This window comes from Kitasatospora misakiensis, from assembly GCF_042656005.1.
GTDB classification, from domain to species: domain Bacteria; phylum Actinomycetota; class Actinomycetes; order Streptomycetales; family Streptomycetaceae; genus Kitasatospora; species Kitasatospora misakiensis.
This window is the reverse complement of sequence record NZ_JBHSOF010000026.1, coordinates 56,652-109,763: the sequence shown is the minus strand read 5'-3', so window position 1 is coordinate 109,763 and position 53,112 is coordinate 56,652. Positions and strand designations below refer to the sequence as shown.

General features: G+C 69.2%; 34 protein-coding genes and 2 pseudogenes (1 of these 36 cut by a window edge). 27 read left to right on the top strand and 9 right to left on the bottom strand.

The features are described 5' to 3' along the window. Both ACFP3U_RS20570 and ACFP3U_RS20565 read left to right on the top strand, forming a co-directional pair. Positions 1 to 654: hypothetical protein (locus ACFP3U_RS20570; protein ID WP_380227051.1), on the top strand; the 654-nt coding region annotated here is incomplete at its 5' end. Positions 655 to 765: 111 nt separating this feature from the next. Next, entirely contained in the window at positions 766 to 1,980 is a 1,215-nt protein-coding gene (locus ACFP3U_RS20565; protein WP_380227050.1) for a pyridoxal phosphate-dependent aminotransferase, read from the top strand. Positions 1,981 to 2,170: 190 nt separating this feature from the next. On the opposite strand, the gene ACFP3U_RS20560 is transcribed toward ACFP3U_RS20565, so the two are convergent. Continuing rightward, a complete protein-coding gene (locus ACFP3U_RS20560; RefSeq protein WP_380227049.1) occupies positions 2,171 to 4,015 on the bottom strand; it encodes a phosphoenolpyruvate carboxykinase (GTP) in 1,845 nt (614 codons plus the stop codon). Positions 4,016 to 4,299: 284 nt separating this feature from the next. Between ACFP3U_RS20560 and trhA the strand changes: the two genes are divergently transcribed. Then, positions 4,300 to 4,974 (top strand): PAQR family membrane homeostasis protein TrhA, encoded by a 675-nt coding sequence (gene trhA / locus ACFP3U_RS20555; protein ID WP_380227048.1) that lies wholly within the window; start codon positions 4,300 to 4,302, stop codon positions 4,972 to 4,974. Here trhA and ACFP3U_RS20550 read toward each other — a convergent pair. Then, positions 4,945 to 5,451 carry a hypothetical protein gene (locus ACFP3U_RS20550; RefSeq protein WP_380227047.1) on the bottom strand — a complete coding sequence of 169 codons (507 nt, stop codon included), beginning with the start codon at positions 5,449 to 5,451 and terminating at the stop codon, positions 4,945 to 4,947. The genes trhA and ACFP3U_RS20550 overlap by 30 nt on opposite strands. Positions 5,452 to 5,758: 307 nt before the next feature. On the opposite strand from ACFP3U_RS20550, the gene ACFP3U_RS20545 reads away from it, so the two are divergent. Both ACFP3U_RS20545 and ACFP3U_RS20540 read left to right on the top strand, forming a co-directional pair. Then, positions 5,759 to 7,402, top strand: a complete 1,644-nt coding sequence (locus ACFP3U_RS20545) for an MFS transporter (RefSeq protein ID WP_380227046.1) — start codon at positions 5,759 to 5,761, stop codon at positions 7,400 to 7,402. A gap of 8 nt (positions 7,403 to 7,410) precedes the next feature. Next, entirely contained in the window at positions 7,411 to 8,061 is a 651-nt protein-coding gene (locus tag ACFP3U_RS20540) for a TetR family transcriptional regulator (RefSeq protein ID WP_380227045.1), read from the top strand. Positions 8,062 to 8,148: 87 nt separating this feature from the next. Here ACFP3U_RS20540 and ACFP3U_RS20535 read toward each other — a convergent pair whose 3' ends face one another. Both ACFP3U_RS20535 and ACFP3U_RS20530 read right to left on the bottom strand, forming a co-directional pair. Further along, entirely contained in the window at positions 8,149 to 9,018 is an 870-nt protein-coding gene (locus tag ACFP3U_RS20535; protein WP_380227044.1) for a hypothetical protein, read from the bottom strand. Between the two features lie 8 nt (positions 9,019 to 9,026). Then, positions 9,027 to 9,689 carry a papain-like cysteine protease family protein gene (locus tag ACFP3U_RS20530; RefSeq protein ID WP_380227043.1) on the bottom strand — a complete coding sequence of 221 codons (663 nt, stop codon included), beginning with the start codon at positions 9,687 to 9,689 and terminating at the stop codon, positions 9,027 to 9,029. Positions 9,690 to 9,953: 264 nt separating this feature from the next. Between ACFP3U_RS20530 and ACFP3U_RS20525 the strand changes: the two genes are divergently transcribed. Continuing rightward, positions 9,954 to 10,886, top strand: a complete 933-nt coding sequence (locus ACFP3U_RS20525) for a hypothetical protein (RefSeq protein ID WP_380227042.1) — start codon at positions 9,954 to 9,956, stop codon at positions 10,884 to 10,886. Positions 10,887 to 10,961: 75 nt separating this feature from the next. Here the strand turns inward: ACFP3U_RS20525 and ACFP3U_RS20520 are convergent, their stop codons facing one another. Both ACFP3U_RS20520 and ACFP3U_RS20515 read right to left on the bottom strand, forming a co-directional pair. After that, a complete protein-coding gene (locus tag ACFP3U_RS20520) occupies positions 10,962 to 11,822 on the bottom strand; it encodes a GNAT family N-acetyltransferase (RefSeq protein ID WP_380227041.1) in 861 nt (286 codons plus the stop codon). 60 nt (positions 11,823 to 11,882) lie between these two features. Then, positions 11,883 to 13,960 (bottom strand): annotated as a pseudogene (locus tag ACFP3U_RS20515) (thioredoxin domain-containing protein). 339 nt (positions 13,961 to 14,299) lie between these two features. On the opposite strand from ACFP3U_RS20515, the gene ACFP3U_RS20510 reads away from it, so the two are divergent. From ACFP3U_RS20510 to ACFP3U_RS20465, 10 genes are all read left to right on the top strand, one after another. Then, positions 14,300 to 15,793, top strand: coding sequence for an AAA family ATPase (locus ACFP3U_RS20510; RefSeq protein WP_380227040.1), 1,494 nt, complete (start codon positions 14,300 to 14,302; stop codon positions 15,791 to 15,793). Then, on the top strand, positions 15,793 to 16,644 hold the full coding sequence (locus tag ACFP3U_RS20505; RefSeq protein WP_380227039.1) for an HNH endonuclease: 852 nt from the start codon (positions 15,793 to 15,795) through the stop codon (positions 16,642 to 16,644). The genes ACFP3U_RS20510 and ACFP3U_RS20505 overlap by 1 nt, the downstream gene beginning before the upstream one ends. 319 nt (positions 16,645 to 16,963) lie before the next feature. After that, positions 16,964 to 18,079 carry an ATP-binding protein gene (locus tag ACFP3U_RS20500; protein WP_371517302.1) on the top strand — a complete coding sequence of 372 codons (1,116 nt, stop codon included), beginning with the start codon at positions 16,964 to 16,966 and terminating at the stop codon, positions 18,077 to 18,079. Beyond that, the gene (locus ACFP3U_RS20495) at positions 18,076 to 21,312 is read left to right on the top strand and encodes a helicase-related protein (RefSeq protein WP_380227038.1); all 3,237 of its coding nucleotides are present in this window, start codon (positions 18,076 to 18,078) and stop codon (positions 21,310 to 21,312) included. Before ACFP3U_RS20500 ends, ACFP3U_RS20495 begins: the two co-directional genes overlap by 4 nt. Beyond that, positions 21,309 to 24,017, top strand: a complete 2,709-nt coding sequence (locus tag ACFP3U_RS20490) for a DUF1156 domain-containing protein (RefSeq protein ID WP_380227037.1) — start codon at positions 21,309 to 21,311, stop codon at positions 24,015 to 24,017. The genes ACFP3U_RS20495 and ACFP3U_RS20490 overlap by 4 nt, the downstream gene beginning before the upstream one ends. 49 nt (positions 24,018 to 24,066) lie before the next feature. Beyond that, positions 24,067 to 27,075, top strand: a complete 3,009-nt coding sequence (locus ACFP3U_RS20485; protein WP_380227036.1) for a DUF499 domain-containing protein — start codon at positions 24,067 to 24,069, stop codon at positions 27,073 to 27,075. A gap of 411 nt (positions 27,076 to 27,486) precedes the next feature. Then, the gene (locus ACFP3U_RS20480) at positions 27,487 to 28,722 is read left to right on the top strand and encodes a helix-turn-helix domain-containing protein (protein ID WP_380227035.1); all 1,236 of its coding nucleotides are present in this window, start codon (positions 27,487 to 27,489) and stop codon (positions 28,720 to 28,722) included. Positions 28,723 to 28,774: 52 nt separating this feature from the next. After that, the gene (locus tag ACFP3U_RS20475; RefSeq protein WP_380227034.1) at positions 28,775 to 30,061 is read left to right on the top strand and encodes a restriction endonuclease-related protein; all 1,287 of its coding nucleotides are present in this window, start codon (positions 28,775 to 28,777) and stop codon (positions 30,059 to 30,061) included. Next, positions 30,058 to 33,375 carry a hypothetical protein gene (locus ACFP3U_RS20470; protein WP_380227033.1) on the top strand — a complete coding sequence of 1,106 codons (3,318 nt, stop codon included), beginning with the start codon at positions 30,058 to 30,060 and terminating at the stop codon, positions 33,373 to 33,375. Before ACFP3U_RS20475 ends, ACFP3U_RS20470 begins: the two co-directional genes overlap by 4 nt. 57 nt (positions 33,376 to 33,432) lie before the next feature. Then, positions 33,433 to 36,417, top strand: a complete 2,985-nt coding sequence (locus tag ACFP3U_RS20465) for an RNaseH domain-containing protein (RefSeq protein WP_380227031.1) — start codon at positions 33,433 to 33,435, stop codon at positions 36,415 to 36,417. A 621-nt stretch (positions 36,418 to 37,038) separates the two neighbouring features. Here ACFP3U_RS20465 and argS read toward each other — a convergent pair. Then, positions 37,039 to 38,799 (bottom strand): arginine--tRNA ligase, encoded by a 1,761-nt coding sequence (gene argS, locus ACFP3U_RS20460; RefSeq protein WP_380227030.1) that lies wholly within the window; start codon positions 38,797 to 38,799, stop codon positions 37,039 to 37,041. A 341-nt stretch (positions 38,800 to 39,140) separates the two neighbouring features. Here argS and ACFP3U_RS20455 point away from each other — a divergent pair, with 341 nt between their 5' ends. Genes ACFP3U_RS20455 through ACFP3U_RS20420 form a run of 8 tightly spaced genes read left to right on the top strand, consistent with a single transcriptional unit; the run spans position 39,141 to position 48,959 of the window. Then, complete coding sequence (locus tag ACFP3U_RS20455) at positions 39,141 to 40,943, top strand: hypothetical protein (protein ID WP_380227029.1); 1,803 nt, start codon at positions 39,141 to 39,143, stop codon at positions 40,941 to 40,943. Positions 40,944 to 40,990: 47 nt separating this feature from the next. Then, the gene (locus ACFP3U_RS20450) at positions 40,991 to 43,006 is read left to right on the top strand and encodes a radical SAM protein (RefSeq protein ID WP_380227028.1); all 2,016 of its coding nucleotides are present in this window, start codon (positions 40,991 to 40,993) and stop codon (positions 43,004 to 43,006) included. Positions 43,007 to 43,017: 11 nt separating this feature from the next. Further along, positions 43,018 to 44,217, top strand: a complete 1,200-nt coding sequence (locus tag ACFP3U_RS20445) for a glycosyltransferase (protein ID WP_380227026.1) — start codon at positions 43,018 to 43,020, stop codon at positions 44,215 to 44,217. Then, on the top strand, positions 44,214 to 45,257 hold the full coding sequence (locus tag ACFP3U_RS20440; protein ID WP_371517316.1) for a radical SAM protein: 1,044 nt from the start codon (positions 44,214 to 44,216) through the stop codon (positions 45,255 to 45,257). The genes ACFP3U_RS20445 and ACFP3U_RS20440 overlap by 4 nt, the downstream gene beginning before the upstream one ends. Next, positions 45,250 to 46,902 (top strand): pyridoxal phosphate-dependent decarboxylase family protein, encoded by a 1,653-nt coding sequence (locus ACFP3U_RS20435; RefSeq protein WP_380227025.1) that lies wholly within the window; start codon positions 45,250 to 45,252, stop codon positions 46,900 to 46,902. Before ACFP3U_RS20440 ends, ACFP3U_RS20435 begins: the two co-directional genes overlap by 8 nt. A 5-nt stretch (positions 46,903 to 46,907) precedes the next feature. Continuing rightward, a complete protein-coding gene (locus ACFP3U_RS20430) occupies positions 46,908 to 47,705 on the top strand; it encodes a hypothetical protein (RefSeq protein WP_371517318.1) in 798 nt (265 codons plus the stop codon). Further along, entirely contained in the window at positions 47,698 to 48,432 is a 735-nt protein-coding gene (locus ACFP3U_RS20425) for a sulfotransferase family protein (RefSeq protein WP_371517319.1), read from the top strand. Before ACFP3U_RS20430 ends, ACFP3U_RS20425 begins: the two co-directional genes overlap by 8 nt. Next, positions 48,429 to 48,959, top strand: a complete 531-nt coding sequence (locus tag ACFP3U_RS20420) for an adenylyl-sulfate kinase (protein ID WP_380227024.1) — start codon at positions 48,429 to 48,431, stop codon at positions 48,957 to 48,959. The genes ACFP3U_RS20425 and ACFP3U_RS20420 overlap by 4 nt, the downstream gene beginning before the upstream one ends. A gap of 7 nt (positions 48,960 to 48,966) precedes the next feature. Here the strand turns inward: ACFP3U_RS20420 and ACFP3U_RS20415 are convergent, their stop codons facing one another. Both ACFP3U_RS20415 and ACFP3U_RS20410 read right to left on the bottom strand, forming a co-directional pair. After that, on the bottom strand, positions 48,967 to 49,818 hold the full coding sequence (locus tag ACFP3U_RS20415; protein ID WP_380227023.1) for a methyltransferase domain-containing protein: 852 nt from the start codon (positions 49,816 to 49,818) through the stop codon (positions 48,967 to 48,969). A 726-nt stretch (positions 49,819 to 50,544) separates the two neighbouring features. Then, a pseudogene (locus ACFP3U_RS20410) lies at positions 50,545 to 50,712 on the bottom strand (DUF255 domain-containing protein); the annotation flags it as partial. Between the two features lie 553 nt (positions 50,713 to 51,265). Here ACFP3U_RS20410 and ACFP3U_RS20405 point away from each other — a divergent pair. The 3 genes in view from ACFP3U_RS20405 to ACFP3U_RS20395 are tightly spaced (at most 51 nt apart) and all read left to right on the top strand, a layout consistent with a single transcriptional unit that may run on beyond the window. Continuing rightward, a complete protein-coding gene (locus ACFP3U_RS20405; RefSeq protein ID WP_380227022.1) occupies positions 51,266 to 52,537 on the top strand; it encodes a hypothetical protein in 1,272 nt (423 codons plus the stop codon). Positions 52,538 to 52,567: 30 nt separating this feature from the next. Beyond that, the gene (locus tag ACFP3U_RS20400) at positions 52,568 to 53,050 is read left to right on the top strand and encodes a hypothetical protein (protein ID WP_380227021.1); all 483 of its coding nucleotides are present in this window, start codon (positions 52,568 to 52,570) and stop codon (positions 53,048 to 53,050) included. A gap of 51 nt (positions 53,051 to 53,101) precedes the next feature. Further along, positions 53,102 to 53,112: the beginning of a hypothetical protein gene (locus ACFP3U_RS20395; RefSeq protein WP_380227020.1), read on the top strand. It continues 466 nt past the right edge of the window; only the first 11 of its 477 coding nucleotides appear in the window; the start codon lies at positions 53,102 to 53,104; its stop codon lies beyond the right edge, outside the window.

Below are 53,112 nucleotides of genomic sequence, written 5' to 3'. Positions count from 1 at the left end.
AACAGCGCCCCGGCGCCCCCCCCCGCCCCGACCTCCGCCGCGGCGGGCGGTGCCGCCGCCCCGACCGGCGCGGCCCCGCCCTCCGCCCCGGCCGCCACCGGCGCCGCGGCGGGGGGCGCGGCCGGCGGCGGCAGCCCGACCGGTGCCGCCGTGCCGTCGGCCGCGACCAGCGGCAACCCGATCGGCGGAGCGAGCGGCGGCAACGCCAAGATCAGCTTCGAGAGCCCGCTGCCGCTCACCACCACCGGCAGCTACCTCGGCAAGACCAAGGCCGACGTCACCCCGGTCTCGGTGGTCAAGGGCACCGCGGCCGAGATCGCGTCGTACAACTTCAAGCCGGCCGACACCGCGGGCAAGACGCCGTACTACGTGACGGTGAACTTCACCAACAAGACCGGCGCCCCGCTGCAGGACGAGTACTTCATGATGCGGTTCAAGGTGCACACCGAGCCGAAGGGCACCGGCATCCTGGCCGCCCCGACCATCCTGAAGTCGATCCCGCAGTGCGACTCCGGCAAGAAGCCGGGCACCCTGGCCGACGGCCAGAGCCAGCAGCAGTGTGCCGTCTATCTCGTTCCGGACGGCACCCCGCCGCAGTTCCTCGCCTTCGGTAGCGTTCTGGACACCCAGCCGCTGATCTGGAAGGCCAGCTGAGGTCTCCGCCTCCCGATCGAAGGAGTAGCGGAACAACAGCGTCCGGGCGGTCCGGCGGGTGTCCTTCGACACGCGCCGGACCGCCCGTCCGGGCCCCTAAAGTAGGCAGGTATGCAGGTCATCCAGTCCAGCAAGCTCGCCAATGTCTGCTACGACATCCGTGGCCCGGTGCTCGACGAGGCGATGCGGCTGGAGGAACAGGGCCACCGCATCCTGAAGCTCAACACCGGCAACCCCGCGCTGTTCGGCTTCGACGCGCCGCCGGAGATCCTCCAGGACATCCTGCGCAACCTCTCCTCCGCGCACGGGTACGGCGACTCCAAGGGCCTGCTGTCCGCCCGCCGCGCCGTGGTGATGCACTACGAGGAGCGCGGCCTGGACGGCCTGACGGTCGAGGACGTCTTCCTCGGCAACGGCGTCTCCGAGCTGATCCAGCTGGCGATGACCGCGCTGCTCGACGACGGCGACGAGGTGCTCGTCCCCGCGCCGGACTACCCGCTCTGGACGGCGTCCGTCTCGCTGGCCGGCGGCACGGCCGTCCACTACCGCTGCGACGAGCAGTCCGAGTGGTATCCGGACCTCGCCGACGTCGAGGCCAAGGTCACCGACCGGACCAGGGCGCTGGTGGTGATCAACCCGAACAACCCGACCGGCGCGGTCTACCCGCGCGAGGTGCTGGAGGGCCTGGTCGCGATCGCCCGCCGGCACCAGCTGGTGATCTACGCGGACGAGATCTACGACAAGATCCTCTACGACGACGCCGAGCACGTCCCGCTGGCCACCCTGGCCCCCGACCTGTTCTGCGTCACCTTCAACGGCATGTCCAAGTCCTACCGGGTGGCGGGCTTCCGCTCCGGCTGGATGGTGCTCTCCGGCGACCGCACCCGGGCCCGCAGCTACGTCGAGGGGCTGACCGTGCTCGCCTCGATGCGGCTCTGCGCCAACATGCCGGCCCAGCACGCGGTGGCCGCGGCGCTCGGCGGGCGGCAGTCGATCAAGGACCTGGTGCTGCCCGGCGGGCGGCTGCTGGAGTCCCGGGACGCCGCGTACCGGCTGCTCAACGACATCCCCGGGGTCAGCTGTGTGAAGCCGAAGGGCGCGCTGTACGCCTTCCCCCGGCTGGACCCGAAGGTCTTCAAGATCAAGGACGACGCCCGGATGGTGCTCGACCTGCTGCGGGCCGAGCGGATCCTGCTGGTCCAGGGCACCGGCTTCAACTGGCCCGAGCCGGACCACTTCCGGCTGGTCACCCTGCCGCGCGCGGAGGAGATCACCGACGCGGTCACCCGGATCGGCACCTTCCTCGGCGGCTACGCGCAGCCGTAGGCCGCCTGGGCTGAGCTGGGCTCGGCTGGGCTGCCCGGGAAAAGCGCTACGGCCGGAGCCCCGGGCAGGCGATCTCCTTGGTCGGGGAAAGATCGTCCGCCGGGTCTCCGGCCGTCCTGTCGCCGACCGGTGCGCGGTTCGTGCGGCGCACCGGTCTCTCTACCGCTCCCGCTGAGGCTGAGGCTCAGGCTCAGCCGAGGCGGGCGACCAGGTCTCGGTACTCGTCCCACAGCTCGGTGGGCGTGTGCTCACCGAACATCTCCAGGTGGGCCGGGACGAGCGCGGCCTCCTGACGCCAGATGTCGGCGTCGACGGTGAAGAGCAGGTCGAGGTCCTCCTTCGACAGCTCCAGGCCGTTCAGGTCGAAGCCCTCGACGGTCGGCAGCACGCCGATCGGGGTCTCGACGCCCTCGCCGTCGCCCTCCAGGCGCTCGACGATCCACTTCAGCACGCGGCTGTTCTCGCCGTAGCCCGGCCAGACGAACTGGCCGTCGGCGTTCTTGCGGAACCAGTTGACGTAGTAGATCTTCGGCAGCTTGGCGGCGTCCGCCTCGGCCCCGATCTTCAGCCAGTGGGCGAAGTAGTCGCCCATGTTGTAGCCGCAGAACGGCAGCATCGCGAACGGGTCGCGGCGCAGCTCGCCGACGGTGCCCTCGGCGGCGGCGGTCTTCTCGGAGGCGATGTTGGCGCCGAGGAAGACGCCGTGCTGCCAGTCGAAGGACTCGGTCACCAGCGGGACGGCGGTGGCGCGCCGGCCACCGAACAGGATGGCCGAGATCGGCACACCCGCCGGGTCCTCCCACTCGGGCGCGATGGTCGGGCACTGCGCGGCCGGGACGGCGAAGCGGGCGTTCGGGTGGGCGGCCGGGGTCGCCGTCTCCGGCGTCCAGTCGTCGCCGCGCCAGTCGGTCAGGTGGGCCGGCTTCTCGTCGGTCAGGCCCTCCCACCAGACGTCGCCGTCGTCGGTCAGCGCGACGTTGGTGAAGACGGTGTTGCCCCAGAGGGTGTCGATCGCGTTGGCGTTGGTGTCGAGACCGGTGCCGGGCGCGACGCCGAAGAAGCCGGCCTCGGGGTTGATGGCGTACAGGCGGCCGTCGGCGCCGAAGCGCATCCAGGCGATGTCGTCGCCGATCGTCTCGACCTTCCAGCCCGGGATGGTGGGCTGGAGCATCGCGAGGTTGGTCTTGCCGCAGGCCGACGGGAAGGCGGCCGCGACGTACTTGACCTCGCCGGACGGCGGGGTGAGCTTCAGGATGAGCATGTGCTCGGCCAGCCAGCCCTCGTCGCGGGCCATGGTCGAGGCGATCCGCAGCGCGTAGCACTTCTTGCCCAGCAGGGCGTTGCCGCCGTAGCCGGAGCCGAAGGACCAGATCTCCCGGGTCTCCGGGAAGTGCGAGATGTACTTGGTGCTGTTGCACGGCCACGGGACGTCCGCCTGGCCCTCGGCCAGCGGGGCGCCGACGGTGTGCACCGCCTTGACGAAGTCGCCGTCCTCGCCGAGCTGGTCCAGCACGGCCGCGCCCATCCGGGTCATCACGCGCATCGACACCGCGACGTAGGCGCAGTCGGTGATCTCGACGCCGTAGGCGGCCAGCGGGGAGCCGACCGGGCCCATCGAGAACGGCACGACGTACATGGTGCGGCCCTTCATGGCGCCGCGGAACAGGCCCGGCTCGCCCTGGGAGGCCCCCTCGCCGGTGAAGATCGCCCGCATCTCGGCGGGGGCCTTCCAGTGGTTGGTCGGGCCGGCGTCCTTCTCCTGCTCGGAGCAGATGAAGGTGCGGTCCTCGACGCGCGCGACGTCCGTCGGGTCGGAGGCGGCGTAGTAGGAGTTGGGTCGCTTGTCCTCGTTGAGCTTCTTGAAAGTGCCCTGGGCGACGAGCAGGTCCGCGAGGCGCTGGTACTCCTCCTCGGAACCGTCGCACCATTCGACGCGGTCCGGCTGGGTGAGCTCCGCGATCTCGCGCACCCACGCCAGCAGACGCTGGTGGCGGGTCGGCGCGGCGCTGAGAGCAGCCGAGTTCTCGTTCGACACGATCGCTCCGTTTCACGCCATCTCGGCGGGGAGACGGCGTAGCGGGGGTTGAGGGTGCTTGCAGCGTAGCTCCGCACCTTCGGCCGGAACGCGGCAAGAAGGCAAAGTTGACGCATCTTTTACTACAGTAAGGATGATTACTGGCCAGTACGGCACCCTCTTCGCCACCCCGGAGCCCCGTCGCACCTCGCTTCGAATACTCCAAAACGTCCAAGTCGTGATGAGCGCCACTTCCTACGGTTCGGTAACCTACGGAGCCGTAGGTAGCGGGTAGCATGCCGCTCATGACTGCTGAGCTCCTGGAGAGCACGGAGCGCGCCCTGGACAAGCCGATGTGGCGCGGCTGGCTGCACGCCGGAATGTTCCCCGCCACCGTGGCCGCCGGGATCGTGCTGATCTGCCTGGCCGAACCGGGGCCCGCGAGGATCGCGTGCGCGATCTACTCGGCGAGCGCCTGGCTGCTCTTCGGGGTCAGCGCGGTCTACCACCGGTTCACCTGGGGCCCGCGCGGCGACGCGATCCTGCGCAGGCTGGACCACGCGAACATCTTCCTGATCATCGCGGGCACCTACACGCCGTTCACCATCCTGCTGCTGGACGGCGCCGCCCGGCAGGTGCTGCTCTGGGCGGTCTGGGGCGGTGCGCTGGCGGGGATCGCGTTCCGGGTCTTCTGGGTCGGCGCGCCGCGCTGGCTCTACACGCCGGTGTACCTGGCGCTGGGCTGGGCCGCCGCGTTCTTCCTGCCCGACTTCCTGCACGCCGGCGGGGTCGCGGTCCTGGTGCTGATGATCGTCGGCGGGGTGCTCTACAGCATCGGCGGCGTGGTGTACGGGCTCAAGCGGCCCAACCCGTCACCGCACCGGTTCGGCTTCCACGAGGTGTTCCACGCCTTCACCATCGGGGCCTTCGTCATCCAGTACGTCGGGGTCTCACTGGCGGCCTACAGCGCGGCCGGCTGACCCCGGCACGCCGTGGCGGGCGGTCGACCGGTCGTGCGACCGGACGGCCGCCCGTTCCGCCGTCCACTCCCGGGCCGGGCGCTCAGGCGCCCGGTCGTGGCTCTGGTGCGGGTGCGGGGCACGCGGGTGCGGGGCGTGCGGGTGCGAGGTATGCGGGTGCGGGGCGTGCGCCTGCCGCCCGGTCTGCCGCGCGTCGATCGCCTCCCGGGCCCGGCGGCAGCGCTCGCAGTGCGCCGCGTTCACCGTGCCGCCGGCCGTCCGGTGGCCCCGCGGCGCCGCCCGGCGGTCCGGCTCGGGCGCCTGGTGGAGCAGCCGCCAGCGGCGCCCCACGTAGACCATCACCAGCAGCACCTCGACCCCGGCGACCACCAGCACCAGCGCGGCGCCGTTGATCAGATAGGCCGCGACCACGGCCAGCGCCGAGGCCACCACCACCGCGGCACCCCAGACCTGGGCGCCCGACTCCCGATCGGCCATTTCGGCTTCCCCTTCCTGCGCCGGGCTCGTGGTCGGCCCCTGCCGCCCCACCCCTTCTCCGCATCAGGCACGCGTCGGACAGCACTGACCGACGGCCACATGATATCTACCGACAGTCACCCGTAACCGCCCGAAAGCGGCGAACGACAGATCAACGTTGCATCAATTCCCCGTGCGGAACGCGCACTTCCAGGACACATCACGGAGCGTGACAGCCATTCAGCACCATGCGACATTGACGGCGGCCATCTTTTGAGAGTTACTGTCATTTGACAGCGACTCCCTTCGATGGCCCCCGGAGGTTCCCGTGCCCACCCCGTCCACCCCGCCCACCGACCAGGCGGCCCCGCCCGGACCGGACCCACGCCGCTGGCTCGCGCTCGTCGCGGTCGCGCTCAGCGTCCTGGTGATCAGCTTCGACATGACGGTCCTGAACGTCGCCCTGCCCACGCTGGCCTCGCAGCTCGAAGCCACCACCGGCCAGCAGCAGTGGATCGTCGACTCCTACACCGTGGTCTTCGCCGCCGTGATGCTCCCGGCCGGGCTGATCGGCGACCGCTTCGGCCGCCGCTTCACCCTCACCCTGGGCCTCGCCCTGTTCGGCCTCTCCTCCGCCGTCGGCATGCTGGCCGACAGCCCGGGCACGCTGATCGCCGCCCGGGCCGCGATGGGCCTGGCCGGCGCGCTGGTGATGCCGATGTCCATGGCGGTGATCCCCGGCCTCTTCCCGCCCGCCGAGCAGCGCCGCGCCACCGCGATCCTGGCCGCCTCGCTGGCCCTCGGCACCCCGTTCGGCCCGCTGATCGGCGGCTTCCTGCTCCAGCACTTCTGGTGGGGCGCGATCTTCGCGATCAACCTGCCGCTGGTCGTGATCGGCATCACCGCCTGCGCCGTCCTGCTGCCGGAGACCCGCAACCCGGCGGCACCCCGGATCGACCTGCCCGCCACCCTGCTCGGCGCGGGCGGACTGTCCGCGCTCACCTACGGCATCATCGAGAGCCCCGAGCGCGGCTGGACCGACCCGCTGGTGCTCGGCACGGTCGGCGGCGCGCTGGTCGCCCTCACCCTGCTGGTGCTGCGCAGCCGACGGCAGACCGACCCGATGCTCGACCTGTCGCTGCTCGCCGACGGCGGCTACCGCTGGTCGACCGCGGCCGCGACGCTGGTCTCCCTGGTGCTGTTCGGCGCGTTCTTCGTGCTCCCGCTGTACTTCCAGAGCGTGCTCGGCGCCGACGCCTTCGGCACCGGCCTGCGGCTGATGCCGATGCTGCTCGGCCTGATGGTGGCCGCCCGGCTCAGCGACCGGCTGGTCGCCCGGACCGGGCCCCGGGCGGTGATCGTCCTCGGTCTGGCCCTGCTGGCCGGCGCGCTGCTCCTCGGCAGCCGCACGGAGCTCTCCGACGGCTACGGGCTCGCCGCCGTCTGGCTCACCCTGCTCGGGATCGGCATGGGCCTGTCCCTCATCACCGCCCAGGCCACCGCGCTGCTCACCCTGCCGCCCGCCCGGGCCGGCGTCGGCTCGGGACTGCTGCAGACCTTCCGGCAGGTCGGCGGCGCGATCGGGGTGGCCGTCTTCGGCAGCCTGCTGGCCAACTCCTACCGGGGCGCGCTGGACACCGGCCGACTCGGGGCGGGCCTGGCCGAGCAGGCCGACCGCTCGGTGGTGGCCGCCGACGCGGTCGCCGCCGCGACCGGCGACTCCGCGCTGGCCACCGCGGCGCACGGCGCCTATGTGCACGGGATGACGGTCGTGCTGCTGGTCTCCGGGGTGATCGCGGCGGTGTCGGCGGTCCTGGTGGCGCTGCGGATGCCGGCCGCCGAACCGACCGGGCCCGCCGAGCGGGCCGCCGAGCGGGCGGACGCGGCCGACATTGCGGCTGTGGAGGACGCTGCGGGCGGGCCGCCGGCGGGCACCGGGCCGTCCGCCGTGCCCGCGACCGATCACGGATAATCGAAGACATGAGCGCAACGCGGCCGGCAGCGGCACCTCCGACAGGACCGGACAACCCGATCCAGGCGATGCTGGAGGCTCGGCTGCCACTGCGCGAGCGGAAGAAGCTGAAGACCCGCCAGACCATCCGGCGCGAGGCGTACCGGCTCTTCACCGAGCTGGGCTACGAGAACACCACGGTCGACCGGATCGCGGCCGCCGCCGAGGTCTCCCCGTCCACCTTCTTCCGCTACTTCGCCACCAAGGAGGACCTCGTCCTCAGCGACGAGTACGACCCGGCGCTGATCGAGGCACTGGTCGCCAGGCCCGTTGACGAACCGTTCCTGCACTCCTGCCGGGAGGCCCTCGTCGGCCTGGTCCGCCAGTTGACCCGGCACGAGCGCGAGGAGCTGCTGCTCCGGATGCGGCTGGTCAACGAGGTCCCCGCGCTGCGCTCCCGGACGCTGGAGTCCAACCCGCAGCAGCTCTACCTCACCGTGCTGACCCGGCGGGCCGGCGTCGGGGAGCCCACCCTGGCCATGCGGGTCACCGCCGCCGCGCTCGCCGCGGCCACCACGGAGGCCGTGCTGGTCTGGGCGGACAGCGACGGCACCGAGGACGTCGCCGACCTCGTCGACCGCACCTTCGCGGTCCTGGAGGACGGGTTCGCCGGACTCTGAGGCGTGTGCCGGCGGCCCCGGCCGGGCACGGCGACGGGGCCCGGTCGTCGCACCGGACCCCGCCGCTCCCGGCCGTGCCGCCGCGGGCTACCCGCGCCGCACGGCCGTCCGCCGCCGGAGCGCCAGGCCCGCGCCCGCCAGCGCGGTGACGCCCAGGGCCGCACCCGCCGTCACCGCCGGCACCGCCGTCAGCGCGGTACCGCCGCCCGCCGGAGCGCCGGCGGCCCGCTGGGCGGCGGGCTCGTAGCCGCCGCCCTTGCCCGCCCGGTCGTACGCCGAGCCGGGCAGCTTGTCGCCGTACCGCTGCCGGACCAGGCCCTGGTACGCGGCCAGGCTCACCCCGCCCTCGCCCACCGAGCGGCGCGCCTCCTCGTCCAGCGGCAGCACCCGGCCGTCCCGCAGGACGTACCAGGCGTTGACCTGCGGTTCGCGGAACGCCGTCCCGCCACCGCCGTCCGCCGCCAGCCGCGCGTAGTCGCTCTCGTCGCCGCCGGTGGCGATGTTGACGACCCGCCAGGCGCCGCCCTGCTTCACCGTCCAGACCGAGGCGACCTGGCCGTCCGCCGCGACCACCCGGCTCGCGGTGAACTCGGCCCTGGCCACCGGGGCGCCCGAGGTCCCGGACACGAAGGCCGCGTCCAGCGTGTACACCGGCACGGTGTCCCCGGACAGCCGGGGCGCGGCGGCGGCCGCCGCCGCGGCCTCCTCGGCCGCCCCGACGGTGAGCTTCGCCGTCGGCGGGAGGCCCTTGCGGGCGAAGAACCGGCCCAGTTGGTCCAGCACCGCCGGGCTCTGCACCGCTCCCCGGGCCTGGGCCAGCTCCGCCGCGGGCACCGGCTCGGGCACCCCGGCCGGTTCGACGGCGGACGCCGCCGGGGCGAGGACCAGGCCGAGACCGGCGGCCAGCAGGACGGCCGCCGCGCCGCGGACGACCGCGGCATCACGCATGCTGCTCATGTCGCCCCTCACGCGCCGATCCGGTACAGGGAGTGGGTCCAGGAGAACGTGCCGTTGGACACGTAGTAGTTGTAGTCCGCCCAGTTGTAGCGGTAGTTGGACGGCCACGGGTCGCCCCAGTAGACCCAGTTGCTGCCGGTGTCGTAGCCGTGGACGACGTGCATGTGGCCACCGCCGGAGCTCCACTGGATCCGGGTCTCGATCGGCCGGTCGGCGTTCACCTCGGTCTGCACCGTGCTGTAGCGCAGGTAACCGGTGACGTAGGAGCCCGGGTTGATGCCGATCCAGCGCAGGCCGTTCTGCACATCGCCCAGCGTGGCCTGGCTGTTGGGGCAGCTCGAAGTGGTCGAGCGGCCGAACGCGGCGTTGCAGAACTGGTTCTGGCTGTAGGAGTAGCCGTACCAGGTGGCGATGGTGTTGCCGCTCGCCGCCCAGCACCAGTTGGTCTGCTCCTGCTGCTGCATGGTGATGTTGAGCTTCTTGAACGTGCCGGCCGGATCGGCCGTGGCACCCGCGGCGGCGGGCCGCGCCCGCTGGACCGCGGCGGGGGCGGACGAGGCCGTGGGGGTGGCCTGGGCCGGGGTGACGGCCGCGACGCTGAGCGCCGGGCCGAGGACGCCGAGCGCGAGCACCGAGACGGTGCGGCGCAGGCGTGTCCGTGCGACTGACATGGGGGATTTCCTCCTTGCGACAGGCAGAGGAGTCGAGAGGTGTGGGGGTGCGGTCCGGATCGCGCCACCGAGCATCGCGCCCGTTGACATGGCCGGTCAACGCCCCTCGGCGCCCGTCCACCCGGGTGTGAACGGACCCGCCCCGGAGTGAACGCCTGTCCCGCAACCCCCGTCAGGAACGCCCCGACCGGTGACAAACCCCCTTCCACATGTGAATATTCACGACCAACCGGGCCCGCCCCGTCCGCCACCCGAGGAGGCCGCATGCAGCGGACCGACCACCGCGACCTCGCCACCGCGCTGCGGACCGGCCCGTTCCACCTCGCGCTGCGCACCGCCATCGCCGTCCGCGGCCTCGCCCTGCACCGCGTCCGCGACCACCTCGCGCTGCGCGGCGTCCACATCGGAATCACCAGCCTCAGCTACTGGCAGCAGGGCCACCGCCGCCCCGAGCGTCCGGAATCCCTGCGCGCCGTCAGAGAGTTGGAGCGCGTCCTGGACCTCCCCGCGCACTCCCTCACCAGACTGCTCGGCCCCCGGCGCGGCGCCCCCACCGACCCGGCCGGCCCGCCCGTCCGCCCCTACCGCGACCTCATCAGCCCGGCCACCGCCGTCGACGAGCTGCTCGCCGCCCTGGCCAGCCCGCGCGACACCGGCCTGCACACCATCACCCACATCGAGCGGATCCGGATCGGCGCCGACCGCCGACTCCTGCGCCGCGACTCGCAGCACGCCCTGCGCGCCCACCGCGACGGCATCGACCGCTACCTCGCCATCCACCAGGGCGACCCCGGCAGCGACATCACCCGGGTCGGCGTCCGCGCCGAGGAGAACTGCCGCCCCGGCCGGATCCGCCGCGACCAGGCCCACGACCTGCTGGTCGCCGAGCTCCTGCTGGACCGCCGGCTGCGCGCGGGCGACACCCACCTGCTCGGCTACGGCTTCGACGACGCCCCGTCCCCCACGCCCAGCTCCGAGTACATCCGCGGCTTCAACTCGGGCGCCGGACAGTACGTCCTCCAAGTCACCTTCCACCCCGCCGCGCTGCCCGTCCGCTGCCACCGCTTCGCCCGCCGCTCCCCCGCGGAGCGCCCCTACGAGACCGAGGAGCTGACCCTCGACGGCCACCACTGCGTCCACCTGGTCGCCACCGCCCTGCGGCCCTGCATCCTGGGCATCCGCTGGGACTGGGAGTAGGGCCGGTCCCTCGGTTCCTCTGGACCTTGCCGGGGCCGCCGGAATCCGCAGGACGGGCGCCCGGGCCGGCGGAGGTCAGTCGCCGAAGGCGAGCTCCAGGCAGTCCTCCACCGGTCGGTAGCCGATCTGCCGGTAGATCGAGTTGCTGGTCGGGTTGGCGAGGTCGGTGTACAGCAGCACCTCCCCGGCCCCCTGGGCGAGGGCGGCGGCCGAGGCGGCCGCCGTGACGCCGCTGGCGTAGCCGCGGCCGCGGGCATCGCGCGGAGTGTAGACCGGACCGATCCGGGACATCCCGGCGATCACCGCGCTGGCCCCGGCGACCGCGACCGGCCGCCCGTCGTCCTCCCACAGGTGCAGTTGGCCGCCGGCGGTCCGGTCGTCCACCACCCGTCCGATGTGCGGGATGTGGATGTCCACCTCCGCCGCGAACTCCTCGAACCACCGGATCAGCAGCTCGCGGTCGGCCGCCCCGGCGAGCCGGGGCTTGCCGGCCGGCGGGCGCGGCGGCTCGGTCAACTCGCCGAGCCGGTAGAGCCGTTCGTTGACCTTGACGGTGCCGGTGGCGCCGGTGGCCCCGGCCCAGGCGGCGCCGAAGGCCCGCACCGCCGCCGCCCCGCCGGCGACCCCGGCAAGCGCCGTGAACCCCGCCCAGGCGGCGGCGAGTTCGGTGGCGAGTTCGGCCGCGGCCGCCTCCGGCATCAGCCCCAGCCGCGGGGTGAACGGCGGGGTCTGCAGGAACGCGCCGGCCACCGGCCCGTCCGGCTCGCGCCGCCACCAGCCGAACACGGGCGCGCCGTCGCCGTAGTAGTACGGGCCGTGCGCCGCCAGCCGGTCGGTGATCGTGAGCAGCACGGTGTTCTCGGCCGGGTTCACGGCGAGGAAGTCGCCGGCCCGCGCGCGGAAGTCGTCGAGGGAGGTGCTGAGGGTCCAGGGCATGGCCCATCCTCACCCGCGGCCCGCGACCCCCACCACCGCTTTACGCCCGTCCGGCCGGACCTACGCCCCCCGCCCGGCCGAGCCCAGGCGCTCGGCGAGCACCGCCGGGTCGGTGGTCGGCGCGTCGCAGGTGAAGTGGCGGCAGACGTACGCGGCGGGCGCGCCGTCGACCAGCGGCCGGCCGGCGAGCAGCGGGACCTCGTCGCTGCCCGCGCCCGGTTCGCCGAGCGCGACCACCGCGCCGGGGGCGGTGCCAAGCAGCGCGGTCCGGTGCAGCGCGGCCGTCGCCGGGTCGCCGGCCGGGCCGATCACCGCGACCTCGCGCGGACCGTCGGCCAGCGCCTCGGCGGCGGCCAGGCCCCAGCCGATGAACCGCGGCGCGCGCGGAGCGAGCGCCCCGACGATGCCGAGGGCCTGTTCGGCGGCGGTCCGGTGACGCTCCGAGCCGGTGTACGCGGCGTAGCCGAGCAGGGCGTTCGCGGCGGCGGTCCAGCCGGACGGGGTCGCGTTGTCGGTCGGGTCCTGCGGGCGCCGGATGAGTTCCTCGGCGTCGTCGGCGGTGTCGTACAGCGCGCCGGTCTTCTCGTCGGTGAAGTGCTTGAGCACGGTGTCGAGCAGCCCGCCGGCCAGTTGGAGCCACTCGGCCTCACCGGTGACGGCGTACAGCGCGAGGAAGCCCTCGGCGGTGTCCGCGTAGTCCTCCAGCACGCCGGCGTTGGCGCCGGGGCGGCCGTCCCGGGAGGTGCGCAGCAGCCGGCCGTCGGCGGTGAGGTGGACGGCGAGCAGCAGGTCGGCGGCGCGTTCGGCGGCGCGGACGAGGTCGGGGCGCTCCAGCAGGGCGCCGGTCTCGGCGAGGGCGGCGATCGCGAGGCCGTTCCAGGCGGCGACCACCTTGTCGTCCCGGGCGGGCGCCGGGCGGGCCGCCCGGGCCTCGAACATCCGGCCGCGGAGGGCCTCGTACTCGGCGAGGTCCTCGGGGTCGGCGAGGAGTTGCAGGACGGAGGTGCCGTGCTCGAAGGTGCCGCCGGCGGTGACGGTGAACAGCCGGGCGGCGGTGGCCGCGTCGGCGGGGCCGAGCAGGTCGACCAACTGGCCCGGCTCCCAGACGTAGTAGGCGCCCTCGGCGGTGGCGCCGGTCTCCTCGTCGAGGCTGTCGGCGTCCAGTGCGGAGGCGAACGCGCCCTCGGGGGTGCGCAGTTCGCGCAGCAGGAAGTCCGCCGTGGAGAGCGCGACCCGGCGCGCCAGCGGGGAGCCGGTCGCCCGCCACAGGTGCAGGTACGCGCGGAGCAGCAGCGCGTTGTCGTACAGCATCTTCTCGAAGTGCGGGACCACCCAGCCGGCGTCCACCGCGTACCGGGCGAAGCCGCCGCCGAGCTGGTCGTGGATGCCGCCACGGGCCATCGCCTCACCGGTACGGACGGCCATCTCCAGCGCGGCCTCCGAACCGGTCCGGGCGTGGTGGCGCAGCAGGTACTCCATCACCATGGCCGGCGGGAACTTGGGCGCCCCACCGAAGCCGCCGTGCCGCTCGTCGAACTCCCGGCTGAGCCCCACCAGCGCCTCATGCAGCCCGGCCTCCCCCGGCGGCTGGTGCACCCCACTACCGACCGCGTAGACGGAGGCCCGCTCGGCCAGATCCGCCCGGATCCGCCCGGCCACCTCACCGACCTCCTCCCGCCGATCCCGCCACGCCGCGTGCACACCCTCCAACACCTGCCGGAACCCGGGCATCCCGTGCCGCGGCGCGGGCGGAAAGTACGTACCGAAGTAGAACGGCTCCTTCTCGGGCGTCAGGAAGACCGTCATCGGCCACCCACCCTGCCCGGTCGCCGCCTGCACGGCCTCCATGTACACAGCATCGACGTCCGGCCGCTCCTCCCGATCGACCTTGACGGCAACGAACCGCTCATTGAGGTACTCCGCCATGCCCTCGTCCTCGAAGGACTCGTGCGCCATCACATGACACCAGTAGATTACTAGAAGCATAAGTGGCAGGACGCATAGCCCACACTCAAGAGAATGGGCACGTCCCGCCGCTTGGCTTCATTGATCGCCTCCTCTCCCCATGGCCACCAATCCACCGGATTGGAGGCGTGCTGGAGCAGGTACGGCGACGTCGCGTTCGCGAGTCGGTTCATGCTGGCATCGTCGCACGATCACGACCGCCCAACCTAGCTTTCGAGGGGGTGGGTCCACGCATGCCACCATGCACTCAAGGGCCAGCAGACCCCACTCCCCGAGGGGACTGGCCTGAACGATCTCGGACTGTGTGGTGAGCCCGCCAGTCTCGCTCCCCGGGGGGCTTGCCCGCTTGCCATCCGCTCCGGCACTTCCCGGCGCCAGCTGGCGGCTCACCAACCGGGTCGCCGTAGGATCGGGGCGCCAGCACGAGGCAGGCAAGAGAGCAGGAGCACGCTGTGCATTTCATGGTCTTGGACGGGCCGGGGCACGTTCCCGCGAGAGGTCCACGCCCCTGGGTGCTCCTGCGCAAGGAAGCATGGGACGACTTCGGATACCGCACCCTGTTCGGGCTGTCGATCGCCGACTCCGACGGCACCGTGCACCAGATCGGCCAGGTCAAAATCGGCCGGCTCGGCATGGACGGTCACGAGAACGGCGACCCGGACGTGCCACGGAACTTCAACTCGCTCGACGACACGCTCTTCTCCGTTGGACAGGACGACACGTACTACGAGCGGCTGCGCCAGCTCGGTGACGACATACGTCGGGGCGTCCTGATCGGCCTGCGTGACATGGCCTTCGACAACAGCATCTTCGAAACCGCCCGCGACCAAGAGGTGACACGGACCTCGCTGTGGCGGTTCGTGAAGCCGTTCATGATCGAAGAGCAGTTCCGTCGCATCGCACGCGACGGCGACCGCGTCACGCCCTTTCACGTCTCCTACGAGGGCCCCGCGCCGGCCACCGCAGGCACAGACGGCCTTGAGCTGTCCTTCCGGGTGACACCACACAGCCAGCCCTCCAGCAACATCCACGTGCTTACCGGCCGGAATGGGGCCGGCAAGTCCGTCCTGCTCAACCGCCTGGCCCGAGCGGTCGCCGACCCAGAAGCCGACCCCTCAGAGGTCGGCCGCGTCATCGAGGACAGTCGAGGCCAGCGCCGGTCGTTCGGCAACCTCGTCAGCGTCTCTTTCAGCGCCTTCGACGACCTGCCCCTCCTCCCGCACGACGAGTCGTTCCCCACGACCCACGTCGGCCTGCGCATGCCTTCAGGCGGCACGCGTGCTCCACGTGTCAAGTCCCAGTGGCAGCTGAAACGGGACTTTGCCGAGAGCGTCGAGGCATGTCTGACCGGCGAGCAGGCGCACCGCTGGATCAGCGCGTTGCGGACACTGACATACGCCGGCAGCGGCCTGCTGGCCGAGGACTGGCTGGAAGACTTCCAGGCAACGCGCAGCCCCAATAGCCGGCGGGCCAAGGCCCGCAAGCTGTTCGCCTCCCTCAGCTCCGGCCACAAGGTCGTACTGCTGACTGTGACCCGGCTGGTCGAGCACGTCGGCGAGCGCACCCTCGTCATCATCGACGAGCCCGAGACCCACCTCCACCCGCCCCTGCTGTCGGCCTTCGTCCGGGTACTGTCCAGCCTGATCTCGGACCGCAACGGGCTGGCACTCATCGCCACCCACTCCCCCGTGGTCTTGCAGGAAGTCCCCGCCCACTGCGTCTGGAAGCTGCGCCGCTACGGGGACCACGTCGTTGCCGACCGCCCCGAAACCGAGACGTTCGGGGAAAACGTCGGTGTACTCACCCGCGAGGTCTTCGGCCTGGAGGTCACTGCCTCCGGCTTCCACGGGGAACTGAACCGCCTCGTCGACAACGGGGAATCCTTCGGCAGCATCCTGGAACGGTTCGGCGGCCGGCTCGGCGGCGAGGCACGCATCATCGTCCGGTCCCTGATCGCTCTCCGCGACCTCGGCGACGACGCCTGGGCACCGGAGGAACTGTCCTGATGTGGCCGATCCCGCAACCCGACCTCGACGCCCGCAGCGTCTACGCCACCTGCGTCTCCAAGACCCGCCCCGCGAAGGTCAAGGCCCGGCTGGAACTGCTGGAAGACGCCGTCGCCGCTGCGGCCGACGAGTACGAGAAGGCTGCCGCCACCGGGTCCCTGCACGCCCTGAAGCACTTGAAGGACCAGCCCGACGGCAACGACCCTGCCAAGGGCGACAACAAGAAGCTCACCGGCTGCTACACCAGCCGCATGGCCCGCAAAGGCAGCGCAGGCCGGGAGATCTACGACCAGCTGATCAAGAGCGCCCGCCGGGGGCGCTGCCCGCTGTGCGGGCACGGGTTCGCCGACACCATCGACCATCAGCTCCCCAAGATCGCCTACCCGCTGCTCGCCGTCACCCCGGCCAACCTCGTCCCCGCGTGCCTGCCCTGCAACAAGGCCAAAGGCGAAGCCATACCGGCTGTGGCCGAGCAGCAGACGCTCCACCCCTACTTCGACGATGTCAGCGGCCAGGTATGGCTGGCAGCCCGCCTTACCCCGCCACCGGAGCCGGGCGTCATCTTCTTCGTCGCCCCGCACCCCGACTGGTCGGCGACCTTGACCGCTCGCGTGCAGAGGCACTTCGCCACTTACAAGCTCGCCAGGCTTTACGCGGCACAGGTGGGTACCGAGCTGGCCGCACTCAGCGACTATCTACGCGGCAAGCCGTACCGGGCCGCCATCGACGAAATCCATGACCGGGCCGCAAGCTACGGAAACCGAAACTCCTGGCAGGCCGCCCTCTATCGCGCCCTGGCCGCCAATCCCTGGTTCATCAAATCCGGCTGCCTCAATGAATGGGACGACTGACCTGCCCTCCGTGGGCCCGCCCAATGAGCCAGGTGGCCGCCGACTGCGAAGCCACCGTCTCCAAGGTCGTGCACACCCACGGCCCCCGCAACAGCCAACCGCCGAGGCAGTCCGGCCAACCGCCTCCAGCAACTCTGTCACTACCGGATGACGGGGCAGCCTCCCGATCCGCACATGGGGTACCGGTCTCCGGGCCCGGGGTGTTCACGCCCAGTGGGCGAGTCCGTCGACTGGGCAAAGAGGTACGCCGCTGGCGTACCAGGAGGTACGCTGTCGACATACCTTTGCGATCTCAGCACCACACCTCCTGGAGTCGACGATGCGGGACAGCACAGGCCCGTTCGAATACGACGGGCCAGTCGCTGGTGACCAGGTGGTCGACAGGTGCCGAGAGGCCGAGATGATCAAGGCATGGGCCCGCGAGGGCCGGCTGATGGCGCTGGTGGCACCGCGGCGCTTCGGCAAGACGAGCCTGATTCACAAGATCGCGGCCGAGGGGCAGCGGGACGGCCTGACTGTGGTCACTGCCGATCTGTTCGGGGTCGCGAGCTTCTCTGACCTGGTGCTTCGCCTTGAGCGGGCGTGGGCGTCGTACGCACCCGAGGTGGTGCGTCCGGCAGTGAGCAAGATCTTGGCTGCCTCGCAGGCTGGAGTGTCGATCACGGGGTCCGGATTCGCTTCGGCCATGGATAGTCGGCCCGCAGCCGACCCGCTGGCGGCATTGAATGCTCTGCTGGAGCTTCCCTCCCTGTTGGCTCAGCGTGAGGGCGGGCGGACTCTGATCGTGCTCGATGAGTTCCAGTCTGCTGCTGGTGTGCCGGGGGCAGAGGCGTTGATCCGGCAGCATGCTTGCCGACAGCGGGCGGCCGTCTCCTACCTGTTCTCCGGGAGCAGGCCAGACATGCTGTCCACGGGGTCTGCCGAAGGGGAGGGGGAGCCAGTGTCCGCGCTCCGCCTTGGTCGGCTGCCCAAAGCGAAACTCCGCGAATCGATCCAAGAGCGGTTCGCTACCGCAGGGGACCGCGACGTGACTGGTGTGCTGGACGAGCTACTGGCTGCGGGCGAGGGGCATCCCCAGCGGACCATGCTGTTGGCTCACCTGCTGTGGCAAGAGGTCCCCGCAGGAGAGCCAGCCACCAGTGATCATCTCGATGCAGCGATTGCTGCGGCTCTGCGGCAGATCGACCCTGAAGCACGAGCCACGATGAGCGGGCTCAGCGTGGGCCAACGCAAGGTTCTCCGGGCGGTGGCTGAGTACGGCGCCCCGATGGCCGCGCGGGCTGTGCGGACACTGGGCCTTCCCAAGACGACAGCTCAGAAAGCGGCACCGCATTTGGTCGCCAGCGGGCTCATCGAAGACACGAGTCAAGGGTGGCGTGTGATCGATCCGTTGCTGGCCCGCTGGATCCAGACGAACTACGGGACTCGCGCATGAGTAATCAGCCGCAGGACGAGGTGTCATTCGAACGCGGGCAACGAGTGAGAGTCCAGGCCAGCGGAGTGCCTGAATTCGCCACTGTCCGCTTCGCCCTGCCCGGCGATGACCCGGGTTCGTGGGACCTCATCCTTGTTGACGACCAGGACCGACGGCACGAGGTGAACCTGGCCGCCGGAGACACCCAAACCGTGCGGCCCCTGGTCAGCGACGGTCGAGCCGACTCGGCCAGGGTGCTGGCAGCCATGTGGACCCAGTGGATGTATGCCGCCGCCACCAACGCCGAATCCAGCGCCATGGCGGCCACCCCGTTGAAGCCGTACGCGCACCAGACCACGGCTGTCTACGGCGCGATGCTGCCGCAGCCGCTGCTGCGCTTCCTGCTCGCGGACGAGCCTGGCACAGGCAAGACGATCATGGCCGGCCTGTATCTCCGGGAGATGCAGCGACTGGGCCTGGTCAAGCGTGCAATTATCGTCTGCCCGGCGAACCTGGCCACCAAGTGGGTCGACGACTTCGAGCGTCTGCTCGGCGGAGGACTGCGCCAGCTCACCTCGGCGACTGTGCGTGAGAACGCGCTGAATTCCAACGACCTGTGGGTGGTCTCTCTTGAGCTGGCGTCCGTCAACCCGGCCGTACAGGACGCCATTCGGCCGGACAAGGCCGGCTGGGACCTGGTGGTCTTCGATGAGGCGCACCGGCTGACTCCTACCGCCGCCGGATTCCACCAAGTCGGCCGCCTCCTGGCCAAGAACACCCCGCGGGCACTGCTGATGACCGCGACCCCGCATCGGGGCAAGGAGTGGCTCTTCCGGCACCTGCTGCACCTCGTGGACCCGGCGATCTACCCGGACCCGGGCAGTGACCCCAATGTGACGCTGCGTGCGCTTCGCCCGGGTCCGATCCATTTCCTGCGGCGGATGAAGGAAGACCTGGTCGACTACGACGGCAGGACCCGCCTGTTCAAGGGCCGCGCCGCGCACAACCACAGCGTCCCCCTGTCGCAGGTCGAATACGGCTATTACCAGGCCGCATTGGACATGGTCGACAGGTACTTCCCACCCGCCGCGCAGCCGCTTGCCCGCATGGTGTACGCGAAGCGGGCCGCTTCCAGTTTGTACGCGCTTGCCGAGACACTGCGCCGGCGCCACGACCACATGGGGGCGATGAGTGAGGCGGAGGCCGCTCTCATCGCCGAGGGCGACGGGCAAGGCGACGAGGCGGAGGTCGACGAGGCGAAGGTCGTCCACACGAGCTCGACCGCCAGCAGGGCCGAGCGGGCAGCGATCAAGAGCCTCGCAGACCAGATCAACGCCACACTCCGTGATCAGGCCTGGAAGCCGTCGAAATGGAAGCGGCTCACCGAGGACTGCCTTGCCCCGCACGGGGTCCTTCCCGGCAACGGCGAGCAAGCCGTGGTGTTCACCGAGTACGCCGACTCGGCCCAGTGGGTAGCACAACGCCTCGAAGCCGAAGGGTTCACTGCCAAGCTGTACTCGGGTCGGCAGAACAAGGCTGAACGCGACGACGTGCGCCGAGCCTTCATGCGAGGCGAGTTCCAGGTCATCGTCACCACCGACGCCGGTAACGAAGGCATCGACCTTCAGGCCGCGCACGTGCTGGTTAACTACGACATCCCTTGGTCCCTCGTGCGCCTTGAGCAGCGGATGGGACGTATCCACCGCGTCGGTCAGTTGCGTGATGTCCACCTGTACAACCTGATCGCCACTGACACGCGAGAGGGTGAAACCCTGCTCAGGCTGCTGGACCACTTCGTCACCGCGGCGAATGAGCTGCGTGGCCAGATGTTCGACAGTCTGTCAGCGGTGGCTGAGATCACCGGCGTTGACTACGACAAGTGGCTCTCCGACCTGTACGGCAACGACGAAGGCAGGAAACAACAGGCGATCGACGCCGCCAAGGCCGTCCAGTCCCAGGAGCTCACCCGGGCTGCCAGGCAGGTGCGGGACAACGAACGACGTCTGGCCAGCCAGGTCGACGCCGTCGCCGCGCTGACCCTGCTTCAGCGTGATCTGTTCGCACGGATCAACCCGGCGATCGTCGAGGCATACCTCGACCGGCTCACCGCTGCCCGAGTACTGCAGTCTTCCCCGACGGCCGCCGGCGCCGGATTCCGCCGGCTGTCGCTGGAGGGTACGGCAAGGTTCCCCGTCACCCTTGGCGGCGCTGGCGAGGTCCACATCGCCACCAGCGGCGACGCGGTACGCGAGGCCGCGGAGAGCATCGACGTCGGCGACACCATTACGCTCGGCCCGGGCGAGCCCGGGTTCACCGATCTGATCGGCATGGCGGAACACTCCCTCGCCGAGGACCTGCACCGGTCCGGCGCCGCTGCCGACCCCACAAGTCTCACCCCGTACGACCTGTACGCGTACACGGCGACCTTGACGGAAAGCGACGGGAAGCGCGCGAGCATCTGGGCGAGCCTGGTCAAGGTCGACGACAGCGGCAACGCCCGCCCGGTGCGGTGGGAAACGCTGGCCAACCTCGTACCTACTGGTCAGTACGGCACCGCGCCCCATCCCGCCCGAGAGGGGCTGGCGCTCTCGACTGCCCGGGAGGTGGCCGATGAAACTGTCGCCGAACACCGGCGCGTGCGCGCTGACTGGTTCGCCCAAGCGCGCAAGGATCTGACCAACCTGCCGCTGAGCCTGACCGAGAACATCGACGACCGCGCGGCCCGGGTCGAACTGCGGCGCCGGCTCCAGGCCCAGACCGCGCAACGACTCGACGAGCTTGAACGCCTTGCTGACGTGCAGTTGACCGCGCCGAAGCTGATCGGCCGTATCCGTGTCCTGGCGGCCGCTGATATCACGGTCCAGGCGGAAATAGACGCAGAGCTGGTCTCCATGCGCCACGTCCAGCAGCTCCTCGCCGACGATGGGTGGGCTGTGGAGGACGTGCACACCGAGGGCCGTGGCTACGATCTGGAAGCGCGTCGGAACAGCCAGGTCCGGCATGTCGAGGTCAAGGGCCTCCTGGGCAACGCGGCCAGCGACGGCATCCGGATGACCGGCAACGAGGTCCTGATCGCCACCCAGCACCGCAAGGAGTACTGGCTCTACGTCGTCGACCAGTGCGCTGACGGCCGCGGACGTTTCTTCGGGGCCTACCAAGACCCTGCCACCCTCTTTGCCAATGTCATGACCGGGAACGCGATCTTCCGCGTCCCCGGTAGCAGTCTCAAGAACGCCCCGGGGAGCAACACATGAGCCGGATGATCGAACGATGGTTTCCCAGCGCCGAGGTGTCGGCCAACAGCGACAAGGGCTGGGGGTCAGGGAATAGCGAGATCTCCCTGTTCATGTGGTTCGCCAAGCGGCCCACCGCCCAGGCCAAGGCCGCCACGATCTGCTCCCTGCTGCCGTGGCCCGACGAGGTCGGCGAGCAGACCCGGTTGCAGAACCTCGTCCGGGAGGCCATGACGGGACGCTACGGGGCGTGGGGCGAACTGCAGGCCGAGATCGCCAAGGCCAACCCGCAGGGCGCAACCACCCTTGATCCGTTCTCGGGACGCGGCATGATCCCACTGGAGTCGGCACGCCTGGGCGTCCAGGCATCCGCCGTCGACTACAGTCCGGTCGCAGTACTGGCCAGCCACCTGCTCACCTCGGCCCCGTTCGAGGACTGGAGCCAGGAGCCTGACCTTCCGTTCGGCGACCTCGGCCATCTGCTGACCTCTCGCACGGACCGGCTGCTCGGCGACCTTGAGACGCTGTTCGCCGAGATCCAAGCCAGGCATACCGCTGCGATGAGCGACTTCTACCCTCGCAGCAACGGCGCATTTCCATGGGGGTACCTGTGGGCCGTCGAGATCCCCTGCCAGGAGTGCGGGCACGCGTTCCCGCTCATCGGTTCCTACGAGTTGATGCCCGCTCGCGGCTCCCGCGAAGCGGTGGCGTTCTACATCGCCGCGGACCGGGCCTCCGGAACATGGGAGGCCGTCGTGACGCCGGGCAAGCCCTCCCGGGCCCCCACGCTGACCAACGCCGTGGAGAACGGCAAGAAGGTGCCGGGCAAGAGCGCGATCTGCGTGTTCTGCAGCCACGTCCACTCGCTGGCTGTGCACCGGCGGCTCTTGCAGGAAGGCCAGGGCCGCGACGCTCTCGTCCTGGCAGCAGATATCGACGCGAAGAGCCAGAAGACCTTCCGCCAGCCCACCGACGAGGAGCGGAAGGCCGCCGCTGCGGCCACCACTGCGCTGGGCTTCGAGCCAGCGTTCAGCCCCTTCCTCCCGGCGATCCCGGACGAGGGGATCGCCCCCGGCAACAACAACATCATCGGGCCGAGCATCTACGGGGCGAAGACGTACGGCGACTTCATGGTCGACCGCCAGACCCTCTCGTACGTGCGCCTGGCACGGATCATCAACGAACTCGGCGACGAGCTCACCGCAGCCGGGTTGTCGCGTGATTACGTGCGGGCCCTGTGCGGCTACGCGACGGCGGTCGTGGTGAAGAAGTTGCGGCGCTCCACCCGTGGCGCCCGGTTCCAAAGCAAGGGCGGTGCTCAGGTCGGGGACCTGTTCGTCAACGAGGGGTCCATCACTTTCTCCCACGACTTCTTCGAGTCCGGCATCGGCGACGGCCCCGGAACGTGGAAATCGATCTCGGACAACGTGCTGGCCGCCTGCCGGAACCTGTTCTCCGACCTGCGCGGGGTGCCCGCCTCGGTGCAGCGCGGAAGCGCGACCGCGCTGTCCTACCCGCCCAAGACGTTCAGCGCGGTGGTCACAGACCCGCCGTACGACCAGATGATCGCCTACGCGGACGCTTCGGATCTCTTCTACACCTGGGTCAAGCGTTGCCTGCACAACACCTGGCCGGAGCTTGCCGTCACCGCCGACCCGCACGGCTGCCAGGACAAGAGCCAGGAGATCATCGTCAAGCGGGTACGCGGTGAGGCCCCGAACGAGCACCGCACCCGCGAGCACTACGACAACCTCATCGCGGACGCCTTCGCGCAGATGCGCCTGGCCGTCCGCGACGACGGCGTCGTCACGATCGTCTTCGGCCATGGTGAGCCCGAGGTGTGGCAGCGGCTGCTGCACTCCATCGAAAAGGCGGGGCTGGTGATGACCGGCTCGTGGCCGGCCAACACTGAATCCGGCGGGCAGCAGGGCAAGGCGAATATCGAGACCACGCTGACCATGGCCTGCCGTCCTGCCCCGGCCGGACGGCCGGCCGGCCGCAAGGGTGCCGTCGAGGCGGAGATCAAGGCGGAGATCAAGCGCCGCTACCCCGACTGGGAGCGGTGGGGCCTGGCGCCCGCCGACATGCTAATGGCGGCGGCCGGCCCCGCGATGGAGGTTGTGGGCCGCTACAGCGAGGTCCTCGATGCCAAGGGCGGACCAGTCGACATCCACACGTTCCTACCGCTGGCTCGCGCCGCGGTCCAGGAAGCCATGGCTGTCGAGGTCAACAACCAGCCACTCTCGGCCTTCGACGCCCGCACCCGGTTCGCCCTCTGGTGGATTCGGCTCTACGGCCGACAGGTCCAGGCAAAGTCCGAGCTGCGCTGGCAGGCCTTGGCTTCTTCCCTCGACCTCGCCGCCGTACGCGATCTTGTGGGTGACGCCGACAAGGGGGTCCGCTTCATCACCTCGCGTGAGTACTACGGCAAGGTCGACGGCGACTCCGCCGCGGTCGACGTAGCACTCGCGCTCGCCGCGGCGTCCGATGAGGGCTTGCAGGCCATGGGTGAGGTCCTGGCGGCATCGGAGCGCGGTGTCGACGACACCTACCTCTGGTCGGCCATCCAGTTCCTCGCGGACCGGCTTCCCGACAACGACCCGGACTCCATCGCGTTCACCCGAGTCCTGCGCACCCGGGCCGGAATCGGCAGCGCCGCCGAGGCGGTCACCGCCAGCGCCTTCGAACGCGCGCGCCGACAGGGCGCCCAGCTGAAGCTGATGTGATGACGAGCACACCACGAGCACCCATGTTCACCAGCCCAGGAGATAAGTAGTGACGACGAGCGTGACCCCGTGGTGGAAGGCCCTGAAGATCCGTGAGGAGATCCTCAACGCCTCCGGCCAGATCGACGATGTGCAAATGTCGCTGTTCCGCGCCGTCCACGGCACCGCCATGGACCGGCCGCCGTATGCGGATGCGGCCTATTACGGTGACATCACCCACCCCACCGAGCGGCTGATCGACCTCCTCACCGAGATCGCGGTCCGCGTCGGAGGCGGTGACGACTACCTCAAGGCTCGGGCCGTCACCCGGCTCGACCAGGGCATGGGTGGTGGTAAGTCGCACGCCTGCATCGGAGCCTTCCACCTGGCTGCCAATCCCACGGCGTTGCTGTCCACCGAACTGGGCGAGAAGGTCGTCGAGCGGGCGAAGGCCAAGATGGGCCGAGAGCTCGCCCGGGACCTCGGAGGGCCGCATGTGGTCGTCCTCCCGTGCGACAACATGACCGCCGGTGCTGGCGTGCAGGAGCTCGACGGGCCGGCGGTCAGCCTCTACGAGCGGTTCCTGTGGCGGCTGTTCTCCAAGGACTACTCGCTCTACGAGCGCTACCAGCCCTTTTGGAGCGACAAGCACAAGATCGCCGAGGCCATCCGCGCCGTGAACAGGCCTGTGTTGATCATCGTCGATGAGGTCCTGGACTACATCGGCAACGGTCTCGACGGCACCAAGAAGCCCGATCTTGCAGCCCAGGACATGGCGTTCCTGCGCGCCCTTCTCGACGTCGTTAACGACGTCCCTCACGTGGCGATGCTCGTCGTGATGATCGCTTCCGACGCAGACAAGACCGCGCTCTCGCCGGCTGCCAAGGAACGCCGCGACGACCTCAACACCCTGCTCGAACGCAACGGCCTGCCGGCCACGGTCACCGAGGTCAGCGATTTCGCCGACATCCTGCGGCGGCGACTCTTCGACACCGAGCCAGCCGCCGAGGTACTCGCCGCGACGGCCCGCCTCTACGAGCCGGTCCTGGGCGACAACGGCTGGACCAAGCACGTCTGGGAGCAGATCGGTGCTGACTGGCGCCGCCACTGGTCGGACGAGGTTGCTGCCTGCTACCCCTTCCACCCGATGCTCGTGAGTCTGGCGAAGGACGAGTGGAGCAGAGTCACCGGATTCCAGCGTGTCCGATCCACGATCCGGATCTTCGCTGCCACCGTGTTCGCCCTGCAACAGCGAGGCAAGGCGGGAGAGTGGGTGCCGGCACTCATCGGACCCGGAGATCTTCCCCTGTCGGAGAGCACAGTCCGCGAGGCGCTCCTGGGCAGCGGCCTAGTGGAGGATGACCGCACGATCGCGAACTACCGAAGCCTCGCCGAAATCGAGGTCGTCAACCACGAAGGTTCGTCAGGAACAGCACGCCGCCAGGACCTTGAACGCCCCGAGGTGCCGTGGCATGGGGATAATCCGCGAGCCGCTGAACGCGCTGCCACCTTTATCTTCCTGGTGAGCATCGTCGGCACCCTCCGTCCCGGTCGAGGGCGCGGTGCCAGCGCGCCCGAGGTCAAGGCGGCCACCAGTGTCCCGCACACCAGCTACACCATCACCGACGCCGACATCGTCGTCGAAGAGGTTGTCAACCAGGAACGGGGCATAAGCGCTCTCGACATCGCCCGAGGCCAGGGCAACAACAAGCCCGCCCGTTACTTCATGTCCACCCGCCTCACCCACCAGATGCTCGTCAAGGACATCCGGCGCACCATCACCGAAACCGAGCGGGACCAGGTCATCGCCGACTTCGCTCAGAAGCTCGCCAACAGCGGCCCGTTCCGTGAACTCAAGTTCATTCCCGCCGATGCCCAACGCACCGCAGTCGATGTCATGGCCACCAGCGGCCTGGACATGGCCTACACAAACCGGCTCGTCGTGCTCGACCCTGCCCAGTTCAGCCTCCGCAACGGCATGGAGAAGCCGACGATGGAGGCGCTGACCGTCGCGATGGGCCTCGGGCAAGGTGTCCAACAGCTCCCCGTCCAGTGGGCCAGCAGCGCGGTCTACGCCGTGGCGAACACCCAGCGCCGCAGCCTGGTGCGCGGCCTGGCAGTGGAGTACCTGGCGCGGCAACGAGCCCTGGCCGCGCCCGAGGTGCAGAACGACAGCGAACTCAAGACGATCGGCACCAAGGAACTTGCCACGGCGAAAGAGCAGCTGGAGAAGGCCCTCAAGCGGGCCTACCAGCACGTCGTCTTCCTCGCGCAGCCTGACCCGGACGGAGAGCGCTACCTCGACGAACTCACCTACGACGACGACAACTTCACCGCTCTGAACGGTACTGCGGTCTGGAAGGCGCTGGCCGCGCGGGACAAGGTCTTCGATGTCGGGGAGTTCACTCCCCGAGCCCTGCACCACAACCTCCGCGACCAGGACTACGGGAAGACCCTCTCCGACATCCGGGCCGCGTTCTACAGCGCTCCGAGACTGCCGCTGCTCTACGGTGGGGATCGCGATCTTCAGCAAGCGATTCACGACGCCGTGGACCAGGGCCTGGTGAGCATCGTCGACGGCAATGGAACCGAGGTCGCTGTCACCGGGCCTGCGCAAGTCAACCTGGCAAGCACGAGCCTGCGGCTCTCGAAGCCGAAGCCTCAGCTCTGCCCGACCTGCGGTGAGCCTTCCCACGACGGCACCTGCACCGACACAAGCGAACCCTCAGCCCCGAATGACACGACACAGAGCGGGGCAGGGGCAGCAAGCGCCACTCAGGCGAACGGGGCAGCCGGCCACCAGGACACCGGAGCGGACGGTTCAAGCGACGACGTCCCTCAGCAGTCCGGTGGCAAGGACCAGAAGGCAGTGTTCTCGTTCACCTGCAACCTCCTGGCCGATGACGACACCGCTGATGGACTTGCCGCATTGTTCCGTTCGTTCTTCATGGCTCTGGACGAAAGGCAGATCAGCTACCTTCAGAGCACATTCCAGGTCGTACTGAGTGCCGAGGGAGCCGAGCAGATCCGGCAACGACTCGACGAGATGGGGATCTCGGCGACGTTCAAGGAGATCTAGACACTTGTCACAGCGGTCGAGTTATCGGCCATGAGGCATTGGAGCTGGGCGCCCTGGAGACCCCGACGTATGCGGGTCGCCCAACTCGCCACCATTGGCCCCAATGGTGAAGTGCGTGGGCGGACCGCCACTCCGGAGCCTGTGCGCCCGTCACCTCGCCGCGAGATGGTCGATGGCGGGAGTCCGGGGTAGGGCGGCGAAGATGATATGTGTCCCCCGCCGCAACTACCTCGGAGTCTGCGGCCCCGACAGACCCTCTGCCGGGGCGTGGCCCTCCTCGGTCTCAGGACACCCGATTGGATGCAGGACGGTTGTGCTTTCGGGTAGAGGCGGGAGATGGGTACCCGAGTCACACAGTCGGTCCCTGTTCGGCGGTTGCCCGGGACCACGCTCTTACCGTTATCTGGGCACATGACCGAGACCGCGTTCTCTCCGTCCGCGCTGGCAAGGTACATCGAGCTGCGCGGCATGGGCTCGGCCGAGCTGGCGAGGGCCGTCGGCGTCTCCGAGCGGGCGGTGCAGTACTGGCTGGCTGGGCGGAGCGCTCCTGGTGATCGGTCGTTCGGGCGGTTGCTAGCTGTCCTGCGGTGCGACGCGCAGGACTTGTGCGGCAGGCTGCGTGGAACCGAGACTCTTTCGGACCTTCGCCGGGACGCCGGGCTGGAGGTAGGCCAGGCCGCTACCGCAGTGGCCGAGAAGCCATGGGCTCGGGACTTGGGCTTCGATGCCGGGGCGCTCCAGGCCCTGGAACTCGGACGGACAGTTCCGGAGTGTGATGGAGGGGCCCCGGAGATGGCCGGGAGGGTAGCGCGTGCCCTGGCTCAGGTGTACGGGGTACCTGAGCGGGTGCTGCTGGATGCCTGGCGGCGCAGTCGGCCGGCTGACGAGACTGTGCCGGTCCTGCCCAGGAGGGCGTCCGGCAGTGGAGACTCGTCCGGGCCGATGGCGGCGTGGAAAGGACTGAACGAGCGTCAGCGTCTTTACTTGGCGTGCCTCTTCTGGCAGGACCAGGAGGAGGAACTGCTGCAGCGGCGGAGCCACGCGATGGGCGGCGTCCGCAGCGCTGCGCGCAAGTGGCGAATGATGCCCCTCGCGCTCCACGCGCCCAAGGAGCTTGTCGGACTGACTAGGCTTCAGGAACGGCTTCGGCAGGAAGGCGTGCGCGATCCGGGAGTGGGCTCGTCGGTCGCCGCACTGCGGCGCCGCAACATGGTCATCACGCACCGGGACCGCGTTTACGTCGACGGCGTCGGCGAGGTTGACCGAACGCTGGTTGAGGTGACGCGCCACGGGCGAAGCGTCGCGCGAGCGGGCCTGAAGGTTCCCAGCAGCAAGGGAGCGCCGGCACCGCTGCTGTCCCGCTGGTTGTGGAGTGTCCTGGTGCGCGTCGCCCGCGCCGACGGGGTCGGCGTGGACGGTTCGTTGGCGGGGCGAGCGCCGCACGCCCTGGCTGTCGGGCGAAGCCCGGACGGCCGCAACCCCAGCCGCGGGTTCATCGTTCTGCGCCACCCCGAAGGCGAGGAGAGCGGCCCGTACTTCTGGTTCCTGACCGACAGCGGGCGACAGCACGCGAAGGACTACCTTGACGCATATCAGGAACTGTATCCGGACGTTGAGACTTCCGACCTAAACCACTTGATCGAGTGAAGTCCGCTGCAGAACAAGCGAGTTCGCTCGTCGGTGCCCGTACCGTCCCGGTGTGGACAGCGAACAGGCGGACAACTCGGAGCAGTTCCGCCAGACGGAGGCGCTGCTCAGCGCGGCGATGGCCTTCGCGGTGTGCGGGGACGCACTCACACGAGACGACTTGAGCGGCCCGGGCCGACTGGAGCGCCTCATGGAGGCCCAAGGTGCGCTGATGGCCGCAGCTGGCCCGGGACACCGTGTCAGGTTCACCGGCCTGCTGGAAAGGCTGACCGGAGCAGAGACAGGTTCCATGGCGGGCCTGATGCCCGAGTGGGCGGATCCGGGCAGCCTGGACGGGCTTCGATTCCTCGACGTGGACGGAGTCACGCCGGGAGAGGCATTCGACTTTCGGCTGGAGGCCGAGCGGGTCATCCGGGCCGCGAAGAAGGTCGGCCGGTTCGCAGGGCGGGTCACGTTCACGGCCCTCGAAGACGAGCACAGCCAGGAATCGGTGTTCAGTGCCATCAAGGGCCCCTACTACGAGCGGCATCGCACGAACCTGATCGAGCACCCCGTCGTGCTGGAGAAGGAACCGGCCGATGCCATCAGTGACCGGCCGGCCCTTGCAGATCTGGACCTGCCCACCCGGGCAGTCGACTTCTACCGGCCGGTGCCTCAGCACGCGCGCTACCGCGGCTGGTGGTTCCCCTGCCCTGCGTGCAAGTGGCCGATGAAGGTCTCGGTGCACCACTCCGAGGGACGGGACCAGGGAAGCGCCTGGTGCCTCTACCCGTGGCATGAGCAGACCGGCGCGACCTACCGCTTCGAGCCGACCCAGGGCGAGCCGCCCGTGCTGAATCCCGTGTTCCCGTGTGGCGTTCCGCACGGACGGCAGGGTGAGCTGTGGACAGGGTGCGTCCCCGAAGTGCCGCAGGCGCAGCCCGTCGACGGCCACAAGGCGCTGGTGAGGTCGGTGTGGCGGAGCACCTGCGTACCCGGTCTGCCCGAGTTGAGACTGCACCGCGTCCTCAACCGCCATCTCCAGGGCACGGGTTGGCGCGCAGAGCTGTGGGTGGACGGCGACCGCATCGACCTGCACGTCGCCAAAGACGACGGCCAGCAGCGAAAAGCCGCGTTCCCTGCAGATTTCAAGGACTACACCTTCGTCAGTCACCTGGTCGACAAGCTGCACATGGACTCCGGTGACAAGGGCAACGCGAAGTGGCTGGTGGTGGCCGACCACCGGGAGGCGCAAGTGGCGACGCTCGACCCGGTGTGCCGCGGCTACGGGATGCGGGCGATCACCGCGAGCGGCTACGTGGACGAGGTGCTGGCGGCGATCCGGGAGGGGCGGGCGTGAACGGGGAGCTCAGCGGTGCGGAGGCCGGCCTCGTCGGGGCCCTGGCCTTGGCCTCGCACTGTATGAGGCGCAAGGACAACGACGGCAACGTGGTGGCCTCCTTCAGGGACGCGGCGTACTTCGCCGCGCGCAAGCCGCAGGCATGGGACCAATGGCCGATGCTGACGCTCGCCGAGCGGCGCGCGGTCCGCCAGGTGGCGCAGCTGATGCCAGCCGAGTGGTGGAACCCGAAGGCGTTCAGATCGGCTGTGCTGGCGTTCGTCGGCAAGCTCACCTCGGACGGTGACGGGCATGACAGGTCGGGCGGCACGGTCACCCTGGTCGGGGATGACCCATTCACTGCGGAGGCGGCCCTGTTGAAGGTCGGGGGTGATTTCCTCGGCCACGCCGAACGCCTGACGGGGCGGTTCTTCACTCCGGGCAAGCGGCCCAAGGCCGGGGAGTTCGCCGGGCCGGGTACGTGGAAGACCAGGACGACTTACCTTGGCCCCGAGCACGGGGTCACCAGCCGCGAGATCGAGTTCCGCGCCACCCCGCTGTTCGAGAAGGCGGCCGGGCACGAGGCGCTTCCGCATCTGGTCACCGCCGCGGCCCGTGACCGGATCACGGCGCCCGTGGCGCAGCTGTTGGAGGTCTCGCAATGGCTGTCCGAGCGCGACAAGTCGGTGGCCTACCTGCACACGGTGCTCTCGAAGTTCATCAGGGACCTCAAGAGCAGTGCTGGTGGTGAGCTGTCCGAGCTGGACCTGGTGTCCGGCCTGCTGCAGGTGCTCAACGCCCCGACCGGCAGCGGCAAAACGGTGCTCGTACGCGTCATGGCCTCGTGGGCGGTCCTCCATGGTTACCGACTGGCCATCGCGCTCACCGACGTTCGTGCCACCCTCAGCATGGCCTGGGACATCAACAACGACCTCGGCTGGCTCTTCGAAACCGGAAAGATCGACAAGCAGGCCACCTGCGCCCCGCTGATGTCGGCCGCCAGCATGCACAAGCGGGCCATGGACTACGCCGCGCTGACCCCCTCGACCAAGATCACCGAGTGGGACCTGCGAGGGCAGCGGGACATCGCCCACCTCGCGTACGGGTGCGCGCAGCGCGTTCTCATGGACCCGCCCGGTCTCTATCCTCCCGGGCAGGAGAACTGTCTGACGCTCCTCGCGCCGACAGCGGACAGCTTCAAGGCGCACGCCTGCCCTTACATCCCGGTGTGCGACAAGTTCCGTCCCGTCTACGCGGCGGCCGAGGCGGACATCGTGGTCACCAACCACGCCAACCTTCTCGAAGGGGCCCTGCGGATCGGGGCCGTCATCGACGGGCGGGAATGGCGCGGGCAGGTGCGCGGCACCGCTGGCGTGAGCGCCTTGGAACTGGCGCTGCGCTCGTTCGACGCGCTGATCGTCGATGAGGTCGACGCCTTCCAGAAGACCGCGATCGGCCGCTGCACCTCGTCCGTCGTGCTGGCCTCCCGCAAACGGGACAGTGCCCTGCGGGAGATCGACCAGGATGCCAAGCGGCTGCCGAGCGGGAACCAGGAACAGTTCCTCTCTCCGGTGAGCCACTCCCGTTTGATGGCGGAGTTCCTGCTGCTGTGGCTCTGCTCCCGCGCTCTGAAGCTCAATCCCGGCAATGAGACCGGGGGCTGGGGTGCCGCGGGGCGCGACAATGACGGGTGGCGCCTGACCCAGTCCCGTGACCGCGAGATCCTCCAGCTGCTCTTCCCCGAGCTGGTGCCCAGTGCGGACGCCGTTCCCCCGGAGCTCTTCGGCTTCCTCGAACGGATCATGCCCGAGCGGTGGAACGGCGCCGAGTCGGCCGGCGGCGCCGACTACCCCGCGTCGGCGGACTGGGATGCCCTCCAACGGGCCTTGGCCGCCCTGACCGCGCCCCGCGGTGAGAACTTCCTTGCCCTCGTGCAGCAAGAACTCCATGGTCTGCTGGGCAATGCCGTCCCTGTCGCCAACGACCGGGCCGCGGTGGTGAACCTGCTCGCCACTCGCACCATCCTCGGCGATCTCGACATCAGTATGACGAACCTCCGTCGGCAGGCCGCCGCCCTGAGCCACCTCGACCTGGCCTCCGTCCGCAAGATCCTCGACGGGCTGCACAAGAGCACGGTGACCGTCCTGTTTCCGCTCTCGACGCTCGGGCGTTCCATCAGCGGATACCAGATCCGCGGTTTGGAGGCCAAGGAGACCGAGGCCGAACTGCTGTCCCGCTGTTTCGAAGGCGACCCCCACACCTTCGTCTCCGAACTCGGCGGACTGACCGCGCTCATGGTCGCCGGTGTCCAACGCCCGGTGCTCGGGCTGTCTGCCACCGCCTACTTCCCCCAGGCCGTCCAGGAGCACGTCCATGCCCCGGTGAAGTGGTGGCTCCCCGATACCCGGCCGCGTTCCATCGTCACCCGTGCCACCCCCGTCATCGACCCGAGCTCGGGCGATGAGCGCGAGGCTCTGCGCGTAGGCGGTATCTGGGCGGACAAGAAGCCAGCCGTCCTGCGTGACCTGGGCCGGCTGCTGTACGAGCAGCACCTGGACAGGCGGCTGCGGCGGCTGGAGGGGCGAAAGGACGACCGGGCGCGGGTGATCCTTACCGCCAACTCCTACGAGCAGTGCGCTTACCTCGCTCACGGCCTGGCGCAGGCCGAGGGCCTGCGCCACCGCATCTGCCTGCTGGTCAAGGACTTCCACCAACGGGACTACGAGCAGCACCTGCCCTCTCACGTCCGCCGCATGGTCCGCGAGGAACTGGAAGACTTCCCCGACCACGGCGAGATCCTCATCGCCCCGCTGGCCGTGATCGCCCGAGGCCTGAACATCGTCGTCGGCACCCGCTCCGCCGTCAGCGAGATCTTCCTGTGCGTGCGACCGGTCCTGAGCATCGAGGACACCGAGTGGATCCACGGCTCGGTCAACGCGGCCGGCATCAACACCCTTCCACCGGGCGGCTGCGCTGACCCGCTGCTGGCGATCGAAACAGCCCGTGACGCGTCGTGGCGCCAGCTGCAGCGCATCCTGCGCTCCCCGTCGCGGTTCTCCCAGATGGCCCATGAGCTGCAGGAGGAACTGATCGCGGGCATGCTCGTCCAACTTGTGCAACTCGCCGGCCGGGCACGCCGAGGGGAGACGGACATGACCCTGCACATCGTGGACCACTCCCTGCACGACACGAAGTTCAGCTCCGACCTGTCCAGCATCATCCGCCGTATCCACGGCAACTGGACGCGAGAGCAGAAACGGGTCATGAACGAGCTCTACGGCCAGGCCCTGCACGCGTTCCTGTCCTACGCGGGCGTGCCCGACGCCGGCCTGTAACACGTCCGGGCCCACGGCCCACCCAGCCAGGATGACGAGAGAGAAGGGGACCGCGAAATGGGGCGACGTGCCGCCGAGCGGGATCTGACCGCGCACACCACGGCGATCCACTGCACCACCGACCTCCTCAAAGGCATGGAGGCGCTTGTCTGGGAGTTCGACGACGACACCCGCAACGAATGGCGCGGCCTTCAGAAGACAGCCCGCGCGAACGCCAAGGCGGTCCGTGACCAACGCGAGGAGGACGTCTTCCTCGTCCCCTACTCCATCGTCGTGACCGTACTGCAGCAACTCACCGACGGCTACGTCCACCTCGACAAGTACCTACGGTACATGGTGAGCCTCACCGAGATCACGCCCAGGACCCTGGCGAAGGTCTTCACTTTCCTGGAAGGAATCGTCCGGAAGATCCCGCTAGACGAGGTCCCCTTCCAGGTCGAGTCCCGGCTCGCCACGCTGATCGCCGCGACCACGGCACGCCGCCTCCCGCTGGCCGAGCACATCCTCGCCACCGGGGACGAAGGTGTGGTCAACCCACCCAGCTGGGCCTACGACGCGGTGAAATGGCACATCGCCAAGCGCCTTGCCGCCGTCCCCCTGATCGACCAGCAGATGGAAGGCGTCACGGAGGAGTACGTCGACAAGAAGGGGGAGACCAAGGAGCGGATCATCGGCTGGCAGGCCGCCAAGGACGAGGGCACCCGGGCCGAGGTGCACTACCGGCCGGCCAACGACGGAAGCCTCGTCGCCTGGGGCCACCCCATCGGCCCGACCTTCGCCGGCCGCGGCCACCCCATCAAGGCCGAAGACATCACCCGGGACTGGCCCACTGACGAAAGCTCCAGCAGGCTCCAGTACGCCATGTCCAGGATGACCGTCAAGATGGCCACCTACACCGCGGTCGACCACCCGATCATCAACACCGACGCCCACGTACGGCGGGTCAACAACGCCCTGATCTTCTCCCGCACCGCCCTCGTCGACCAAGGAACCGGCCGGCCACTGCTGAAGGTGACCCTGGACGGCCGAGGCCTGCGGCAGGCCAACTCCTACGCGCTGGAAATCCTCGCCAAGCTGGACGCCGACCGGACCGCTCTCAACGCGGTGGAGAACCGCGTCGAGCGCGAGCGAAACCTGTGGAACACCCGCGACGCGAACGGAAAGCGCGCCACGCTCCTCACCCCAGCCCCGGGCCCTGTCCGCCCCGTCGTACCCACTCCGCCGAAGTGGTTCGCCGTCGGCACCGGCGCCGGCCTGTACCACCTGGGGCTGCTCCGCGACCAGATCGAGAGGGCCTTCGACGGCGCCGCCCGCCTGCTGGAGCTCAAGTCCAAGGGCAGTGTCTTCTCGCCGCGCCCCTTCGAGACCATCTCGGCCGCGGAGAAAGCCGCCCGCAAGAAGGACAACCAATACATCGACCTCGTCGGCCTGCCCGATCCCGCCAGCATCCAGCGCTCGATCGAAGCAGCCGGGTACAAGACGCTGCGGATCCTGTGTCTGTACTACGAGGCGCCCACCCGCATGCGGATGCTCCACGGCCTGGCGCACTCCTACCGCCTCGACCCGTCCGACATCGACCGCAGTGTCGACGGCGACCGCATCGCGCTGGCGCCCGGGGTGGAAGCGGTCTTCCACTACGCCAAGGACCTTCTGGCCCACGGCCCGGTCACGACCCGGGCCACGGACACCCGCGCCGTGGTCGACGCCTACAGCGAACCGGGCGTCATGCTGGCCGCGTGGTGCGAGACCGAGAAGCCCATCGCCGCCGAGGAACACAAGCAGTTGAAGTCCTCCGAGGTGGAGAGGGCCTTGGAGGACAGCGACGCCAAGTTCCAGACCAGGCGCGCCCTCGCCGCCACCCTCACCCCCAGCCAGTACCTCATCGGGCGTCAGCGAGACGCTGTCAAGGGCGACCAGGTCCTCACCGTCCCGAAGAAGCCGTACGACGACCATCGCGTCTACATGGGGCTCCTCGACCTGTACCGCTCCTGCGGCATCATCGACGCCCGGTTCGAGGAAGCGCTCTACGGCCCGGACGACTCCTATTCGATCCCCCGCATGGCCTGGTGCGGCGTCCACATCCGCAAGCAGGCCACCGACCGAAGGTTCCGCGGCGAGCCCAAGCGGATCGTCACGGCCAGCGTGATCATCCCACCGGACACCCCTGAAGGCGCCTGGCGGATGCTCGGCTGGAGCAACCTCAGCCCGGTCTGGGAGCACTACCCCACCGCCCAGGCCCGCTTCCACGCCGCCAACTACCCGCTCCACCGAGCCGACGGCGACAACGAGATCCAGCGCTGGACTCAGGCCGGCCACGACGTCAAACTCGCTCTGCAGGACCTCGCCGACGAACTCGACGACCTCCCCTACGCCCTCATCATCGACGGCAGCGCCTGCCGCAGGATGTGGCCGGGGCTCAACAACAACAAGCAAGGCAAGCAACCCGACCCCACCGACTCCCGCCCGTGGCTCCCCAGTAGTGGGCTTCCGGTCCACGCGGCACCGGTGAGCGTCATCCGCCTCAACTGCAACCAGGAGGAGATGCCCCGTCTCGCCTATGTCACGGAGAAGCTGAAGAGTGGCAAGGAGAAGACCCTCAAAACCTCCAGCGACCTCTACTTCCCGGCCGAACGCACCGAAGGTCACCCCTGGTTCCTGTACACCGAGCCGCGGAATTACGGCAAGAAGCGCCACGGCCAGTACAAGACCCGCTGGCGTGCCGACCCGGGCCACGCCTCCGAGAATGCCGACGAGCGTAAGGAAAACGAACTCAACGCACCCTGGTATGCGATGAGCACTCGCGAAATCACGCCCATGTGCACCAACTCGGGCTACCAGCGCGAACACCTCGCTGTCGCCGCCGCCCGCCTCAGTCACCAAGCCTTGGCCTGGTCCGACCGCACTCGGTACGCGGCCCCGCAGCACGCAGCACTCCAGATGGACCTCGATCACCCGCAGTACCGCCGCTCCGCGCCCACGGATCCCGAATCGCTGAAGGTCATCGCAGACGCAATGAATGGCAACAGCAGCGTTGGATCATGACCCTCGGTCCTGGGTCCGCCGATATTTCACCTCGTGAATCCCGCCGCCCGCGGCACTCGGGAAATGAAATATAGGCCGCCCCTCACGCCAGTCCCGTGATGCGCGCTCCCGCGGCGGGCTGCTTGATTCAGGTACTAACACTGCGGGGGCACATCTATCCGAACCAGCGCAATTCCATGGATTGATTGCACATGAGCGCAAACTGTGACGAGGCGATCGACGCCTGGGTGGAGGAGCAGCTCGCCCTGTCGCCCGCCTGGTCCGTAGAGAGGTGGGAACGCATCTCGGCCCTGCTGAGGGCAGATGGCAAGGATCAAGAGGATCCGGCGTAGTCGACTTCCAGGCCCTTGGGCCTACCTACCACTACGGAACCCGCCCCGAAGTCCGCCTCTGTTCGGATCAGCCACCGGCTGGCACCGGGGCGCGCTGTCGTTACGCGCCCGGGTGCCAGCCGCACGGTGGTGCATGAGTTGAGCCGGCAGGCGCTACAGGTTGACGAAGCGCGCCGCTACTGGGAGCGGCGCGCTTGTGCGACTGGGGCACGCGAGACTCTTGGGTGGCTGACCTGGGCCTGTCTGCCCAGCTCAGCCACTCCGCGTTCCACCGGCCCCGCCGAAGGAGTCACAACCTCTCGGGCGTGCCGATGCCGAGGAGGTCCACGCCCTGTCGGAGGGTCTGACCGGTGAGCTGGCAGAGCAGCAGGCGGGTCTCCATGACCTCGGGGCTGGGGGCCTTGAGGACGGGGCAGTGCTCGTAGAAGGTGGTGTACGCCGACGCCAGGTGGTGCAGGTAGGCGCAGAGCCGGTGGGGCTCGAACGTTCCGGTCACCTGAGTGATGGTGGCGCCGAACTCGTCGAGGAGGAGGCCGAGGGCGCGCTCGGCCGGCTCCAGGGCAAGGTCCTGGTGGGCGGTCGGGATGACGCCCTCGGGGGCTTTGCGCAGGATGGACTGGATGCGGGCGTAGGCGTACTGGAGGTAGGTGCCGGTGTCGCCGTTGAGGGAGACCATGCGGTCGGCGTCGAAGATGTAGTCGCGGGTACGGGAGGTCGAGAGGTCGGCGTACTTGACCGCGCCGATGCCGACCTGCTTGGCCCGGTCTTCGAGTTCCTCGGTGGCGAGCTGCGGGCTTTTCTCGGAGACGACGGTGCGGGCCCGGTCGACGGCTTCGTCGAGGAGGTCCATGAGGCGGACGGTCTCGCCGGAGCGGGTCTTGAAGGGCTTGCCGTCCTTGCCGAGGACCGTGCCGAAGCCGAGGTGCAGGGCGCGGACGCTGTCGGGGAGCCAGCCTGCGCGGCGGGCGGTTTCGAAGACCATCTGGAAGTGGAGGGCCTGGCGGCTGTCGACGACGTAGAGGAGTTGGTTGGCTCCGAGCAAGCCGACGCGGTCGCGGATGGCGGCGAGGTCGGTGGTGGCGTAGCCGTAGCCGCCGTCGCTCTTCTGGACGATGAGCGGGGTCGGCTCGCCGTTGGGGCCCTTGATGTCGTCGAAGAAGACACACAGGGCTCCGTCGGAGCGGACAGCGACACCGGAGGCTTCGAGGTCTGCGCAGACCTCGGCGAGCATGGGGTTGTAGTAGCTCTCGCCGATGGCGTCGGCGTCTTCGAGGAGGACGCCGAGGCGGGCGTAGACGGCCTCGAAGTACACCTTCGACTCGTCGACCATGCCCTGCCAGGAGGCGACGGTCTCCGGGTTGCCGGCCTGGAGGTCGACGACGCGCCGACGGGCCCGGTCGGCGAAGTCGGTGTCGCTGTCGAACTTGGCGCGCGACGCCTTATAGAGGCGGTTTAGGCGGGACATCGACGGGCCGGAGTCAGCGGCCTCGGTGTCGTCGCCGAGTTCGTCGTGGTGCTCGATCAGGTACTGGATGAGCATGCCGAACTGGGTGCCCCAGTCGCCGAGGTGGTTGCGCTTGATGACCTTCTCGCCGGTGAACTCCAGAGTACGCACCAGGGCGTCGCCGATGATCGTCGAGCGCAGGTGGCCGACGTGCATCTCCTTGGCGATGTTCGGCTGGCTGTAGTCGATCACCGTGACGCCAGGCTCGGCGGTGCTGCCGACACCGAGCCGGGTGTCCGCCGCACGGGCGGCCAGCCGCTCCAGGATCGCGGCATCCGTGACCGTGACGTTGACGAATCCGGGGCCGGAGACCTCCAGGCTCGCGATCACCTCGTCCGCAGCCAGGTGTTCCAGGACGCGCGTGGCCACCTCACGGGGGTTGGCCCGCAGAGGCTTGGCGAGACTCATGATCCCGTTGGCCTGGAAGTCGGCGCGGTCACTTCGTCGCAGCTGGGGGTCGCTGTCCGCTGCGTCGGGAAACGCGGTGGAGATCGCCTGAGCAAAGCGCTGCTGCACCGCGTCGGCGATGGAGAGGACCGTAGCCATAGAACGAAGGACCACTTCTGTGAGAGGGCGGATCCGCGGACGGGCCGCGGGAGTCGCACAGCAACCGCACCAGGTGGACGGTCGGCGCCGCACGCCGATTGTCCCATGCTCTCGCGGGCGAGAGGCCGATTAAGCGTAGCCGCCCGGCACGACATGACTCCCCAACAGCATTGATGAGTCGCAGAACTGAATGATCATCAGAAATTGGGAGCCACCGTTCCGCTTCGTGCGGCTCCATACAGACCGGAAGCCGGTGGCCGAATCCGCTAATTCGATCGAACACACGGTGACGGAGCGGCTACGGTGACACATCTGCGTGCGGCACTCGGGAGGGGAGTGAAGTGAGCAGAACGACAAGGGGTGCGCGTGGTTCGGGGGACCTCGCGGTCTCAGTTCGGCAGGCGCTCGACAGGGCGAGCGGCCGGGTCACCTTCGATGACACCGACTTCGTCGACATTGGCGGGCGGGTGCACCGGTTTCGCCACCGTGGGCGCGACCTGGTGGCGAAGCTCCGGCCTCTTGGGGCTGCGCGCTCGGAGCAGGAGCTGGCCGCTGAGTCCGCGCGTCGTCTGGGCGGGTTGACTGTCGACGGGTTCGGCGCCGTGGAGGTCTGTGTTCCCGAGCTGGTCCCACTGCCCGGCCAGGGTGCCGCACTGGTTTCCCCGTATCTGGGCAGGCGTTTATCGGCCGGGAACGGGGCGAACGGTCTGTCCGTTCCCGTTGTCGCCGACCTGCTGGTGGCCTTGCTGGACCGAGGGGTCGAGGCGTCGGGGTGTGTGCCGCGGAACATGTTCCGCCGGGTCGGGCGGACGGTCCTGATCGACTGGGAGGACGCGCTCCTGGTGCCGGCCGGAGCCACCCCCAACGAGCTGACCCTGATGAAGTGGGACATCGCCTGGTCCGACCTGCTCGGGCACGACCTCAAGCTGCGGGACCGAATCCCCACCTCGCTACCGGGCGAGCAGGCGGTGTTGGACGACTTCGAGACCGTCCTGGCGAGCTGGTTCGCCCGGGGCGCGCCCCACGTGGACGTCCGCCGCTACGGGATCGAGGTGACACTCGCGAGCGAACTCCCGCTGACGAGGGCCGGATCGGCAAGCGCCGCCGCTCTGGGGCACCTCGCCGAGGACGTCCTTCCCGCGAAGCTCGGCGTCTTCCACACCGTGCTGACCGCACACCTGCGCGAGCAGCGCGGTGAGGACGCCTATGCGTCCCTGCTCGGACAGTTGGACGCCCTGGCGACAGGCAGTCGACCGGCTGCTTTTCCACCAGATCTGGCCGCATTACGGCGGGCTTGGGTCCTGGCACTGTTCTCGGCCGCCGAGTCGATCCCTCCGGCCGGAGCCGTGTCGCTTGAGCAACTGGCCGAGCGAATAGGCCAATTGGCTCGCGTGAGCGGCTGGGACGCGGCATGCGAGCGGGCTATGGTGGCCGAGGAGATCGCCGGTCGCCTCGCCGACGTCGTCCTAACCGTCCTGCGGATCGAGGAGCTGGACCTGCTGTTGCGGGGTTCTTGCGCCCAGGGGGTACTGGGCCTCGGCAGCGACATCGACTTCGAGTTGAGCTCGGCAGCGTTCCCCTGCGGGCACAGGCCGGCGGAGGACCTGCTGATCGAGGCACTCACCTGCCTCGGGCTGGAGGCCGAGGGCTCCGCCGCGCGCCCGGTCGAGCACGACCTCGTCAACGCCGACGGCAACGCGAGCCGCGACCTTCACGAGTGGTTCGAGCTCCGTCGGCCAGGCTCCGCCGTTCACGACCCAGGTTGGGCGACGACAGTCCTGACACCGCCATCCGCTGAGACCATCGGCCGCCCGAGCCAGTACGAAGAGCAGGGCCGCGAGTACACCGCCAAGTACCTGTGGTTCGAATCCCGGGCCGCGCTGGCGCGCCTCGCGTCCACCGGCTCGGGCACGACGCGGATGCCGGTGACTGTGGAGCGGCAACTCGCCCTCCTCCCACAGGTGATCGGCGCCGAGGAGGCCGCGGAGCTGCGCGATCTCGTCCACGCCACGTTCGCCCTGCGGGAGACAGCCGACCCCGCCCACCCGGCCGGCGGGCAGGCCGACGCTGAGATCACCCGGCTCGCCGCCCGGCTGAACCTGTTCCGCCAGCGCCTGGGACTGCCCGGCCCGCAAAACCCGTAATTCCCGTACCGCCCCGATCCGCACCATCTCAACCCGAGAGGTCCACCGTGATCAGCGACGCGATTCCACTCTCCACCAGCGACCCCGCACACGTCTCCTTCGCGGACGGCTACGTCTTCCACGTCCTCGGCGGCCAGATCACCGCCCCGGGCGCGCCGTGCCCGTGCGGCGCACCGGAAGCGGTGCACCAGATCACGTCCTACCGCGAGGCGTACCCGCAGGCGCAGCTCTCCCTCACCGACTCCTGCAACATGGGCTGCACGTACTGCTCGTTCCGCGACCGGGTCCACGCCGACGGCAAGCCCGTGACGATTCCCCTGGAGACGGTGGTGCAGGGCCTCGCCACCCACCGCAAGCGGCTCGTCGAGGAGGACGCGCGGTACAGCCGCGTCGACTTCGGGCTCGCCGGCGAAACGATGCTGGTGCGGCACATGCACGAGGAGGTCCAGTCCCTGGTGGAGGAGGGCCTGGCAGACTCGCCGGTCAGCGTGGTGTGGGCCGGGCCGATGGTCACCAACGCGACGCTGTCGATGACGCCGGAGCTCGCCGACCGGCTCGGCCCGCCCCAGGACATCAGCCTCGACGGCCCGAAGGATGTCCACGACCGGGTCCGCTTCTACACCAACGGACGTGGTGGCACGTACGACCACGTGCGTCCGGTCCTGGACCGGGTGCTGGCCCGTTACCCCGACATGGGCGTCTCCGCGGTCCTGACCGCGTACTGCACCGACTTCACCATGATCTTCCGCCACCTCTTCGAGGACGTCGGCGCCCGCAACATCTACATGAAGCCGGTCAACGCCACCTACGACAAGGACTACGCGCTCAACGCCGCCACGCTGCCGGCCTTCCGCCAGGGCTACGCCGACCTCGTCGAGCACCTCCTCGCCCAGCCGCCGGAGGGCATCCTCGCCCGGTTGCTCGCCCTGAACTCCGAGGACTTCTTCATGCGGTTCTTCTACCGGGTGAAGGACCGCGCGGCGCAGGTCTACCGGTGCGGGGCGGGCAAGAGCGGCACCTACCTGGACACGAACGGCAACCTCTACCCCTGCGCGCACTTCATCGGGAAGTCCGGCTGGCACATCGGGCACGCCTCCACCGGCGTGGAGGACAGCGAACGCAGCCGGTACCTCGACCTGGTGGTCGACCAGCGTGACGGGTGCTCCACCTGCCCGTCGCGGTACGTGTGCGGTGGCGGCTGCTACTACCAGGCTGTGTTGGCGAACGGGGACATCACCCGGCCCGACGAGGTCAAGTGCGACCTGATCCGGTTCATCACCGACCTCGCGGTCCGCCTCGTCATCACGCTCCGCGAGAAGCACCCCGAGGTCCTCGACGCGCTCCCCGCCCCGTACGGGCTCACCAGCGAGGCGCTCGCCGCATCCCCCGAGGCCGACTACCTGCCAGCCGCCCGCCTCCTGGCGGATCCGGGCCACGACGAGGACTCGGCCATCCCGCTGGGCGGTCCTGGCCGGCTGCGGGGCGGCCTGGCGACTTCGGCTGGTCTGCGCGCCCGGCTCGCGCTCGACGACGACCAGCTGGCGGTCCGCCTCGACCTGGGCGACACCCCCGATGCCGTGCGCGCCGTGAGGGTTCGCCTGCAGCCGCTGGGGTCGGGTGGCTTTACCCTGCATGACCTCGCCGCCCAGCAGGGGCCGGGCGAGCACCAGTGGCGTGCCACGCGCGACGGCGCCAGGCGGCTCCATGCACCCACGGATCGCTTCCGCCGCGTCCCACACCCCGATCCCATCTGGGAGGACGCCGCCGACGTCGACCTCTTCTGGGAAGCGGAACAGGTGCGGCTCCGTTTGCCCTTGCCCGCACACGGCGAGACCGGGGCCGGGCTCGGGGTGAACGTGTTCGTGGACTTCGAGGACGGCGGCTGGACGGCGCTGACCCTGCACGAGCCGTTCGCGGTCCTCGACCGCTCCCGCACCGGAGTGCTGCGACTGTCCGGACCGGAGACTCCCGCTGGCCCGGAGGCTGCCGGTGTGAACGGGCGGATGCCCGCCGGTCTCACCCCGGTCGGCCGCTGGGCCGGTCTCCAGGGCAACACCTGCTGAGGGGCGGAGACTTGCGGATCCTTCTGACCACCCACCGATTCGCCGGCGACGACGCTGGCGGCACGGAGATCCTGGCCGACGACCTCGCCCGGGCGCTGACGGCCCGCGGCGTGCACGTCAGCTGGCTCGCGGCCGGCGAGCCACCGCCACCGCATCGTCGCACGGCCGACGAGTACCTGAGCCTGCCCGCTGCCCTCGGCAACGACTACCCCGTCGGCTGGCGTGCCCAGGAGATGGAACAGGCCCGCAGGGTCGAGCGACTGCTTGCCGCACGTCCTGCCGTGGACGTCGTGCATGTGCTGCACTTCAGCCGCATCGGCCTGGAGTTCCTCGACCTCCCGTCCCTGGCCGGGGTGCCGGTGGTCGCGACGCTGACCGACTACACCGCGATCTGCCCCGACCACCAGCTCGTCATCCGGGCCACCGGCACCCAGTGCACGGCGACAGCTCCCACCCGGAACTGCCTCGGATGCCTCAATGCCCCCGAGAACGCGCACGGCGACGTGGCCTCTTGGCGGGCGCGGAACATCGCCTGGCTGAACGACCGGGCCCGGGCCCTGTGGACGCAGACGCCGCACCAGGCCGCCGAGTTGGCGAAGGCCGGCGTCGACGTGGGCAAGGTCGTCCGCGACCGGGCCCGCTACGGACTGCCAGCCGTCTGGGCTCCGCTCGCCACCAGCGCAGGCGGCGGACGGTATCTGCTGTTCCTGGGCAGGTGCTCGCCCGAGAAGGGATTGCATCTCCTGCTCGACGCCTTCCGCCGTAGCTTCACCGACCTGCCGCTGGTGATCGCGACCGTGCCGGACGACACCGCCTACGAGGAGCGGATGCGCGCCGTCGCCGCGGCAGATCGACGGGTGCGCTGGCTTCTCCCGCACTCCCGTGCCGAGGTCGGTCTGGTGCTGGCCGACGCCCGGGCGCTGCTGGTGCCCTCGCAGTGGTGGGAGAACCACCCATTGGTGGCGTACGAGGCCCGGGCCCTGGGTGTCCCGGTGTGGTCCTCGGCCGTCCCGTCCATGCACCACCTCGCAGACGACCCCAGCGTCCACCTCGTCGAGGACTACCGCGATCCGGTCGCCTGGACCCGGGCGATCGACGCGGCATCCGAGAAACTGGCCCCTCGGGTACCGTCGTTCGACCGCAGGGTGGAGGAGTTCGCCCTGTTCGCCGACGAGACCGTCTCCGTCTACCGGAAGGCGGTGGCCGGGTGATACCCGAACACGCGCCGCAGATCACGGTGCCCGAGCGGTTCCGGAAGTTCCTCGTCACCGACGACTTCGACCGCTACGGCCTCACCCCCGGACAGCCCACCGCCATGCCGCAGTACCTGCAGGTGGAGCTCACCGACCTGTGCAACCTCGCGTGCGCCGGCTGCCTTCGGGCCGTGCACGAGAGCAGTGGTGGGCACCTGCCCTTGGAGGCGTTCGTCGCGCTCCTCGACCAGCTCCCCGACCTCGGCCACGTCTCCTTCGTCGGCGGTGGGGAGGCACTGATCGTCCGCGACTTCGCCGCCTACGTCCAGGCATGCACGGACCGCTCCGTGTTCACCTCGACGAACACCAACGGCCTGCTGGTGCGCCGCCGTCTCGAACCGGTCCTGGCTGCCGGGCTCGGACTGATCGCCATCAGCGTCGACGGCGCCGACGACGCCACGCTCGGGCGGATGCGCTCCGGGCTGCGCCTGACCCAGCTAAGCGCGGCTCTGCGCGAAGCGGTCGCACTGACCGAGGGACGGGAGACGGGACTGTCCGCGGCCGTGACGCTCTCGGCCGCGAACCTGGAACAGTTCCCGGCGATCGTCGACTTCGTCGCCGACCACGGCCTGGGGCGCGTCAGCGTGGAGAGCCTGCACCACTGGGGCGAGGACAAGAGCCTCAACACCGAGTCCCTGTTCGCCCTCCCCCCGTACGACGTCGTCCCGCACCTGGAGGCCGGCCTCACCCGGGCCGAGGAGCACGACCTGCAGCTGTCGATCTTCGACTACTCCCGCCTCACCTCCCCGGCCGCCGCGAACGCCGTATGTCCGTGGCCGTGGGACGCGAGCTACCTCACCAAGGACGGCGACGTCACGCCGTGCTGTGTCCACATGGAGTCCAGCCCGGGCAACGTGCTCGGCAACATCCACCAGACGCCGATGGCCGAGATCTGGACGGCGTCGCCGTACCAGTCGCTGCGGGACTCCTTCATCGAAGGCCCCGCCTGGTCCTCGTGCGAAGGCTGCGTGTATCGAATGGAGTTCGGACGTGCCTGACCCCCAACCGCCCGCCCTGCTGAGCAACCGTCCCCGGGACGACAGCCGGCGGATGCTGCACCAGGCGGTCGACCTCGGACTCGACTTCACCTCCGGTGAGCTGCGCGACCACCGCGTCCTGCGGCACGCGACGGTCGGCCAACTCATCGACCGCCTCGCCGGGCCGATCCCCCACACCGGGACCAGCGACGACCAGCTCATGGACTCCCTGGCCGAGATCGCCAGGTGGTCGATCTCCCAGGCCGACCCGCGCTACCTCGCGTTCCCTGACACCGGCGACAGCATCGCCGCCCTCGCCGCGGACATCGTCGCCACCTTCCTCAACCAGAACCTGATCGCCTTCGACCGCAGCGCGCCCGCCGCCAGCGTGATCGAAGCCCAGCTGATCATCTGGCTGCGGGAACTCATCGGCTACAAGGCCGCACCGCTCACCGCCTACCAGGGCCTCGCTTCGCTCGGCGGGATGTGGACCTCCGGCGGCAACATGAGCAACCACATCGCCATCGCCGCCGCCCTCGCCCACACCTACCCCGAAGTCCGCCACAGCGGCCTGCGCGCCATCCCCGAGCAGCCCGTGATCCTCCTCGCCGGCGGCGTCGAGCACTTCTCCTACCTCGCCGCCGCCCAAGCCCTCGGCCTCGGCACGGACGGACTCCTGTGGGCGGACGCCACCCCCGACTTCACCAGCGACCCCGCCTCGATCGCGGGCCTGCTGGCCTCACCGCCGCCCGGCAAGCGGATCTTCATGGTCGTCGGCGTCGCAGGGAACTGCCGCACCACCGGCATCGACGACCTGCAAGCGCTTGCCGACCTCTGCGCCCAGCACGGCGTCTGGTTCCACGTCGACGCCTGCCACGGCGGCAGCCTGCTGTTCTCCGAGAAGCTCAAGGTCCAGCTCGCCGGCATCGAACGCGCCGACTCCGTCGCCCTCGACCCGCACAAGGGCCTGTTCGTCTCCTACCCCTCCAGCTACGCGCTCTTCCGCGACCCGGCCGTGCTCGGTCACTTCGCCCGCTACCCGGACCGCGCCGACGACCCCGACTGCCTCGACCTCGGGCTGATCACCCCGTTCTACGGATCCCGCGGCTTCGAATCACTCAAGCTGTGGGCCCTGATGAAGCACCAGGGCACCGACGGCATCGGCCGGCTCGTAGAAGCCCGCCAGGCCACCTACCAGCGGATGGTCGACCTGCTGGAGCGCACCGGCAGCTTCCGCCTCCTCGGCACCTCCGACTTCTACCGGTGCGCCTTCGTCTTCCTCCCCGACCAGGTCGCCCACGCCCTCCAGGAGGCGTACAGCCGACCTGAACTCCACGGGGCGGTGCGCGCGCTCGTGTCCCGCTACACCGCGGCCTTCGCCGACCGCCTCTACCGCAGCGGCACCGTCGTCTTCGACCTCTTCGCCCTCCAGGACCTCGCCGACCGCATCGGACTCGGCACCACTGCCAAGTACCAGGTCATGGGCATGTGCGTGGGCCACCCCCACATCCCCGACGACATCGAGCGCGGAATCGAACGGGCCATCCTCGACCACTCCCGGGAACTCACCGCCGCCATGCTGACCGACGCCCACGCACTGCTCACCACAGCAGCCCCGCCAGACAGCGGCGCCGCGGCGGACGTGACCGGACCAGCAGGGTGGTGACCCCGGTGGCGTACCCGCCCGCGTTCACCATCGCCTACCTCGTCCATAGCGACGTCGAACTCCTGCGCCGCACCATCCCCGCCACCCTGGACGCCCTGTGCCGGGGCACCCGCCACCCCTACGACCTGGTCCTCGTCGTGGACGGCGCCGAGAGCGCCCCGATCGAAGAGATCACCGAACTCGCGCACTCCACCTGGGGATTCGACGAAGTGCGGCTGCGCTGGCGCACCCGCCACCGGGCCTCCGGCGACCAGGCCAACAACATCCACACCCACTTCGTCACCGACAAGAGCCGATTCCTGATCACCATTGAGGGCGACGTCGTCGCCTTCCGCGACCCCAGCGTCACCGACGTCCTCGCCGAGATCGCCGACACCTTCGACCGCTGCCCCCAGCTCGCCCTCGCTCAGCGCATCGACGACCACGACTGCTGGCAATGGAAACTCGAAGACGCCGGCCCCGTCCTCAACGCCGAGGCCCGCTCGGTCAACCGGGTCTCCTCCCACTTCCTGATCTACGACACCCACCGCGCGCGGCCCGTCATGGCCGCAGCTGGCGGCATCCCCGGCGACCGGTTCCACGACGACGGCCAGAGCTGGCTGAACTACGAGGACTGGCTCTCCCACACCTTCGCCCACCCCGCCGGGCCCGGCATCGGCTACCTGCACCAGCTCCCGCTGCGGATCTTCCACTGCGACGAGAAAACCGCCCCCGGCTCAGCCCACTACCGCCGCGACCTCGAAACCCGCCTGCGCGTCTTCGCCGAACGCGAGCACCAGGTGAAGAAGGAGTTCCGTGCCTGACCAGCGCCTCGTCCCCGCACCCGTCTTCATCCTCTCCCCGATCCGCTCCGGATCGACCCTGCTGCGCTGCCTGCTCGGCTCCCACCCCGACGTCCACGCCCCGCACGAACTCCACCTCGGCGGCCTCACCGTCACAGTCGACGACGAGTTCACCGACCTCGCCATGCGCACCCTCGACCTCGGCCGCCAGGACCTCGAACACCTCCTGTGGGACCGGCTGCTGCACCGCCAACTCACCGAAGCGGGCAAGACCGTGCTCGCCGAGAAGTCCCCCGGCAACGTCTTCATCTGGCAGCGCCTCACCGCCTGCTGGCCCGACGCCCGCTACATCATCCTGCGCCGCCACCCGGTGGCCATCGCCGACTCCATCCGCCGCGCCGGCGACGCCACCGACCTCGCCGAAGCCGCCGTCACCGTCGACAAGTTCGCCACCGCCCTCGACGAAGCCGCCGCCCACGTCCCCACCTCCGTCAGCGTCACTTACGAGCAGCTGACCGCTGAACCGGAAGTCACCTGCAAGACCCTGTGCGAGTACATCGGCATCCCCTGGGAGCCGGCCATGCTCGACTACGGCCGCCACGACCATGGCCCGTTCGTCTACGGCATCGGCGACTGGTCGCCCCAGATCGCCTCCGGCCGGATCCAGGACGCCACCCCGCCGCCCGAAGACGCAGACGTCCCCCCGTTGCTCAAGCACTGGTGCGAGAGGTGGGGCTACTCCGCGTGACGCACCCAGCAGCCTCCGCGGTCTTCTGGCTCATGGGCCTGCCGGCTTCCGGGAAGACCACCCTCGCCCGCCGACTCCTCGCCCACCTTCAACCCGAGCACCGCGACTGTGTCCTGTACGACGCCGACGAACAGCGCGCCACCGGCGTCCTGCGAGACCTCGGCTGGTCCCCGGAAGACCGCATCGCCACCATCGAGGCGCTCGCCCAGGCCGCCCTCCGGCACCCGATCAGCATCGTCACGCTCGTGACCTCCACGCCCGCAGAGCGGCAGCTGGCCGCAGATCTGCTCCGCGAACGACTCCACCTCATCCACGTCCGCGCACCCGAACAGCTCCGGCACGCCCGCGACGCCCTCCGACCCTCACCCGCCTACCGCGCCAACCCCGCACCCGACGCGCCCGAACTCTCCTGGACCGACCCTGAGCACCAGGTACTCACCCTGGACACCACAGCTCCGCTCGGGGTCTCGGAGAAGGCCATCTGCTCATTCGCCGACAACGTGCTCCGGGGCCGCGCCGTGCCATAGCCGTCCGTCACGCAGCGGCGGAACGCCCCGACGCCCAGCGGTCCTCATGCCCGGGCAGGACGCCATTCGGTGGAGCGGTGGCGCCGGCCAGGCACCCATCGCTTGGGCGCTCGGCGACCGCGATGAAGGCCAGCTCGGAGAAGAAGAACCCGCCCAGGCGATCGGCCTCCTGCACCGCCGCGTACCACTTCTCCACCTCAGCTGCAGTGACTGTGCCGCGACCATGCTTGTCCGCGGACAACAGCGCCTTTCGGATCTCTCCGATCCGGGCCTCCGCGTGTCCCGACAGCTCGGTCGACCACGTCAACAGCGGCTCGACGCTCACCAGCCTCAGTGCACTCCGCGCCAGCAGCAGCCCCAGCTTGCGGCCGATCCGCCCATCCGCGTGATCCATCCAGCCCTGCACGTCGTCCGCGAAAGCGTGACAGACCCGCCGATCAAGGTCCGCATCCGCGCCGGCGATCACCAGAGAATCGAAGTCGACGTGCGCAAGGACCACCCGCCCACCTGGCCGAAGAACCCGAGCAATCTCGACCAGCAGATGCTCCGGGTCCGGGAGGCACTCAACCGTGTTGTACGAGAGAACAGCGTCAGCACTCTCATCCCCGCACGGCAGCGGAGTCCGAAGATCTGCAGCGAGGGCCATCACCGAGCCGAGGTGACCATGGAGCTCCTGCTGAGCTTGCCTGAGGAACTCCGCAGACCTGTCTATCCCGATCAACGTGGCCTCGGGAGCCACACGGCTCAGCGCCAGCAGCGTCGGTCCGGCACCGCATCCCAGGTCGATGACCCGGCTGCTGGCCGTCGGAGCGGCGAGCTCGGCAAGCCGGTTGTGGATCGCTTCGGCGCTGTCCGACACAGCACGACCCCTCTCCCTGACCCGCGCTGGAGCCGAAGCGACAGCGCATCCGACGCATAGCTGCACAATATGTGACAAGTCGGATGGCGTCCTGTCGGGCAAAGACAGAACCTTCAGAGCGCGAGAGGGCTCGCAGATGGGCTGCCTCGGCGACATGGGCGGCCCCACTCGCGGTCGCGCAGGTCAAGATGACACCTGCGGGGAAAGCACGACGGAGGGCCGGCAATGACCTGGCCCCAAGCAGTGTTCGGATGATCCAGGAGGGGTGAGGTGGCGCAGGGGGTAGCGGCAACGCAATGGGGGACGCCGAAGGCGGTTGGGGGCAGGCGGATGGCGGGTGGCACTGCCATCGACCCGGTCGATGGCACCTTCGACGCCGTACCCAAGAACGCCACAACGGCAGGACAGGACCAGTCGGGCCGCTACAGGGCTACCGGCTCGAATCCCGGCCGATCCCCGTCCACCACGTGATGGCTCATGAGTGCAAATCAGCCAAGCAGGCGGAGGTGTGCGGGTCCCGCACTTGAGGTCGGGACTGTGTGAGAGGCTGTCTCGCACGGACAGGCGGGCTGGCGTGACCTCGCCTTATCTGCTTCAGCACGCCGAGAATCCGGCCGCCGGGCGGCCTTGGGGTCCGAGGCGTTCGAGGGGGCACCGCGGCGCAAAATACTCTTTCTGCCACCAGTCGATTACGCAGCGTGCCACTGGCACCAGCTGATGGGTCGTCAGAAGCGATAACCAATGGCAGGATGCGTACCCCACCGAGAGGAGGATGGGTACGTCCCGCCTTGCCGCTTCTGACATCGCCTCCTCTCCCCACTCCCACCAGTCCACAGGATTGGTGGCGTCCTGCTGGAGATACGGCGACTGGGCATGGACCAGTCGATTCACCATGACGGCAGTATCCCAGCCGCCCGGCACGCAACCGGGACTGATCCAGCGAACACGCCGAGAGGGTGGCCAAAACACTGCCGAGACGGCTGCCGCGGATCACAAAGGTGACTGACAGCCGAACCTCAGCTGGCGAAGCCGGAGTCGCTGGGCACGGAGGCGGCGATCTTGTTCACACCGACCAGCGCGCTGAACGTGGTGCCCGACTCGCTCCGGTTGGTGGTGGTGCCGGCGCCGCGCCCAGCAACCGCCGGGCACCGGCGCGGTCGGCCGCCTGTTCCGGCACGGCCTCGGCTGGCTCGCCAGGTCCCGCCACCGGGACGGCCAGCGACGGCGGGGCGCTATCGCGCGCCCGAATAAACGTTTCCGCATTCATGCCCCGAACTGTGGATTCACGCAGATCCGGACAGAAAAGACTTCAGCGACGGGGCAGGAGAACTCGCACTACATCTTTGACACGAGGCTGCGGTCGCGATATCTCTACGTACACGCTTGATTTCAAGTGGGCACAATTTCATCCCATACCGTTCGGCTGGCGCAACGGGAGAATGACTATATGGTAAATGTACGGACGGGCCGCCGGGCGAGAACGATCCTGCTGATCGCGCTCGCTCTCACGATCACCACCGTCACTCCCGCGTCCGCCGATGAGTCGCCCGACGACGACTACGCCGCGGGCGTCAATTCCGACCTGACTTTCGTCAATCCGTACAGCATCCCGTGCGACGGTGCACTGTATGCGGTGGCGCTGCCGTACCAGACCTGGCATTTCGAGCCGGTCGGGACGCCGAAGACCATTGACGACATCGGGATCGAGCGAACCCTGACCGTAGGGAAGAGCGAGAGCACCACGCAGACGGTCAGCTCGTCGACCACGGTCGGGTACAAGGTCGGAGCAAAACTGACCGGGAAGTTCAACGGCATCAGAAAGTGGTTCGCCAACCCCAGCAGCCCTGGCCCCGGACTGCCGGGCCCGGCCGCCGGTGCGGTCGTCGGTGCGGCCAGCCCGCCGGAGGCCAGGCAGCATCGTGACCCTGTCAATGGTGATGTCACCCCCTATGTCGACATCTCCGGGGAGTGGAGCCACACCTCGACCGAGACGGTGTCCGAGGCCAAGACCGTCGGGTGGTCCGAAAGTGATTCTTTCAAGATCACGCCGAAGAGGCGGATGACCGCAGCGGCCAAGTACCTCCGCCAGGAGTCGTTCTCCGATTTCTGGACGAAATCGCCGTCCGACGGCTGCAAGCCGATCAAGACCAACAAGTGGACGTATTCGGACATGGTCGCTTCCATGGGCTGGTATCTCGACTGCGGGGGGAAGCTGTGCCAGCCCGATGTCGACTACGTGGACGGAAGCAAGCCGAAGAGCCAGGCGCTCGTGGCGGAGCCGGTGGAGGAGAACGTCGACGGCCCGTCGACGGCCATCACCTATCCGTTGATCACCCGGAACGTGAACCTCGCCTACGAGGCCACGCGCGAGTGCAAGCAGAACCCGCCGTTCAAGAAGACCCTCTGCGCCTACCAGACGCCCAAGATGTGCACCGCCAAGACCGAGGGCACGTTGAAGAACTTCCCGCGCCGGGGGACCGAATGGGACTTCGTCTACTCGTGCCCGCAGCCCACCGGCCAGACGCCCGGTACGCCGAGGGCCTGGCGGCTGATGGGCACGGATGATTACGACGGGGGCACGCCGGGCTGGGATTTCGGCACCAAGTGGTCAAAATTCACCGAGGACAACGCCTCGCACCGGTGGTCAAACATCGCCTTCCACGGGGACGACATCTTCAAGGACAGCGCCAGCAAGATGTTCCTGATGCCGCTGTACTAGCAAGTCGCGAGCACTCGAAAAGGATTCTCCATGACCCATAAGCGAATTCCTCGCCTCGCCCTCCTCGCGCTGGCCGTCGCCGTGGCGGTTCCGGTATCTCTGGCGGAAAGCGATTTGGCGGGCGCGGCCGACCCGGTCGAGGCATCGTGCGCCGGTGCCAAGGTCGTGACGATGGACAGCAAGCGTCCCTTGACGATGACCGACGGGTCGGCCGCCTACGCCGTGAAGATGGTCCCCTACCTGAAGCACTGCGCCATCCTGGTCGGCTCCGTGCGCATCGGGGCGGGCAAGGGCGCGAACTACCAGGCAGATGTCTTCCCGTCCGAGTTCGGGGCACAGACCGGCGGATACGGAAAGGGTGACATCCAACGGAATCTGGAATTCAGCGTGATCGACCGCCCGACCGGCGGGGGAACGGGCATCGCCACCGAGCAGCAGGCGACCGCCTGCTATGACGCCAGCGCGGTCTGCCCGACCCCCGACACGCCGTGGACCGCCCTGAAGATCGAGTAGACCGTAGAACCGGTACGCGTGGAATCCAAATATCGAACAGGAAAGGCTGTCATGACGACTGT

Excerpts from the sequence above, each read along its gene's own strand:
- ACFP3U_RS20565 (WP_380227050.1), top strand. The coding sequence starts at position 766 with ATGCAGGTCATCCAGTCCAGCAAGCTCGCCAATGTCTGCTACGACATC.
- trhA (WP_380227048.1), top strand. The coding sequence starts at position 4,300 with ATGACTGCTGAGCTCCTGGAGAGCACGGAGCGCGCCCTGGACAAGCCG.
- ACFP3U_RS20550 (WP_380227047.1), bottom strand. The coding sequence starts at position 5,451 with ATGGCCGATCGGGAGTCGGGCGCCCAGGTCTGGGGTGCCGCGGTGGTG.
- ACFP3U_RS20540 (WP_380227045.1), top strand. The coding sequence starts at position 7,411 with ATGAGCGCAACGCGGCCGGCAGCGGCACCTCCGACAGGACCGGACAAC.
- ACFP3U_RS20535 (WP_380227044.1), bottom strand. The coding sequence starts at position 9,018 with ATGAGCAGCATGCGTGATGCCGCGGTCGTCCGCGGCGCGGCGGCCGTC.
- ACFP3U_RS20530 (WP_380227043.1), bottom strand. The coding sequence starts at position 9,689 with ATGTCAGTCGCACGGACACGCCTGCGCCGCACCGTCTCGGTGCTCGCG.
- ACFP3U_RS20525 (WP_380227042.1), top strand. The coding sequence starts at position 9,954 with ATGCAGCGGACCGACCACCGCGACCTCGCCACCGCGCTGCGGACCGGC.
- ACFP3U_RS20520 (WP_380227041.1), bottom strand. The coding sequence starts at position 11,822 with ATGCCCTGGACCCTCAGCACCTCCCTCGACGACTTCCGCGCGCGGGCC.
- ACFP3U_RS20505 (WP_380227039.1), top strand. The coding sequence starts at position 15,793 with ATGTGGCCGATCCCGCAACCCGACCTCGACGCCCGCAGCGTCTACGCC.
- ACFP3U_RS20500 (WP_371517302.1), top strand. The coding sequence starts at position 16,964 with ATGCGGGACAGCACAGGCCCGTTCGAATACGACGGGCCAGTCGCTGGT.
- ACFP3U_RS20495 (WP_380227038.1), top strand. The coding sequence starts at position 18,076 with ATGAGTAATCAGCCGCAGGACGAGGTGTCATTCGAACGCGGGCAACGA.
- ACFP3U_RS20490 (WP_380227037.1), top strand. The coding sequence starts at position 21,309 with ATGAGCCGGATGATCGAACGATGGTTTCCCAGCGCCGAGGTGTCGGCC.
- ACFP3U_RS20480 (WP_380227035.1), top strand. The coding sequence starts at position 27,487 with ATGACCGAGACCGCGTTCTCTCCGTCCGCGCTGGCAAGGTACATCGAG.
- ACFP3U_RS20465 (WP_380227031.1), top strand. The coding sequence starts at position 33,433 with ATGGGGCGACGTGCCGCCGAGCGGGATCTGACCGCGCACACCACGGCG.
- argS (WP_380227030.1), bottom strand. The coding sequence starts at position 38,799 with ATGGCTACGGTCCTCTCCATCGCCGACGCGGTGCAGCAGCGCTTTGCT.
- ACFP3U_RS20405 (WP_380227022.1), top strand. The coding sequence starts at position 51,266 with ATGGTAAATGTACGGACGGGCCGCCGGGCGAGAACGATCCTGCTGATC.
- ACFP3U_RS20400 (WP_380227021.1), top strand. The coding sequence starts at position 52,568 with ATGACCCATAAGCGAATTCCTCGCCTCGCCCTCCTCGCGCTGGCCGTC.